The 54,093-nt window shown below is 68.9% G+C and carries 61 protein-coding genes and 1 pseudogene (2 of these 62 only partly in view); 40 read left to right on the forward strand and 22 right to left on the reverse strand.

Annotated elements, in window-relative coordinates; all coding sequences use genetic code 11:
• The 19 genes and pseudogenes from rplP to rplQ form a co-directional block, all read left to right on the forward strand.
• Positions 1-375 carry the 3' portion of a 50S ribosomal protein L16 gene (gene rplP / locus DLJ53_RS07190; protein WP_111343519.1) on the forward strand. The gene continues 39 nt to the left of window position 1, outside the view, so the window shows 375 of its 414 coding nt (coding positions 40-414); its start codon lies off the left edge, out of view; its stop codon occupies positions 373-375.
• Positions 376-396: 21 nt separating this feature from the next.
• Positions 397-609, forward strand: a complete 213-nt coding sequence (gene rpmC, locus DLJ53_RS07195) for a 50S ribosomal protein L29 (protein WP_111344185.1) — start codon at positions 397-399, stop codon at positions 607-609.
• A gap of 8 nt (positions 610-617) precedes the next feature.
• Positions 618-845 (forward strand): annotated as a pseudogene (rpsQ, locus tag DLJ53_RS36010) (30S ribosomal protein S17); the annotation flags it as partial.
• A gap of 330 nt (positions 846-1,175) precedes the next feature.
• The gene (gene rplN / locus DLJ53_RS07205) at positions 1,176-1,544 is read left to right on the forward strand and encodes a 50S ribosomal protein L14 (protein ID WP_111343523.1); all 369 of its coding nucleotides are present in this window, start codon (positions 1,176-1,178) and stop codon (positions 1,542-1,544) included.
• Positions 1,544-1,858, forward strand: a complete 315-nt coding sequence (gene rplX / locus DLJ53_RS07210) for a 50S ribosomal protein L24 (RefSeq protein WP_111343525.1) — start codon at positions 1,544-1,546, stop codon at positions 1,856-1,858. The genes rplN and rplX overlap by 1 nt, the downstream gene beginning before the upstream one ends.
• A 37-nt stretch (positions 1,859-1,895) precedes the next feature.
• Complete coding sequence (gene rplE, locus DLJ53_RS07215; RefSeq protein ID WP_111344187.1) at positions 1,896-2,465, forward strand: 50S ribosomal protein L5; 570 nt, start codon at positions 1,896-1,898, stop codon at positions 2,463-2,465.
• 4 nt (positions 2,466-2,469) lie between these two features.
• Positions 2,470-2,775: a 30S ribosomal protein S14 gene (gene rpsN / locus DLJ53_RS07220; RefSeq protein ID WP_111343527.1), complete on the forward strand. Its 306-nt coding sequence runs from the start codon at positions 2,470-2,472 to the stop codon at positions 2,773-2,775.
• A 15-nt stretch (positions 2,776-2,790) separates the two neighbouring features.
• Positions 2,791-3,189 (forward strand): 30S ribosomal protein S8, encoded by a 399-nt coding sequence (gene rpsH / locus DLJ53_RS07225; protein WP_111343529.1) that lies wholly within the window; start codon positions 2,791-2,793, stop codon positions 3,187-3,189.
• 10 nt (positions 3,190-3,199) lie between these two features.
• Positions 3,200-3,736 (forward strand): 50S ribosomal protein L6, encoded by a 537-nt coding sequence (gene rplF / locus DLJ53_RS07230; protein WP_111343531.1) that lies wholly within the window; start codon positions 3,200-3,202, stop codon positions 3,734-3,736.
• The gene (gene rplR, locus DLJ53_RS07235) at positions 3,733-4,095 is read left to right on the forward strand and encodes a 50S ribosomal protein L18 (RefSeq protein ID WP_111343533.1); all 363 of its coding nucleotides are present in this window, start codon (positions 3,733-3,735) and stop codon (positions 4,093-4,095) included. Before rplF ends, rplR begins: the two co-directional genes overlap by 4 nt.
• A 207-nt stretch (positions 4,096-4,302) precedes the next feature.
• Complete coding sequence (gene rpsE, locus DLJ53_RS07240; protein WP_111343535.1) at positions 4,303-4,914, forward strand: 30S ribosomal protein S5; 612 nt, start codon at positions 4,303-4,305, stop codon at positions 4,912-4,914.
• Positions 4,907-5,137: a 50S ribosomal protein L30 gene (rpmD, locus tag DLJ53_RS07245; RefSeq protein WP_111343537.1), complete on the forward strand. Its 231-nt coding sequence runs from the start codon at positions 4,907-4,909 to the stop codon at positions 5,135-5,137. Before rpsE ends, rpmD begins: the two co-directional genes overlap by 8 nt.
• 1 nt (position 5,138) lies before the next feature.
• Entirely contained in the window at positions 5,139-5,627 is a 489-nt protein-coding gene (gene rplO, locus DLJ53_RS07250; RefSeq protein ID WP_111343539.1) for a 50S ribosomal protein L15, read from the forward strand.
• Positions 5,628-5,929: 302 nt separating this feature from the next.
• Complete coding sequence (gene secY / locus DLJ53_RS07255) at positions 5,930-7,261, forward strand: preprotein translocase subunit SecY (RefSeq protein ID WP_111343541.1); 1,332 nt, start codon at positions 5,930-5,932, stop codon at positions 7,259-7,261.
• Complete coding sequence (locus tag DLJ53_RS07260) at positions 7,258-7,860, forward strand: adenylate kinase (RefSeq protein WP_111343543.1); 603 nt, start codon at positions 7,258-7,260, stop codon at positions 7,858-7,860. The genes secY and DLJ53_RS07260 overlap by 4 nt, the downstream gene beginning before the upstream one ends.
• 706 nt (positions 7,861-8,566) lie before the next feature.
• Positions 8,567-8,935, forward strand: coding sequence for a 30S ribosomal protein S13 (gene rpsM / locus DLJ53_RS07265; RefSeq protein ID WP_111343545.1), 369 nt, complete (start codon positions 8,567-8,569; stop codon positions 8,933-8,935).
• Positions 8,936-8,983: 48 nt separating this feature from the next.
• Complete coding sequence (gene rpsK, locus DLJ53_RS07270) at positions 8,984-9,373, forward strand: 30S ribosomal protein S11 (protein ID WP_075219881.1); 390 nt, start codon at positions 8,984-8,986, stop codon at positions 9,371-9,373.
• A gap of 132 nt (positions 9,374-9,505) precedes the next feature.
• Positions 9,506-10,531 carry a DNA-directed RNA polymerase subunit alpha gene (locus DLJ53_RS07275; RefSeq protein ID WP_111343547.1) on the forward strand — a complete coding sequence of 342 codons (1,026 nt, stop codon included), beginning with the start codon at positions 9,506-9,508 and terminating at the stop codon, positions 10,529-10,531.
• A 129-nt stretch (positions 10,532-10,660) separates the two neighbouring features.
• Complete coding sequence (rplQ, locus tag DLJ53_RS07280) at positions 10,661-11,077, forward strand: 50S ribosomal protein L17 (RefSeq protein WP_111343549.1); 417 nt, start codon at positions 10,661-10,663, stop codon at positions 11,075-11,077.
• Between the two features lie 267 nt (positions 11,078-11,344).
• On the opposite strand, the gene DLJ53_RS07285 is transcribed toward rplQ, so the two are convergent.
• From DLJ53_RS07285 to groES, 3 genes are all read right to left on the reverse strand, one after another.
• The gene (locus DLJ53_RS07285) at positions 11,345-12,205 is read right to left on the reverse strand and encodes a class I SAM-dependent methyltransferase (protein ID WP_162408978.1); all 861 of its coding nucleotides are present in this window, start codon (positions 12,203-12,205) and stop codon (positions 11,345-11,347) included.
• Positions 12,206-12,428: 223 nt separating this feature from the next.
• Positions 12,429-14,072: a chaperonin GroEL gene (groL, locus tag DLJ53_RS07290; RefSeq protein ID WP_111343553.1), complete on the reverse strand. Its 1,644-nt coding sequence runs from the start codon at positions 14,070-14,072 to the stop codon at positions 12,429-12,431.
• Between the two features lie 39 nt (positions 14,073-14,111).
• Positions 14,112-14,417: a co-chaperone GroES gene (groES, locus tag DLJ53_RS07295; protein ID WP_111343555.1), complete on the reverse strand. Its 306-nt coding sequence runs from the start codon at positions 14,415-14,417 to the stop codon at positions 14,112-14,114.
• A 279-nt stretch (positions 14,418-14,696) separates the two neighbouring features.
• On the opposite strand from groES, the gene DLJ53_RS07300 reads away from it, so the two are divergent.
• On the forward strand, positions 14,697-16,319 hold the full coding sequence (locus tag DLJ53_RS07300; protein WP_111343557.1) for a methyl-accepting chemotaxis protein: 1,623 nt from the start codon (positions 14,697-14,699) through the stop codon (positions 16,317-16,319).
• Positions 16,320-17,346: 1,027 nt separating this feature from the next.
• Here DLJ53_RS07300 and DLJ53_RS07305 read toward each other — a convergent pair.
• Together DLJ53_RS07305 and DLJ53_RS07310 are read right to left on the reverse strand one after the other, a co-directional pair.
• Positions 17,347-17,772, reverse strand: coding sequence for a response regulator (locus tag DLJ53_RS07305; protein ID WP_111343559.1), 426 nt, complete (start codon positions 17,770-17,772; stop codon positions 17,347-17,349).
• On the reverse strand, positions 17,769-19,280 hold the full coding sequence (locus DLJ53_RS07310; protein WP_111343561.1) for a sensor histidine kinase: 1,512 nt from the start codon (positions 19,278-19,280) through the stop codon (positions 17,769-17,771). The genes DLJ53_RS07305 and DLJ53_RS07310 overlap by 4 nt, the downstream gene beginning before the upstream one ends.
• A gap of 310 nt (positions 19,281-19,590) precedes the next feature.
• Here DLJ53_RS07310 and DLJ53_RS07315 point away from each other — a divergent pair, with 310 nt between their 5' ends.
• A complete protein-coding gene (locus DLJ53_RS07315) occupies positions 19,591-20,538 on the forward strand; it encodes a DMT family transporter (protein ID WP_111343563.1) in 948 nt (315 codons plus the stop codon).
• Between the two features lie 6 nt (positions 20,539-20,544).
• Here the strand turns inward: DLJ53_RS07315 and DLJ53_RS07320 are convergent, their stop codons facing one another.
• From DLJ53_RS07320 to DLJ53_RS07330, 3 genes are all read right to left on the reverse strand, one after another.
• Positions 20,545-21,369, reverse strand: coding sequence for an MBL fold metallo-hydrolase (locus DLJ53_RS07320; protein ID WP_226574984.1), 825 nt, complete (start codon positions 21,367-21,369; stop codon positions 20,545-20,547).
• Between the two features lie 286 nt (positions 21,370-21,655).
• Positions 21,656-22,453: a response regulator transcription factor gene (locus DLJ53_RS07325; RefSeq protein WP_111343565.1), complete on the reverse strand. Its 798-nt coding sequence runs from the start codon at positions 22,451-22,453 to the stop codon at positions 21,656-21,658.
• 236 nt (positions 22,454-22,689) lie between these two features.
• A complete protein-coding gene (locus DLJ53_RS07330) occupies positions 22,690-23,076 on the reverse strand; it encodes a response regulator (RefSeq protein WP_111344191.1) in 387 nt (128 codons plus the stop codon).
• A 183-nt stretch (positions 23,077-23,259) separates the two neighbouring features.
• On the opposite strand from DLJ53_RS07330, the gene DLJ53_RS07335 reads away from it, so the two are divergent.
• Positions 23,260-23,916, forward strand: coding sequence for a protein phosphatase CheZ (locus DLJ53_RS07335; protein ID WP_111343567.1), 657 nt, complete (start codon positions 23,260-23,262; stop codon positions 23,914-23,916).
• A gap of 106 nt (positions 23,917-24,022) precedes the next feature.
• Here DLJ53_RS07335 and DLJ53_RS07340 read toward each other — a convergent pair whose 3' ends face one another.
• From DLJ53_RS07340 to DLJ53_RS07360, 5 genes are all read right to left on the reverse strand, one after another.
• Positions 24,023-24,658 carry a glutathione S-transferase family protein gene (locus tag DLJ53_RS07340; protein WP_111343569.1) on the reverse strand — a complete coding sequence of 212 codons (636 nt, stop codon included), beginning with the start codon at positions 24,656-24,658 and terminating at the stop codon, positions 24,023-24,025.
• Positions 24,659-24,779: 121 nt separating this feature from the next.
• Entirely contained in the window at positions 24,780-25,130 is a 351-nt protein-coding gene (locus DLJ53_RS07345) for a GFA family protein (protein ID WP_111343571.1), read from the reverse strand.
• Between the two features lie 164 nt (positions 25,131-25,294).
• Complete coding sequence (locus DLJ53_RS07350) at positions 25,295-25,672, reverse strand: septal ring lytic transglycosylase RlpA family protein (RefSeq protein WP_202913019.1); 378 nt, start codon at positions 25,670-25,672, stop codon at positions 25,295-25,297.
• Positions 25,673-26,073: 401 nt separating this feature from the next.
• Positions 26,074-27,297 carry a 5-aminolevulinate synthase gene (gene hemA, locus DLJ53_RS07355; RefSeq protein WP_111343575.1) on the reverse strand — a complete coding sequence of 408 codons (1,224 nt, stop codon included), beginning with the start codon at positions 27,295-27,297 and terminating at the stop codon, positions 26,074-26,076.
• A gap of 108 nt (positions 27,298-27,405) precedes the next feature.
• On the reverse strand, positions 27,406-28,707 hold the full coding sequence (locus DLJ53_RS07360; protein WP_111343577.1) for a BCD family MFS transporter: 1,302 nt from the start codon (positions 28,705-28,707) through the stop codon (positions 27,406-27,408).
• A 237-nt stretch (positions 28,708-28,944) separates the two neighbouring features.
• On the opposite strand from DLJ53_RS07360, the gene DLJ53_RS07365 reads away from it, so the two are divergent.
• A complete protein-coding gene (locus DLJ53_RS07365) occupies positions 28,945-29,193 on the forward strand; it encodes a hypothetical protein (RefSeq protein ID WP_146619911.1) in 249 nt (82 codons plus the stop codon).
• 138 nt (positions 29,194-29,331) lie between these two features.
• On the opposite strand, the gene DLJ53_RS07370 is transcribed toward DLJ53_RS07365, so the two are convergent.
• Complete coding sequence (locus DLJ53_RS07370; protein ID WP_111343581.1) at positions 29,332-30,348, reverse strand: 1-aminocyclopropane-1-carboxylate deaminase; 1,017 nt, start codon at positions 30,346-30,348, stop codon at positions 29,332-29,334.
• Positions 30,349-30,502: 154 nt separating this feature from the next.
• Between DLJ53_RS07370 and DLJ53_RS07375 the strand changes: the two genes are divergently transcribed.
• The 14 genes from DLJ53_RS07375 (at position 30,503) to DLJ53_RS07440 (ending at position 45,433) form a co-directional block, all read left to right on the forward strand.
• Positions 30,503-30,967, forward strand: coding sequence for an Lrp/AsnC family transcriptional regulator (locus tag DLJ53_RS07375; RefSeq protein ID WP_111343583.1), 465 nt, complete (start codon positions 30,503-30,505; stop codon positions 30,965-30,967).
• 128 nt (positions 30,968-31,095) lie between these two features.
• On the forward strand, positions 31,096-32,088 hold the full coding sequence (locus DLJ53_RS07380) for an AAA family ATPase (protein WP_111343585.1): 993 nt from the start codon (positions 31,096-31,098) through the stop codon (positions 32,086-32,088).
• A gap of 109 nt (positions 32,089-32,197) precedes the next feature.
• Entirely contained in the window at positions 32,198-33,088 is an 891-nt protein-coding gene (locus DLJ53_RS07385) for a DUF58 domain-containing protein (RefSeq protein WP_111343587.1), read from the forward strand.
• On the forward strand, positions 33,088-33,474 hold the full coding sequence (locus DLJ53_RS07390) for a hypothetical protein (RefSeq protein WP_111343589.1): 387 nt from the start codon (positions 33,088-33,090) through the stop codon (positions 33,472-33,474). Before DLJ53_RS07385 ends, DLJ53_RS07390 begins: the two co-directional genes overlap by 1 nt.
• The gene (locus tag DLJ53_RS07395; RefSeq protein WP_111343591.1) at positions 33,471-34,418 is read left to right on the forward strand and encodes a VWA domain-containing protein; all 948 of its coding nucleotides are present in this window, start codon (positions 33,471-33,473) and stop codon (positions 34,416-34,418) included. Before DLJ53_RS07390 ends, DLJ53_RS07395 begins: the two co-directional genes overlap by 4 nt.
• Positions 34,419-34,428: 10 nt before the next feature.
• Positions 34,429-35,349: a vWA domain-containing protein gene (locus DLJ53_RS07400; RefSeq protein WP_111343593.1), complete on the forward strand. Its 921-nt coding sequence runs from the start codon at positions 34,429-34,431 to the stop codon at positions 35,347-35,349.
• Positions 35,346-35,996, forward strand: a complete 651-nt coding sequence (locus DLJ53_RS07405; protein ID WP_111343595.1) for a hypothetical protein — start codon at positions 35,346-35,348, stop codon at positions 35,994-35,996. Before DLJ53_RS07400 ends, DLJ53_RS07405 begins: the two co-directional genes overlap by 4 nt.
• Positions 35,990-37,183, forward strand: a complete 1,194-nt coding sequence (locus DLJ53_RS07410; RefSeq protein WP_111343597.1) for a BatD family protein — start codon at positions 35,990-35,992, stop codon at positions 37,181-37,183. Before DLJ53_RS07405 ends, DLJ53_RS07410 begins: the two co-directional genes overlap by 7 nt.
• Before the next feature lie 160 nt (positions 37,184-37,343).
• Positions 37,344-39,392, forward strand: a complete 2,049-nt coding sequence (locus DLJ53_RS07415) for a hydantoinase/oxoprolinase family protein (protein ID WP_111343599.1) — start codon at positions 37,344-37,346, stop codon at positions 39,390-39,392.
• Positions 39,393-39,412: 20 nt separating this feature from the next.
• Positions 39,413-41,107 (forward strand): hydantoinase B/oxoprolinase family protein, encoded by a 1,695-nt coding sequence (locus tag DLJ53_RS07420; RefSeq protein ID WP_162408980.1) that lies wholly within the window; start codon positions 39,413-39,415, stop codon positions 41,105-41,107.
• A gap of 178 nt (positions 41,108-41,285) precedes the next feature.
• Positions 41,286-42,476, forward strand: a complete 1,191-nt coding sequence (locus DLJ53_RS07425; protein ID WP_111343603.1) for an ABC transporter substrate-binding protein — start codon at positions 41,286-41,288, stop codon at positions 42,474-42,476.
• A 20-nt stretch (positions 42,477-42,496) separates the two neighbouring features.
• Positions 42,497-43,435, forward strand: a complete 939-nt coding sequence (locus DLJ53_RS07430; RefSeq protein WP_202913020.1) for an ABC transporter permease — start codon at positions 42,497-42,499, stop codon at positions 43,433-43,435.
• Positions 43,436-43,439: 4 nt separating this feature from the next.
• Entirely contained in the window at positions 43,440-44,327 is an 888-nt protein-coding gene (locus DLJ53_RS07435; protein WP_202913021.1) for an ABC transporter permease, read from the forward strand.
• A gap of 29 nt (positions 44,328-44,356) precedes the next feature.
• A complete protein-coding gene (locus DLJ53_RS07440; protein WP_211100547.1) occupies positions 44,357-45,433 on the forward strand; it encodes an ABC transporter ATP-binding protein in 1,077 nt (358 codons plus the stop codon).
• A 40-nt stretch (positions 45,434-45,473) separates the two neighbouring features.
• On the opposite strand, the gene DLJ53_RS07445 is transcribed toward DLJ53_RS07440, so the two are convergent.
• Positions 45,474-46,667: a CaiB/BaiF CoA transferase family protein gene (locus DLJ53_RS07445; protein WP_111343609.1), complete on the reverse strand. Its 1,194-nt coding sequence runs from the start codon at positions 46,665-46,667 to the stop codon at positions 45,474-45,476.
• Positions 46,668-46,791: 124 nt separating this feature from the next.
• Here DLJ53_RS07445 and DLJ53_RS07450 point away from each other — a divergent pair, with 124 nt between their 5' ends.
• Positions 46,792-47,616, forward strand: coding sequence for an enoyl-CoA hydratase/isomerase family protein (locus DLJ53_RS07450; protein WP_111343611.1), 825 nt, complete (start codon positions 46,792-46,794; stop codon positions 47,614-47,616).
• An 87-nt stretch (positions 47,617-47,703) separates the two neighbouring features.
• On the opposite strand, the gene DLJ53_RS07455 is transcribed toward DLJ53_RS07450, so the two are convergent.
• From DLJ53_RS07455 to DLJ53_RS07480, 6 genes are all read right to left on the reverse strand, one after another.
• A complete protein-coding gene (locus DLJ53_RS07455; RefSeq protein WP_111343613.1) occupies positions 47,704-48,585 on the reverse strand; it encodes an alpha/beta fold hydrolase in 882 nt (293 codons plus the stop codon).
• Positions 48,586-48,677: 92 nt separating this feature from the next.
• Entirely contained in the window at positions 48,678-49,454 is a 777-nt protein-coding gene (locus DLJ53_RS07460) for a short-chain dehydrogenase/reductase (RefSeq protein ID WP_111343615.1), read from the reverse strand.
• Positions 49,455-49,586: 132 nt separating this feature from the next.
• Positions 49,587-50,879, reverse strand: coding sequence for an NtaA/DmoA family FMN-dependent monooxygenase (locus tag DLJ53_RS07465; protein ID WP_111343617.1), 1,293 nt, complete (start codon positions 50,877-50,879; stop codon positions 49,587-49,589).
• Between the two features lie 102 nt (positions 50,880-50,981).
• Complete coding sequence (locus DLJ53_RS07470; RefSeq protein WP_111343619.1) at positions 50,982-51,182, reverse strand: hypothetical protein; 201 nt, start codon at positions 51,180-51,182, stop codon at positions 50,982-50,984.
• A gap of 19 nt (positions 51,183-51,201) precedes the next feature.
• Positions 51,202-52,332, reverse strand: a complete 1,131-nt coding sequence (locus DLJ53_RS07475; RefSeq protein WP_111343621.1) for a WD40 repeat domain-containing protein — start codon at positions 52,330-52,332, stop codon at positions 51,202-51,204.
• Positions 52,329-52,592: a hypothetical protein gene (locus DLJ53_RS07480; RefSeq protein ID WP_111343623.1), complete on the reverse strand. Its 264-nt coding sequence runs from the start codon at positions 52,590-52,592 to the stop codon at positions 52,329-52,331. The genes DLJ53_RS07475 and DLJ53_RS07480 overlap by 4 nt, the downstream gene beginning before the upstream one ends.
• An 87-nt stretch (positions 52,593-52,679) precedes the next feature.
• Here DLJ53_RS07480 and DLJ53_RS07485 point away from each other — a divergent pair, with 87 nt between their 5' ends.
• Positions 52,680-52,913 carry a hypothetical protein gene (locus DLJ53_RS07485; protein ID WP_111343625.1) on the forward strand — a complete coding sequence of 78 codons (234 nt, stop codon included), beginning with the start codon at positions 52,680-52,682 and terminating at the stop codon, positions 52,911-52,913.
• A gap of 49 nt (positions 52,914-52,962) precedes the next feature.
• Here the strand turns inward: DLJ53_RS07485 and DLJ53_RS07490 are convergent, their stop codons facing one another.
• The gene (locus DLJ53_RS07490) at positions 52,963-53,418 is read right to left on the reverse strand and encodes a hypothetical protein (RefSeq protein WP_111343627.1); all 456 of its coding nucleotides are present in this window, start codon (positions 53,416-53,418) and stop codon (positions 52,963-52,965) included.
• 496 nt (positions 53,419-53,914) lie between these two features.
• Between DLJ53_RS07490 and DLJ53_RS07495 the strand changes: the two genes are divergently transcribed.
• On the forward strand, positions 53,915-54,093 hold the 5' end (the start) of the coding sequence (locus tag DLJ53_RS07495) for an aromatic/alkene/methane monooxygenase hydroxylase/oxygenase subunit alpha (RefSeq protein WP_111343629.1). The gene runs 1,486 nt beyond the window's last position; the window shows 179 of its 1,665 coding nt (coding positions 1-179); it begins with the start codon at positions 53,915-53,917; its stop codon lies beyond the right edge, outside the window.

The raw sequence follows: 54,093 nt of genomic DNA on the forward strand, positions 1-54,093 counted from the left end.
AAGGGCCGCATCCATGGCGACGCGAAGGGCGGGTTCGACCTGAACTTCGGCGCCTACGGCCTGAAGGCCCTCGAGCCGGAGCGGGTCACCGCTCGCCAGATCGAGGCCGCCCGTCGTGCCATGACGCGTCACATGAAGCGTCAGGGTCGTGTCTGGATCCGCGTGTTCCCGGACGTGCCGGTGTCGAAGAAGCCGACCGAAGTGCGTATGGGTAAGGGTAAGGGCTCGGTCGAGTACTGGGCGGCCCGCGTTCACCCGGGCCGGATCATGTTCGAGATCGACGGCGTCAACGAGGAGATCGCCCGCGAGGCGTTCCGTCTCGCCGGCGCGAAGCTTCCGATCAAGACGAAGTTCGTCACTCGGGTTCCGGAGTAAGTCATGGCCGACAACAAGATGATGAAGGCCGAGGACGTCCGCGCCAAGACGTCGGACGAGCTGGTCGATACGCTGCGCGACCTCAAGAAGGAGCAGTTCAACCTGCGCTTCCAGAGGGCCACCGGGCAGCTCGAGAACACGGCCCGCACGCGGGTCATTCGCCGCGACATTGCGCGGATCAAGACCGTTTTGGGCCAGCGCCGTCGCGAGAGCGCGGCTGCGGCGGCCGAGTGAGGGATTAGATGCCGAAGCGTCAACTGGAAGGCCTGGTGGTCTCGGCGAAGGGTGACAAGACCATCGTCGTCACCGTCGAGCGCCGCTTCGCCCACCCGCTGCTCAAGAAGACCGTGCGCCGGTCCAAGAAGTACCACGCGCACGACGAGTCCAACCGGTACGCCGCGGGTGACCGCGTCCGGATCGAAGAGTGCCGCCCGATCTCCAAGACGAAGTCCTGGCAGGTCGTCGGTGCCCTGACCCCGGCGGGCGTGCTGATCGCGGCGGACGCCGCGGCGCAGGCGGCTGCAGCCGATGCGGTGGCCCACGGCGCGAGCGCCGAGGAGGCCGAGCGCGCGGCGAATGACGCGGCGAGCCACGCGGGCGACAACGCCTGACCGGCTGCCCGACTGGGACTGGATCGCGTGTGCGGTCATCCGGGTCGCCGCGTTACGGCGGCCCATGTCGTTGAGGGGGCAACCCCTTTTCGTTCAGGAAGCCAGCCCTTTTCCGAAAGGGCGATCTTTCATTTCGTCGGGGCCTCGCGCCCCTGGTCTGGGGCCAAGGCCCTGTGGAGAAGCTGAACCATGATTCAGATGCAAACTAACCTCGCCGTCGCCGATAATAGCGGCGCACGCCGGGTCATGTGCATCAAGGTGCTCGGCGGCTCGAAGCGCAAATACGCCTCCGTGGGTGACATCATCGTGGTGTCGATCAAGGAAGCGTCGCCGCGCGGCCGTGTGAAGAAGGGCGACGTGGCGAAGGCCGTTGTCGTCCGCACCGCGAAGGACATCAAGCGCCCGGACGGTTCCGTGATCCGGTTCGACGGCAATGCCGCCGTGCTGGTGAACAACAACAAGGAGCCGATCGGCACGCGTATCTTCGGCCCCGTGCCGCGTGAGCTGCGTGCCGCGAACCACATGAAGATCATCTCGCTCGCACCGGAGGTCTTGTAATGGCCGCGAAGATCAAGAAGGGCGACCGCGTCGTCGTTCTCGCGGGCCGCGACAAGGGCAAGTCCGGCGAGGTCCTGTCCGTCGACCCGAAGAAGGGCCGTGCGACGGTGGCTGGCGTGAACACCCAGCTCCGCCACACCCGTCAGAGCGCCCAGTCGGAAGGCGGGATCATTCCGAAGGCGGGTCCGATCGACCTGTCGAACATTGCGATCGAGGATCCGAAGGACGGCAAGCCGACCCGCGTCGGTTTCCGCTTCGAGAACGGCAAGAAGGTGCGGTTCGCCAAGCGTTCCGGGGAGCTGATCGATGGCTGATACGATGGATGCGCCCGAGGCGGCGGCCGGTTCCGGCATGCCCGAGGGCTACGAGCCGCGCTTCCTGAAGCTCTACCGGGACAAGGTCGTCCCGGGAATGCGCGAGAAGTTCAACTACGCGAACCCGATGATGGTGCCGCGGATCGACAAGGTCGTGCTCAACATGGGCGTCGGCGAGGCGACCGCGGATTCCCGCAAGGTTCAGTCCGCGCTGAAGGACCTGGCGCTGATCGCCGGCCAGCAGCCGGTCGTCACCCGCGCGAAGAACTCCATCGCGGGTTTCAAGGTTCGCGAGAACATGCCGCTCGGCTGCAAGGTCACCCTGCGCCGGCAGAAGATGTACGAGTTCCTGGACCGCTTCGTCACGATCGCGCTGCCGCGCGTGAAGGACTTCCGCGGCCTGAACCCCAAGTCGTTTGATGGCCGCGGCAACTTTGCCTGCGGAATGAAGGAACATCTGGTGTTCCCGGAGATCATCTACGACAAGGTGGATCAGGTCTGGGGCATGGACATCATCGTCGCGACGACCGCCACGACGGACGAGGAATCCCGCGAACTGCTTCGGCTGTTCAACTTCCCGTTCCGCGACCAGGCGCAGAAGGCTTAAAGAGATGGCCAAGAAGGGCAAGATCGAGAACAACCAGAAGCGCCGCAGGATGGTCGAAGCGCATTCGGAGAAGCGTGAAGCGCTCCGCGCGATCGTCAAGGACCAGGAGCTCCCGATGGAGGACCGGTTCGCGGCCACGCTGAAACTCGCCGAGATGCCGCGCAATTCTGCGCCCAATCGCGTGAAGAACCGCTGCGAAGTGACCGGCCGTCCGAAGGCCTACTATCGCAAGCTGAAGATGAGCCGTATCGCGCTGCGCGAGCTGGGGTCGGATGGCAAGATCCCCGGTCTCGTGAAGTCGAGCTGGTAAGGGGAGGGCAGACACATGAACCTGACCGATCCTCTCGGCGATATGCTGACGCGCATCCGCAATGCGCAGATCCGCAAGCGCACCAAGGTGCTGACCCCCGGGTCGAAGCTTCGGGCCAACGTCCTCGACGTCCTGAAGTCCGAGGGCTACATCCGCGGCTACACGGTCACGACGCACGAGAACGGGCGTTCGGAGATCGAGGTCGAGCTGAAGTACTACGACGGCCTTCCGGTGATTAAGGAGATCAAGCGCGTCTCCAAGCCGGGCCGCCGGGTCTATTCGTCGGTGCAGACGCTGCCGCGCGTGCGCGACGGCCTCGGCATCTCGATCCTGTCGACGTCCAAGGGCGTCATGTCGGAGCACCAGGCGCGCGACGCGAATGTCGGCGGCGAAGTGCTCTGCCAGGTCTTCTAAGGAGGGCATCATGAGCCGTATTGGTAAGCTCGCGATCGCCATTCCCAAGGGGGTGACGGCGAACGTCGACGGACAGAAGGTCTCCGTGAAGGGGCCTAAGGGCACGCTCGAGTTCACGGTCCCCGACCGGGTGGCCGTGAAGACCCTCGAGGATGGATCCATCAAGGTCGATCCGGTCGACCAGGAGCAGAAGTCCCGCGCCATGTGGGGCCTCTCGCGCACGATGATCCAGAACCTCGTGACCGGCGTGACCGACGGTTTCACCAAGAACCTGCAGATCAACGGCGTCGGTTACCGCGCCGCGATCCAGGGCAAGGACCTCGAGCTCAGCCTCGGGTTCTCGCATCCGGTGAAGTACGCGATCCCGGAAGGCATCGACATCAAGTGCCCGAAGCCGACCGAGATCACGGTGTCGGGCATCGACAAGCAGCGCGTCGGCCAGGTGGCCGCGGAGATCCGCAAGTGGCGTCCGCCGGAGCCCTACAAGGGCAAGGGCGTGAAGTATGCGGACGAGACCATCGTTCGTAAGGAAGGGAAGAAGAAGTGAGCCGGGAACGCATTCGCTCCGAGCGGCGCGTCGCCAGAGTTCGCCGCGCCCTCAAGAAGGCGGCGAACGGTCGTGCGCGGCTGTCCGTCTTCCGCTCGTCCAAGCACATCTACTGCCAGGTCATCGACGATGCCGCGGGCCGCACTGTCGCGTCCGCGTCCTCGCTCGAGAAGGTCCTGCGCGATGAGCTCAAGACCGGTGCCGACTGTGCCGCTGCGGCGCGTGTCGGTGCGCTGATCGCCGAGCGCGCCAAGGCCGCCGGCGTCGACAAGGTCGTGTTCGACCGCGGTGGCCGCCTCTACCACGGCCGCCTCAAGGCGCTCGCCGACGCCGCCCGCGAGGGTGGCCTGGAGTTCTAGTTCCGTCGGCCCGCGGCCAGTCCGCGGGCGATGATCGACTTCACCCGTTCGCGGCTCCGGACTGTCCGGGTCCGCGGCCGGGTTTCCCCCGTTGCGGAATGAGCCGCCGGGGCGACGCTTCCTTCTCCACGCGGGGAGGGGCGCATCGGATACGCAGTCTGAAGCTGGAACGCGGGGTCTCCCGAACGGCCGGCCAAGGAGCAGAAGATGGCTGACGATAACAGGAGAGGCGGTCGCCGGCGCGATCGCGACGACGAAGACAACGAGTTCGTCGACAAGCTCGTCCACATCAACCGTGTGGCGAAGGTGGTGAAGGGTGGCCGTCGCTTCGGCTTCGCCGCGCTGGTCGTGGTCGGCGACGCGAAGGGTCGCGTCGGCTTCGGTCACGGCAAGGCGCGTGAGGTGCCCGAGGCGATCCGCAAGGCGACCGAGAGCGCGAAGCGCACGCTCATCCGCGTGCCGCTGCGCGAGGGGCGCACGCTGCACCACGACGTGTCCGGCCGCTGGGGCGCCGGCAAGGTGTTCCTCCGTGCGGCTCCGGCCGGTACCGGCATCATCGCCGGTGGCCCGATGCGCGCCGTGTTCGAGACGCTCGGCGTCCACGACATCGTCGCGAAGTCGCTCGGCTCGTCGAACCCGTACAACATGATCCGCGCGACCTTCGAGGCGCTGAAGGATCAGGATTCCCCGCGTGCCGTGGCTGCCCGCCGTGGTCTCAAGGTGTCCGCGCTGCAGGCTCGCCGCCGCGACGCGGAGCACGAGGCCGCCGTCGAGGCCGGCTCCGACGCGGACGAGGGCGCGGAGATGGTCAATGCCTGACATTCGCGTCACCAAGGGCGCCGAGGCCGCCAAGGCCGCCGGCCGTCCGACCATCACGGTCGAGCAGACCGGTTCGCCGATCCGCCGGCCGGGTGAGCAGCGCCAGACCCTCAAGGGTCTCGGCCTCAACAAGATGCACCGCCGCCGCACGCTCGAGGACACTCCGGCCGTGCGCGGCATGATCGCCAAGGTTCATCACCTTGTGCGGATCGTGGAGGGCTGACATGAAGCTCAACGAACTTCGCGACAATCCGGGCGCGTCCAAGACGCGCAAGCGCGTCGGTCGCGGTATCGGCTCGGGTAAGGGCAAGACCGGCGGCCGCGGTGTGAAGGGTCAGAAGTCCCGGTCGGGCGTGGCCATCAAGGGCTTCGAGGGCGGTCAGATGCCGCTCCACATGCGCCTGCCGAAGCGCGGCTTCAACAACATCTTCCGCGCGGACTACAACATCATCTCGGTCGGCAAGCTGCAGGCTGCCGTCGAGGCGGGCCGGGTCGACGCATCCCAGCCGGTCACGGCGGAGTCGCTGGCGGCCACCGGCATCCTGCGCCGCGCCAAGGACGGCGTGCGCATCCTGGGTGACGGCGAGCTGTCCACCGCGCTGACCCTCAAGGTCGCCGGCGTGTCCCAGTCGGCGCGCGAGGCGGTCGAGAAGGCCGGCGGGTCGGTCGAAGTGCTCGCCCCCAAGGCGGCTCCCGCTGCCGCAGAGAGCTGAGCTCTAGCGGTCACGGATCGGCAAGGACCCCGCTGGTCACCCAGTGGGGTTTTTGCGTCTTCACGTGGCCTCTCGTGCGCGCCGCTGGCTCCGGCCGGAGAGGGGGCGCGACGAAGGTACTCCCATGTCGGGGCTGGGATTGCTCTCCCTTTGAACCGATATTAAGTGGGATGGGCTGTGTGGGCGGTCATGCGCCCATGACAGCGCCGAAATAACCCGTTAGGGGTGGCGAACCGGACCGTGGCTCGCCGCCGGTTCCTAATCGTAATTTGAGTGCTACTGGTCGAGGATCGGACCGTCCAATGGCGTCAGCCGCCGAACAGCTTGCTTCCAACCTGAACTTCAAGGCATTCGCGAAGGCGGATGAGTTGAAGAAGCGCATCTGGTTCACCCTGGGTGCGCTCGTGGTCTACCGGCTTGGTACCTACATCCCCCTGCCGGGCATCGACCCCGTCGCGCTGTCTCAGGCGTTCGGCCAGGCCCAGCAGGGCATCATCGGCATCTTCAACGTGTTTGCCGGCGGCGCGGTTTCGCGAATGGCGATCTTCGCGCTCGGCATCATGCCGTACATCTCCGCCTCCATCATCATCCAGCTCCTCACGACGGTCGTTCCGAAGCTCGAGGCGCTGAAGAAGGAAGGCGAGCAGGGTCGCAAGACCATCAACCAGTACACCCGGTACGGCACCGTGCTGCTCGCCCTAGTGCAGGCCTACGGCATCTCCGTCGGGCTTGAGAGCGCGGGCAACATCGTCACCGATCCGGGCTGGTTCTTCCGCTTCACGACCGTGGTGACGCTGGTCGGCGGCACGATGTTCCTGATGTGGCTCGGCGAGCAGATCACGTCGCGCGGCGTCGGCAACGGTATCTCGCTGATCATCTTCGCAGGTATCATCGCCAACATGCCCGCCGCGCTCGCAGGCATGCTGGAGCTCGGCCGTCAGGGCGCGTTGTCGACGCCGATCATCCTCGGCGTGCTGGTGATGGCCGTGGTGGTGATCGCGTTCATCGTCTTCGTCGAACGGGCGCAGCGGCGTCTCCTGATCCAGTATCCGCGCCGCCAGGTCGGCAACCGGATGTTCCAGGGGGATTCGTCCCACCTGCCGCTGAAGCTCAACACGTCGGGCGTCATCCCGCCGATCTTCGCGTCCTCGCTGCTCGTCATTCCGGCCACGCTGACCGGCTTCGGCGCGGTGGAGGCGACCGGCGTCATGGGCACGATCCAGACGCTGTTCGGCCATGGCCGGCCGCTGTACATGATCACGTACGCGGCGCTGATCATCTTCTTCGCGTTCTTCTACACCGCGATCGTGTTCAATCCGGCGGACACGGCGGACAATCTGAAGAAGCATGGCGGCTACATCCCGGGCATCCGCCCCGGTGAGCGCACCGCGCAGTACATCGACTACGTGCTGACGCGCATCACCGTGCTGGGCGCCGCCTATCTGATCGTTATCTGCCTGCTGCCAGAATTCCTCATTTCGGCCACGGCCGTCCCGTTCTACTTCGGGGGTACGTCGCTGCTGATCGTCGTGTCCGTGACGATGGATACGGTTGCGCAGGTGCAAGGCCACTTGTTGGCCCATCAGTACGAGGGCCTCGTGAAGAAGGCCAAACTGAAGGGGAGTCGCCGATGAGGCTAATTCTGCTCGGACCGCCAGGCGCGGGTAAGGGGACCCAGGCGAAGCGGTTGATGGAGGCCCACGGCATTCCGCAGCTCTCGACGGGCGACATGCTGCGCGCCGCTGTGAAGGCGGAAACCGAGATCGGCCTGAAGGCGAAGGACATCATGAACCGCGGCGACCTCGTCCCGGACGAGGTGGTCGTCGGCATCGTCGAAGAGCGGATCGAGGAGCCGGACTGCAAGAACGGCTTCATCCTGGACGGCTTCCCGCGCACGGTGGCGCAGGCGGAAGCCCTCGAGCGGGTGCTCGAGCGGCACGGGATGGACCTCGACGCGGTCCTCCAGCTCGAGGTCGACGAGAATGCGCTCGCCGCCCGGGTCGAGCAGCGGGTCGCCGAGAGCGGCGACGCAGTTCGCGAGGACGACACCGTGGAGGCGCTCAAGAAGCGCCTCGTGGTGTACCGCGAGCAGACGGCTCCGCTCGTCGACCACTACCGGGAAACCGGTCACCTGGTGACGATCGACGGCATGAAGCCCATCGATGAGGTTGAAGCTGCCATCTCCGAGGCGCTGTCCTCGGCGAAGGACAGCCGAATCAGGGCGGCCGGCTAAAGAAAAAAGGTTGACGCGGACCTTGCACCGCGCTACCCACCGCGCCTAACTGGAGGAGTCGCGGTGCATAGGCGTCCGCGCGATCTGGTATGGGCCAATAAACCCGACAGCGTTAGGGCTGGGCTAGCCGTTGTATGCGGCGGCGTCAGCCCGTTCGTCGTTTCGCTGCGCGGTGTGGCTTCGGATCAGGCGCCGTCAACGGGCCCTTTCCGGCGGGTCGCGCGGGGTTTTTGCCCGGGCGCGCGCGGTTCCGGAACGGCCGGGGTGGTACGCGACGACGCTCCATATCGCGCGAGGTGGTTGGCCAAAGGTTAACCGCCGGCCGCTGCGCCAGCGCCCAAGTGCCGCGGCACCGCCTGCGGGGCGCGGCGAGGGCCGGGACCGGGCGCGACAGGTGGTCCCGGACCGGGGCTCGCCCCGGTACAGGTTCGGGGCAGCCCTCCGGGGCACCAGGCCGGGAGACCGGCACAAGATTGGCCGGGAGACCGGCCGGGAACCGCCGGCTCGCCGGCATGAAGTCCGGTTCGCCGGCGGGGATTTCGGGTCAACCGGATCGAACGTCGGCGCTGCCGGGTGCACGTCCGCCGGCCTGGCCGGCACGATCGTTACCGGCTCCGCCGGTGTGTGGACCGCCGGGCGACCGGCACGAATTCGAACCGGCTCGTCCGGTCATATACGGTGGCCGGTCGTACCGGCAGGAGGCAAAGTGGCTCGTATCGCTGGCGTCAACATCCCGACGAACAAGCGCGTCGTCATCGCGCTGCAGTACATTCACGGCATCGGTCCCTCGATGGCGAAGGAGATCACCGACAAGGTGAACATCGCCCCGGAGCGCCGCGTGAATGAGCTGTCGGATGCCGAAGTCCTGATGGTCCGCGAAGTCATCGACCGCGACTACATCGTCGAGGGCGACCTTCGTCGCGAGACCGCGATGAACATCAAGCGGCTCATGGACCTCGGCTGCTACCGCGGCCTGCGTCACCGCCGCGGCCTGCCGGTTCGCGGTCAGCGCACGCACACCAACGCGCGTACCCGCAAGGGCCCCGCGAAGCCGATCGCCGGCAAGAAGAAGTAATTTTTGGCCGCAGTTCTGGCCACTGGGCCACACAAACCGAGGGATTGAATGGCGAAGGAAGCCACGCGCGTTCGGCGCAGGGAGCGTAAGAACATCACGTCGGGCATCGCCCATGTGAACGCCTCCTTCAATAACACGAAGATCACCATCACCGACGCGCAGGGCAACGCCATCTCGTGGTCCTCGTCGGGTGCGATGGGCTTCAAGGGCTCGCGCAAGTCGACCCCGTACGCCGCGCAGGTCGCCGCCGAGGACGCCGCCAAGAAGGCCTCCGAGCATGGCATGCGCACGCTCGAGGTCGAGGTGACGGGTCCGGGGTCGGGCCGCGAGTCGGCGCTTCGTGCGCTGCAGGCCGCGGGCTTCACGATCACGTCCATCCGCGACGTGACGCCGATCCCGCACAACGGCTGCCGTCCGCCGAAGCGTCGTCGCGTCTAACGAAATACTACGGCGCGCCCATCCGGGGCGCGCCATTGGCAGCGCGGCCATCCGGGCTCGCGCGCCCTGGCCCGTGGGCCGGCCCCCGCGGGCGCTCCGGGCGACGCCCCATGAGATCGAAAGGCATTTGACGTGACGACCAACCAGAAGAACTGGCAGGAGCTGATCCGCCCGAACAAGCTCGAGGTCACGCCCGGCTACGATCCTAAGCGCATCGGCACGGTTGTGGCCGAGCCTCTGGAGCGCGGCTTCGGCCTGACGCTCGGTAACGCGCTCCGTCGCGTGCTTCTGTCCTCGCTGCAGGGTGCGGCTGTGACTTCGGTCCAGATCGACGGCGTCCTGCACGAGTTCTCGAGCATGAACGGCGTGCGTGAGGATGTGACCGACATCATCCTCAACATCAAGGAAATTGCGGTGCGCATGTCGGGCGAGGGCCCGAAGCGCATGGTGCTGCGCAAGCAGGGCCCCGGTGCGGTCACCGCCGGCGACATCCAGACCGTGGGCGACGTGTCGATCCTCAACCCCGACCACGTGCTCTGCACGCTGGACGAGGGGGCCGACATCCGCATGGAGTTCTCGGTCAACACCGGCAAGGGCTACGTCCCGGCCGATCGCAACCGTCCCGAGGACGCCGCCATCGGCCTCATCCCGGTCGATTCGCTGTACTCCCCGGTGAAGCGCGTCTCCTACCGCGTCGAGAACACCCGTGAGGGTCAGGTCCTCGACTACGACAAGCTGACGATGCAGGTCGAGACCGACGGCTCGCTGAGCCCCGAGGACGCCGTGGCATATGCCGCGCGCATCCTTCAGGACCAGCTCTCCATCTTCGTCAACTTCGAGGAGCCGACGAAGCCGGAAGTCGCGGACGAGGTCCCCGAGCTCGCCTTCAACCCTGCGCTGCTCAAGAAGGTAGACGAGCTGGAGCTTTCGGTCCGCTCGGCGAACTGCCTCAAGAACGACAACATCGTCTACATCGGCGACCTCATCCAGAAGTCCGAGGCGGAGATGCTCCGTACCCCGAACTTCGGCCGCAAGTCGCTGAACGAGATCAAGGAGGTTCTGGCCCAGATGGGTCTGCACCTCGGTATGGAAGTGCCCAACTGGCCGCCCGACAACATCGAGGAGCTGGCCAAGCGATACGAGGACCATCACTATTGATGTGACGACCGGCCGGGGCTTGATGCTCCGGCCGTTTCTTCCCGGACCCGCCCTCGTCGCATCGCGGGACCGGCAATCTAGCGCGAACGCCGGAAGCGCCCGGCACACCCACATTCAAGGAGAATCGCCATGCGCCACAAGAAGCAGGGCCGCCGTCTCAATCGTACGTCCAGCCACCGTATGGCGATGATGGCCAACCAGGCTGCCTCGCTGATCGAGCACGAGCAGATCGTCACGACGCTCCCGAAGGCGAAGGAGCTTCGCCCGTACATCGAGAAGCTGGTGACCCTCGGCAAGCGCGGCGACCTCCACGCCCGGCGGCAGGCGATCTCCAAGTGCCGCAGCGAGTCCGCCGTGCGCAAGCTGTTCGGGACCATCGGCCCGCGCTACAAGGACCGCAACGGCGGCTACACCCGCATCCTGAAGGCCGGCTTCCGCTACGGCGACAACGCGGCGATCGCCGTGATCGAGTTCGTCGACCGTGACGTCGAGGCCAAGGGCGCTGCCGACATCGCGCGCGTCGCGGCCGAGGAAGCGGCGAACTAAGACCCGCGCGCCTGTCGACGGGCGCGGCCGGATCGCACCAGCCGCCGAGAGCTGACGACGGCTCGGGCTTTCAGCCTGGGACCAACTTCAATCGCCGCCGGGCCTCCCGGCGGCGATTTTGATTCCGCGGGCCGGCGCCGTGCCGGCGGGACCAGCGAAGCCTGCGGCGGATCGCGCGCCTGCTTGGGCGCGCCTCACGTCCTGAAGGCGCGGAGGGCCCCTACGGACCCCCGGGTGGTGGGTGCGCCTCTCCGGGGGAGCGGGCCGTCAGTCGGGCTTCCGGGCGCTCACGACGTGGATCGTCGCCGGGATCGAGAGGGCGTCGCCGTCGCGGTACGGCTTGTAGGCGGCGGCGATGCGCTCCTGGATGGCGGCGACGTCGGCCTCTCCGCCGTCGTGCGTGCGCAGGATGCGCGCGGCGGGGCCGACGTTGGTGGAGAGCGTGATCGCCTCCTCGAACGGTCCGGGGTGGTGGAGCGCCATCGCACACGTGTCGACCGTGATCCCCGCGTAGCCGGCCTGTTTCAGGATATCGGTCACGTAGTCCGGGTCCTCGAACGCCATCGGCCCCGGCGCTCGGGGCGGGGTGGGCTCCACCGGCCCGAGCTGCGCGATCGCGGCCTCGCGGGGGACGTCGAACCACGGATTGTCGGCGAGGCCGGCCCAGCAGGCGAAGGTGATCCGCCCCTCCGCGCCCATCGCCCGGCGCACATTGGTGAAGGCGGCGACCGGATCGTTGAAGAACATCACGCCGAAGCGGGAGACGACGCGGTCGAAGCTGTCGGGCGGGAAGGGGTGGGTCTGCGCGTCGGCCTCGATAACGGTGGCGTTGGCGAGCCGCGCGGCCTCGATGCGGGCCCTGCAGCGGGCGAGGAGGCTCGTCGAGAGGTCGACGCCAAGCACTGCGCCCGAACGCTTTGCGAAGGCGATGGTGGTGTCCCCCGCGCCGCAGCCGATGTCGAGCACGCTGGACGTCCGCGTCGGCCGTGAGGCGTCGAGGAGGGCGGCGGTGATCTCCACGAACAGCGTGTCGAGCGCACCCTGATTGCGGACCCATTTGTCGCCGGTGGGGGAGTTCCAGTACTCGCGCTGTTCGGCGTTTGGGTCGGGCGTGGCGTCGACGGGCATGATGGTTCCCCTGCTTGCGGGAACTTTAGCGTGCACCTCACGGCGGTCGAATGACAGGTCGGGCACAAAAAAAGGCCGTGCGGAGCACGACCTTTTTCCGAATTTGGCAGGCGGCGCTGCGCCGCGCCGCCGGGCCATGTCCCTCCGAAGACGTCGGAGCCGCGCGGTCGGGCGCCCTGGGGCGACCGACCACCGTCCGGAGACGGGCGGCTCGGTTGACGTCTTAGAAGTCCATGCCGCCCATGCCGCCCATGCCGCCGCCGGCCGGCATCGCGGGGCCGTCCTTCTTCGGGGCCTCGGCGATCATGGCCTCGGTCGTCACGAGCAGGGAGGCGATGGAGGCCGCGTCCTGCAGGGCCGAACGGGTCACCTTCGTCGGGTCGATGATGCCCTTCTCGATCATGTTGCCGTACTCCTCGGTCTGGGCGTCGAAGCCGAAGTCCGAGTTGTCGTTCTCGAGAATCTTGCCGACCACGATCGAGCCCTCGACGCCGGAGTTCTCGGCGATCTGGCGGATCGGGGACTCGAGGGCGCGCAGCACGATCTTGATGCCGGCCGCGACGTCCGGGTTGTCGGAGGAGAGCTTCGCGACGGCGACCTTGGCGCGCAGGAGCGCAACACCACCGCCCGGGACGATGCCTTCCTCGACGGCCGCGCGGGTCGCGTTGAGGGCGTCGTCGACGCGGTCCTTCTTCTCCTTCACCTCGACCTCGGTGGCACCACCGACGCGGATGACGGCCACACCGCCGGCGAGCTTCGCGAGGCGCTCCTGGAGCTTCTCACGGTCGTAGTCGGAGGTGGTCTCTTCGATCTGCTGCTTGATCTGAGCAACGCGACCCTTGATGTCCTCGGCGTCGCCCGAGCCGTCGACGATCGTGGTCTCGTCCTTGTTGATCGTGACCTTCTTGGCGCGGCCGAGCATGTCCACGGACACGTTCTCGAGCTTGATGCCGAGGTCCTCGGAGATCACCTGGCCGTTGGTCAGGATCGCGATGTCCTGCAGCATGGCCTTGCGACGGTCACCGAAGCCCGGAGCCTTGACGGCCGCGACCTTCAGGCCACCGCGGAGCTTGTTGACGACGAGCGTGGCCAGAGCCTCGCCCTCGACGTCCTCGGCGATGATCAGGAGCGGACGGCCGGACTGGACGACGGCCTCGAGGATCGGAAGCATCGCCTGGAGGTTGGAGAGCTTCTTCTCGAAGATGAGGATGTAGGGATCCTCGAGCTCGACCGTCATCTTCTCGGCGTTGGTGACGAAGTACGGCGAGATGTAGCCGCGGTCGAACTGCATGCCCTCGACGACCTCGAGCTCGGTCTCGAGCGACTTGGCCTCTTCGACGGTGATGACACCCTCGTTGCCGACCTTCTGCATGGCGTGGGCGATCATGTCGCCGACTTCCTTGTCGCCATTGGCAGAGATCGTGCCGACCTGCGCAACCTCGTCGGAGGTGTTGATGGTGCGCGAGCGGGAGGTGAGGTCCTTGATGGCCTCGGCGACGGCGAGGTCGATGCCGCGCTTCAGGTCCATCGGGTTCATGCCGGCGGCAACCGACTTGGCGCCTTCGCGGACGATCGACTGGGCGAGAACGGTCGCGGTGGTGGTGCCGTCACCGGCGAGGTCGTTGGTCTTCGAGGCGACCTCGCGGACCATCTGCGCGCCCATGTTCTCGAACTTGTCCTCAAGCTCGATTTCCTTGGCGACGGTCACGCCGTCCTTCGTGATGCGCGGGGCACCGAAGGACTTCTCGATGACGACGTTGCGGCCCTTCGGACCGAGCGTCACCTTCACGGCATCGGCGAGAATATCGACACCGCGCAGCATCTTGTTGCGCGCTTCGGCCGAGAACTTGACTTCCTTAGCAGCCATTGTGGGGCTCCCTGAAAAACTGGTCTGATGCGCGGTGGATTACGCGGAGACGGAGACGCCTTCGACGACGCCCATGATGTCGCTCTCCTTCATGATGAGGAGATCTTCGCCGTCGAGCTTCACTTCGGTGCCCGACCACTTGCCGAACAGGACGCGATCGCCAGCCTTGACGTCGAGCGTGACCAGCTCGCCCTTCTCGTTACGGGCGCCGGGGCCGACGGCGACGACTTCGCCTTCCTGCGGCTTCTCCTTGGCGGTGTCCGGGATGATGATCCCGCCCTTGGTCTTCGTGTCGGACTCGATGCGACGCACGACGACGCGGTCGTGCAGCGGACGGAAGTTCATATCTGTCCTCATGACAAAAGGGGCGAAACTGCCCGGTCTCTGAGTGCTTCCCGCTGTTGGCACTCGACCGAGGTGAGTGCCAAGCGTTGTCGCGGAGATATGATGTGGTCCCGTGGGTGTCAACGCGGGAATGTGACGGGCGTCACATTTTTTCGGCCTCTACATGGAGGTTCCGGCGCTCCCGATCAACGCCCGGCGGCCGCACGCGGGAGACAGGATCCGGCAATCCTCATACCGTATTACCGCACGGTCCGGAATCCGATTGGGTCTGATGAACCGATGTCTCAAAATTCACGCGGCCAGGCGAACCGCCGGTTTCTGAACAACCTTGCGCTTCTGCCGAAGGTCGTGCTGGGCTTTTCCGTCGTCGTCGCGACGCACGCGGCGCTCAGCCTCACCTATTACTTCATGAGTGCGGACGTTGGCGCCGCGATCAGCGACCCCGGAACCAGCCGCGCGGCGCTGGCGGCGATGGTGGAGGGGCAGGGCGCGACCATCCTATGGGCCGCGCTGGGACTGATCGCACTTTGCGTCGCCACGACCGTCGTCATCCTGCGCGGGACGATCGTGCCGATGCGGGCGCTGACCCTCGCGATGGAGAAGGTGTCGAACGCCGACACGAACTTCGTCGTGCGGGCCGAGAACGGGACCGACGCGGTGGGCCGCATGTGGGAGGCGCTGGGCAAGGTCCGTCAGCGGACCGAGGTCGCCTTCGCCCGCGAGCAGATGATCGAGCAGTTCCCGGTCCCGGTGCTGGTCGCCGACCCGCAGAACGGCTTCCGCATCAACTTCTGCAACACGGCCGCGCGAACGGCGCTCGTCGCCATGTCGGAGGAGCTGCCGTGCCGGCCGGACGACATCGTCGGCCAGTCGATGGACATCTTCCACAAGCAGCCGGGCGCGATCCAGAACCTCCTGTCCGACCCCCGGCGGCTGCCGTGGACAGCCAACGTGAACTTCAACGGCCGCGAGCACCTCGACCTTCGCCTCACGGCGCTCCACGACACCAACGGCGCCTATGTCGGGGCGATGCTGGTCTGGCGGAACATCACCTCGCAGGTCCGCAGCACGAAGATCTTCGAGGAGAACGTCGCCAAGACGATCGCCGAGCTCGGCTCGGCCAGCGCCTCGATGACGGATCAGCTCGGCGCGGTGACAGGGCTGGTCGCGCAGATCCAGCGGAAGGTGACCGAGGGATCCTCCGCCACCAGCGACGCGACGAGCAGCGTCCAGTCCGTGGCGCAGGCCGCCGGCGACCTCGGCGTGCTGGTGGGGTCGATCGGCCAGCGTGTCGCGGCGGCGAACCAGCACGTCACGAACACCAACGCGAAGGTCGCCAACGCGGTGGAGCTGTCGCACCGGCTGTGCAGCGACAGCGAGCAGATCAACGACGTCGTCGAGACGATCGCCGGCATCGCCCACCAGACCAATCTCCTGGCGCTCAACGCGACCATCGAGGCGGCGAGGGCGGGGGAGATCGGCAAGGGCTTCGCCGTCGTCGCGCAGGAGGTGAAGAACCTCGCGATGCAGACGGCCAAGGCGACCGACGAGGTCTCGCACCAGATCGGCACCCTGCAGGCGCAGATCCGCAGTGTGGCGGACGGCATCTCGTCCGTCTCCACGGTGATGGAGGAGCTGGGCAAGCTGTTCGCCAGCATCGGCGAGGCGACCGAGGAGCAGAAGTCTGCGACGGCGGCGATCTCGGCGAACGCCCAGCAGGCGGCGCGCGGGGCGGACACGGCGGCGCGCACGATCCTCGCAATCGAGGAGTTCTCGGCGAACAACCTCGCGGCGACGGAGGTCCTGTCCTCGGCCGCCGCCCGCGTGGTCGAGGCCAACGACAACCTGTCGGCCCAGTCGAAGGAAGTGGTGAAGGCCCTTCAGGCCAAGGAAAAAGGCTGAGGCGTCCGTCGCGCTCCAGGGACGACCGGCTCGCCGGGACGTCGTACCTGCCGGCCCGCCGCGCAAGACGCGGGGCGCCGCCGCGAGCTACGCCGCTGGGCGGGACCCGCCGCGTACTGCGCCACACTCACCCAGAGACGCCCGGCCCCGCTCTCCGGCCCGGACCCAGTCGGACGGCCGCGCCGGTCACAGAGGCACCGTTTCGATCCGCCGTGTTCGGGTCGCTGCGGCGTTCGATCCGGGGGCTTTCCGTTCCCGCTGCTCATACCCGCCTCGCGGTCCCGCTCCACCTCTTCGTCGCGCGCTTCGGTCGCCGGGTGGCGGCATGGGCTTCAGCCCGTCGATGCGGTGAATTCGGCCACTGCGGTCCCACGGCGAACGGCTGATTGCCCCGGCGGCGGTCCCGCAGCCCTCTCTATTATATCCCTGCATCTCCCCATGACGTGGTGCCCGACCGGCGAGACGGATGTCGCCGCTCGGCAGATCGGGTGGTTCCCGTGTGAGACGATGCCAGCCGCGACCCCGACCGACCTGGCCCGAGGCGACGCGGCGCGGGTGTCGAATCGGTGATCGCGGATCATCGGCACCGGGTCATCGTCGCGGAAAAGCGAGGCGGCGAGCGCCGATCTGCGGGGGCCGCGTGCGGAGCGGCGTGGCGATACGAGCGGCGGCCGTGAGGTGACGCTCACTGCACGCCTCCGCGAAACGGGCGCGTCACCGTGGAGGTCCAGCCGGTCATGAATGGGATAGGTGGCCGTGCGTCGGACGAGCGGCCGCGTCGCGTGACACCGCCCGGCTCGCGCGGAAGTTTTAAGTGCGACGACGGTTCGTCAGGGGGCGGCGCGCCGGACCGGGACGGGCGGCTTCGCGACCTCGGCCGCTGCGAGCCCGGCGTGACCGGGCGCAGGCGCGGGCGGGCGCGGCGTCGTCGCACCGGCGGTCCCGGACGTTCAGGCGGGGCCCGGCGTAAGGGCGTGGGGGCAGGCAAAGCCCGCCGGCGCCGCTCACCACCCCGGGAGGGCGCCCGTCAGCCGGTGCCGGCGGCGGGGCCGGCGATCATGCGGGTCATCGCGTTGCGCAGGACCGCGTCGTCGGTGGGCTTCGAGTAGACCTCGGAGCAACGGTAGAAGGCCGTCAGGTCTTCCTTCAGGCCATGGCCCGTGTGAAAGATAATCGGGACGTTGCGCTCCTGCAGGATGTTGGCGACGGGATAGACCTCACCGCCGATGATCGCGACGTCGAGAAGCGCCAGGTCCAGCGGCTCGGTCTTCGCCGCTTCGATCGCCTCGTCGAGCCGGGCGATGGGGCCGACGACTTCGAGGCCCATGTCAATCTCCAGCATCATCTTGAGGGTGAGCGCGATCAGCGCCTCGTCCTCCACCAGCAGGACCCGCGCCCGGCGGACCCGCATGGGGCGTGGTGTGGGGGTTTCCTCGAACGGCGATGCGATCATTGCATAGGGCTCCTGGCGGTTGAGGATGTATGGAACGTGCTCGGGGCCATGGGCTGCGGCAGCAGTCCGGCCTCGAAGGTCAGGGTGAGCCGGATTCCCGACGGACCCTCGCCCCGGGTCAGGATCGCCCCCATCTGCGCGGTCGACATCTCGATAAGGTCGGAGCCGAAGCCCCGGCGCTGCGACGCGGTTCCGGCCGGCGTGAAGGCGGGCGAATGCTCTTCCCACGTCAGTCGCACGAGGGAGGTCCCTTCGCCCTGGACCGGCGCCCACCTGACGGAGACGTGGCCATCGAGCGTCGCCCACGCGCCGTACTTCAGCGCGTTGGTGGCGAGCTCGTTGAGGATGAGGCCCATGGGGGTGATCTTGCCCTGCGGCAGCCACAGCGCCGGACCGTCAAGGGTGAGCGCCGCGCGATCCGCGGGGTAGGGGGCGAGCACCGCCTCGAGAATTTCGCCGAGCGGTCCGCCGTCCTCCATCTCGTAGCCGAGGCTCACGACGTGCGCGGCGGCGAGCGCGGCGATGCGCTGGTCGAGCTCTCGCACGAGCGTCGGCACATCGTCCCGCCCCATCGCCGAGAGTTTCACGAGCGAGCGGATGACCGCGAACAGGTTCTTCACGCGGTGATTGAGTTCGCGCGTCATGATCCGCTGGCGCTCGCGGAGCTCGACCTTCGCGGTCACGTCGTGATCCACCTGCAGGATCATCGTGTCGCTGCCGGTCACGGCGATGCGCTGCATGGTGGTGGAGGTGTGGACCGTCGCGCCGCTGCGGGCGATCCAGGTAATGTCGCCGCTCCAGGTCTCGCCGGCCTCGACCCTGGCGAGGATCGCGCGCCAGGGCAGTGCGCACTCCGCCTTAAGGACGTCGCGCGGATGGAGTCCCTCCATCTCCTTGCGGCTGTAGCCGAACATCCGTTCGGCGCCGCGGTTCCAGCGCTTCGTTCCGCGTTGGGGGCTCCAGACTGTGATGGCGTCGTTGGAGAGCTCGAGGATCTCCGCCATCTTCTCGCTCAGCTCGTGCACGCGGGTGTCGCTGAGGATCTGGTGGGTGCCGGACATCCGCTTGGGGACGCCGTTGTCGCACAGGGCGACGCCGCGCGTTCGCACGCGCAATGTCGCGCCGTCGGCGGTGCGGCACCGCAGGATCTGGTCGAACGGCACGTCCGGGTCCGCGAGGTGGGCGTCGACGTTCGGGCCGAAGTGCGCCAGGTCCTCCTCGAACATGAGAGAGGTCCACTCGGCCATCAGGTGCGGCTTGGTCGCCGGATCGAAGCCGAGGATGCGCCAGAAGCCGGGGCTGACGTAGCAGTGCTCGCGGTTCTCAAGGTCCCAGAACCAGAGCCCGTCCGACAGGCGTCCGGACTTCACCATCATCCCGTAAGTACTGCTGCGCCGGGCCAGCTCGAACTCCCGTTCGAGGTAGTGGTCGCCGGCGTCGGACGGAAGCATCGGGCAGCACGACCGCTTGTCGGGGAAACAGTAGTTGAGGGACCGTATCTCGATCATGTCTATACGCCCGGGTTTACTCTGCCGACGTTCTATCGCCCCTGGCTGACGCACGGCTGGGTTGTATTATGTATTTGATTGATTGGAATTCTCGGAAGTTCTGTGGATTTTATCGCTAATTTTGTTCGTGCGGCTGCGGTTGGGGAATAAGATCTTACGTGATCGGCCGTCGACCCGCGGGTCTTGCCGTGCGCGGCGCCGGGAAGACGGCGCGTTAGGTTGTGCGTCCTGTGCGGTCTCTCGACCGGCGTGGGGCCGGTCCGCAAACGCAATGATGTTCGCCCGGCGTCCGTTGGGTTAGAGCGGCTGGATGAGCAGCACATCAGAAACGACCACGGCCCCTGCCGCGCGCGAGGTCGGCGGGGTCTTCGCCATCGTCTGCGGCGCGGCCCTGTTCGGCACCACGGCCTACTTCGCCCGTGTCCTTCCGGAGACGGGGATGGCCGCGCCCGCGATCACCTTCTTCCGCTTCGCCCTCACGGCGCTGGTGCTATCCCCGTTTCTGGTGCTGCGCGGCCCGGGGCTGCGGGCGACGCTGTGGGGCATCGTCGGCGGGGCGACCATCGCGCTGGGCTGGATCGGCTACGTCGTCGCGGTGCGGACCCTGCCGGTGGCGGAAGCGGGTGTCCTCTTCATGACCTACCCGCTGTTCGCGATGGGCTTCGCGGCGATCCTCTTCGGCGAGCGACCGGGGGCCCGGGGCGCGGTCGCGGCCGCGCTGATCGTCGTCGCCGCGCTCGTCGGCACGCCGATCGTGTCGTTCGGGGTCGCCCTCGGCGCGGTGCTCTTCGGCCTGACGACGCCCGCCGCATACGGCTTCCTTCTCAACGTGATCGCGCACCGGCTGGGCACGCTGCCGCCGCTCGCGGCCACCGGGTCGGTCTCGCTGGGCGCGGTCATCGGCGTGACGCCGCTGATGCTGCAGCTCGAGCCGTCCGAGATCCTGCCCGCCGAGCCGAGCGCGCTCGGCCTTCTGGCGGCGATGTCGCTCTTCAGCGCATTCATGCCGCAGCTCATCTACGTCACGTTCGCGCCGAGGCTGGGGGCCGTGACGACCGCGATTGCCGGCAGCGCGGAGCTGCCGTCGATGTTCCTGATCGGCTGGCTGGCGTTCGGCGAGCCGCTGACGCTCGCCCATGCGGCGGCGGCGTCACTCATCATGATCGCGATCGCCATCACGCCGCAGAACCCGCCCGCGACGCGGATGCACGCCCCGCTCCACGACGAGGATGCGCAGGGCGGGGCGCCGCGCAGCTAGGCGCCGCTACTCGCCGCCGTAGGTCGGCTGAAGGACCACGAACGTCGGCCGTTCCGGCAGGGTGTTGAGCGAGACGCGCAGCACCGGGTCCGACGGCATGCTGATGATGAGGCCGTCCGCGCGGGTGCGGTTGACGAATTCGGCGAGGGTATACTGGCCGAACCAGTGCATCGGGATGGCGATGGACGAACGCAGGCGCGACACAACCTCCATCATCGCCGACTGGTCCATCGTGTAGGTGCCGTCGACGGGGACGAAGACGACATCCAGCCGGCCGATCTCGGCGACCTGCGCGTCCGACAAGGGCTGGTGCAGGTGTCCGAGGTGACCGATGCACAGGCCCTGGATCTCGTAGATGAAGATCGAGTTCCCGTTCGCCTCGAAGCCCATGTAGCTGCGGATGTCGGTCGTGACGTTGCGCACCAGCACCTCGCCGACCTGCAGCATGTGCTGCGCCGGCACGCCGTTCTCGCCCCACCCCTTGAGGACATGCGGGATGGCGGGATCCGGGAAATTTGTAAAATGGCTCGTGTGCGCGTGGTTCATGGTGGCGACGTCCGGCGTCGGGCCGGCGCCGGCGCTGCCGGCATAGTCGGTCGCGATCGTCGTCCCGTCCGGTGCGGTGATGCGGAAGGTCGAGTGGCCGATGTAGCGGATCTCGACGGAATGCTCGGGGCGCGGGATGTCGTTCGCGACGCGGATGAGCCGCGCTTCAGGAAAGGCGGAGGCGATGGCCTGGCAGTTCGAGAACTGCGCGGACGCCTCGGTGCTGACGAGGGCCATGAGCCCTGCGCATGCGACGACGAACGAGCGAAGGGGGATCCAACCCACACGCGCCTCCTCGGTATTCGCGGTACGGTCGCTCCTGCTCAGGGCGACAAGCAAGTATTGTACCGGAGCCGGGGCGCTGTCCCACACAAAGCGTCCGCGCGATTGGGGCCGAATGTCTCAGCCGGCGGCGGCGCGAGCGGCGTTGCGGGCCGGAACGATCGGGCCGCACCGGGATCGTCCCGGGTGGGCCTCGACGGGGGAGACGGAGACCGCGGTCGCCGCGCGCAGGCGATCGCAGGGCGGCGGTCGGCGCCGCCGGGATCGGCGGCGGGCGATGGCGTGCCGGTCAGACCGGGCGCGGGCCGGACCGCGCTCCGGCGCGGTCGATGCCCGGATTGGACGCGACGATCGACAGGACGGGCGTCGTCTCGGCCGCCTCCCGTGGAACCGGGCGCTCGATTTCGAACGGCTGGCGGTCGCCGATGAAGGCGTAGCCGGCGAAGCGCTTGGCGTCGATTACGTCGTAGCCGAGGCGCAGGCGCAGCTTCTTGCGCAGCTTGGAGATGTGCCCCTCGATCACCGTCTCGTCGACGTTCTCGTTGAAGAGACCGTAGATGGCGTTGAAGAGCTGTGTCTTCGTGATCCGCCGGCGCCGGTTCTTCACGAGGTATTCGAGGATCTGGCGCTCCCGGCGGGGCAGCTCGACGGGGACGTCGTCGATGACCGGGTCGCGCGAGTCGAAGTAGACGGTGAGGCGGCCGAACTGGGCCTCCTCGCGCGCGTCGCTGGAGCGCCGCCAGATGGCGTTGGCGCGGGCGACGAGCTCGCGGACCGGAGCGGGCTTCTTGACCACGTCGTCGACGCCCACGTTGAAGAGTTCGAGCGTCTCCTCGAGGCCGCTCTCCTCCTTGAGGGCGATGATCGGGGTCTTGGCCCGGCTGCGCACCAGGGAGGGGACGGTGTAGCGGTCCTCGGTCGCGCCGAGGATGACCGCCTGAATGGCGGCGGTGTCCGCGTCGGAGATCGAGTGAAGCCAGTCGGCGAACTCGATGCCCGCGAAGGTTGTGCAGGCGAGGCCTTCACGTTCGAAGCCGGACTTGTATCCGTTGGCCACGACCTCACGCGAATCGATGACGATGTACATACGCGCCTTCCTTTCTGAGCGTGAGAGACTGGAGCCGGTGTTGCGGGAGCATCTGCTCCTCGGCGCGGCTTGTGATTGCAACCATTGCGCGAGAATTGCGGTGCTGCAACCGGGAAGACAACTTTAAGGGTATGCTCCCGGTTGTGCCGGAATGTGACGAAATGTCTGCCACTTGTCACATCGATCCTCCGCCACAACCATAAATCGCGCGTCTGTGGCGATGCCTCAGGCGGCGCTCAGGCGGGCTGGAAGACGGATTCGATCTTCCCCTTGAGCGTCTGAGCGTTGAAGGGTTTCACGATGTAGTTGTTCACGCCGGCCTTTTTCGCCGCGACGACGTTCTCGGACTTCGCCTCGGCGGTGACCATGATGAAGGGGAGCTCGGAATGCTCGGGGTCCGCACGGACCTGCTTGAGCAGTTCGTAGCCCGTCATCGGCTCCATGTTCCAGTCGGAGATGACGAGGCCGTACTTCTTCGCCTTGATCTTTTCCAAGGCTTCGCTGCCGTCCGACGCTTCGTCAACGTCCTGGAACCCGATCTGGCGAAGGAGGTTCTTGATGATACGGACCATAGTCTTGTAGTCGTCGACCACGAGGACAGGCATCGTCAAGTCTAGGGACATCGATAGCTCCGCGATGTTGCACGCCCGGTTGAGCGAATGTTCAGCCATTTCGGTTTAAGCTGATACGCTTGTGCGAAGCTGGCTCCGAACCTTGCCCGACACTCGCTTGACTGTGCGTCCCTAGGTTGAACCCGGTGCGGTTCGGTGTATCGTTAGGCTGTGCGTCAACGGAGTCATTTGGACATGGCAAGACCATTCCGGGTCGAGATCGCAGAAGCACGGCGTCTTGCCGAAACTTCGCCGATGACCCACCAGGTGGAGACGATTCTCAAGGAGCTGCACAGTTCGCGCGGCCAGGCCGGTGGGGCGTCCGAGCAGAAGGTCGACAATGCGATCGCGCTGTGGAGCGGCGTCGACGACATTCAGAAGCGTATCGACGTCACCAAGACCGAAATTGGCGCCCTCTACGCTCGCAATTCGGGAGACCAGTCGAACGCGCGTGCGGCGGAGGAGCTACGTGCCGTCGTGCACGGGACGGAGATGGCGACGGACACGATCCTCGCCGCCGCCGAGACGATCGACACGCTCATTCCCCGCATCATGGATGCCGTCGGCGAGGACCTTAAGGACAGTGTCCAGTCGATGTCGGACAGCGTGATCCAGATCTTCGAGGCCTGCAATTTCCAGGACATCACCGGGCAGCGGATCTCGAAGGTGGTCGACTCGCTGCAGTTCATCGAGGAGCGCATCGCCTCCATGGTGGACGTCTGGAAGGCGCAGGAACTCTCCGTCGCCGTCGTCCCCAAGGAGAAGAGCGACAAGGACCTCCTCAACGGTCCCGCGCTGGATGGCGACTACGGCGTCGTCAACCAGGACGACGTGGACGCGCTCTTCGGATAGCCGAATATCCGGCCCGGTCGTGCGATCGGGTCGGCGATGACGCAGGATGGACCACAGGGCGACCCGGCTCCCATCGGCCGGGTCGTCCTGCGTCTGCGTGCGCGCGTCAGGATACGCCGGCGGGTTCCGCTTCCGGCAGCCAGGTCACGGCGCGGTAGCCGGGGAGGGCCGCGACGCGGTCGATCCAGCGGACGATGCCCGGCGTCCGGGAGAGGTCGAACCCGGCCTCGTCGGCGCGGTGGGTGTAGGCGAAGAGGGCGACGTCGGCGAGGGTCGGGGCGTCGCCGACCAGCCAGTCGGCGCCGGCGAGGCGGCCCTCCATCACGTCGAGCGCCTTGATGCCGCCCTCGAGTGTCGCGGCCAGCCGCTCCGGCGTCGCCCGCGCGGCGAGCTGCGGGTAGACGAGCAGCGACCGGCGGACGGCGATGTTCGGCTCGTGGCTGTACTGCTCGAAGAACATCCACGACAGCATCCGCGCATTTTCGTACGGGTCGGACGGCACGAAGCGCGTCCCGGCCCCGAGGTAGCAGAGCATCGCGTTGGATTCGGGGAGGTAGCGGCCGTCCTCCAGCTCCATCAGCGGCACCTTGCCGATGGGGCTCTTCGCCAGGAACTCCGTCGTCTGCGTCTCGCCGGCGAGGGTCTCGACGTCGACGTGGCGGAAGGGGATGCCGAGGAACGCCGCCAGCAGTCGCGGCTTATAGCAGTTTCCCGAATCCCAGTTGCCGTAGATCGTGATCATGCCATCCCTCCGGTGGGAGGGGAAAGGTGGCGGAAACGGCGGTCCGCGGCCAATTCATTCGAGTGAGCGCCGGCCATCGCCGCTGGTGATGGGCGCACCGGGGTGCAGGACCTGTCTCCGGTCAGGCGCTGGCGCCGTCGTGCGCGGTGATGTTCAGCGCGTCGAGATCGACGTCGGGGACGCAGCGCAGGTTGATCGCCGCCATCTCGGTGCCGTCGGGCGCGACGCCCTCGCCAAAGGGCTTGATCCCGCAGGTGGGGCAGAAGACGTGCGCGATGGTCCGACTGCCGAACCGGTAGACCGCGACGTCGTCGGCGGGCGTCTTCAGCGTCATCGCGGCGCGCGGCACGAAGGCGAGGATCGTCCCGGCGCGCCGGCACATCGAGCAGTTGCAGGTGATGGCGTCCTGAAAGTCCGCCTCCACCTCGAACGCGATGCGCCCGCAGTGGCAGCTCCCCTCGTGTCTGGCCATGACGGTCTCCGGTACGCGGCCCGTGGGCCGCGGATGATGGCCGCGCCTTATGGCAGCCGATTCGGAACCGAATTGTGGCAGGGGCGTTGTGGTCCGGTGCAGGCGGTGGATGGGCGGACGGGCCGCCGTGGCACGCAGTCTCGCGGGAGATCAGGCGGGTGAGGTCAGAGGACCTCGAGCTTCACCTTGGCGACGCCCTGGTCGACCATGCCGATCTTGGCGGCGGCGGCACGGGAGAGATCGATGGTACGCTTGCCGTGGAACGGGCCACGGTCGTTGATGCGGACGGTGACGGACCGGCCGGTGGCGGGGTTCGTGACCTTCACGCGGGTGCCGAAGGGGAGCGTGCGGTGAGCGGCGGTGAGGGCGTTCATGTTGAAGCGCTCGCCGTTCGCGGTGCGCCGGCCGTGGAAGCGCTTGCCGTAGAACGATGCGGTTCCGCTGCTGACCTTGCCGGCCATCGCGTCAGTCGCCATCGGAATCGAGGTCGCAAGAAATAGGGCGGCAACAGCCGTCGCGAGGGCGGCCCTAGCGTGAAGCATGTTCGTTGTCCTGTCATCGGAGTGCCGAGGCCTCAACGTGGAGGTGTCCCGTCGGCAACAGCGCGGCGTCTCCCGCCGGCGGCGCTTGGTTAGCCTCCGATGCCGGCGGGGCAAACCCTCGTTCGGACGACAACGAACAATTTTACGGAAATTGTAGCGCAGTTTTCCACAAGGCATCGCAGGTTTGTGGGAAACGCCTGCCGTGAAGTGTCGCGTGGGCAATTTTACGATTGACCCGTAGCGTTTCCGTCGGGTCGGAGCGCCGAATCGGGGCTCGGCGGACGCGCCGGAGCGAGTAGGAACGGGACGATTGGCCCCTTCAACGGGCGATTAAATGCGCACAATGTGCATGAAAAAAGGCGGCCGGAGCCGCCTTGGTTCGCGTCATGGTTGTTGCCGCGTCAGGCGACGGCGGACGTCCGTGCCAGGGCGCACTGCGACCAGAGGTCGGAGAGGGCGTAGGCCAGATGGTCGATGTCCGCGTCGGTGTGGACGGGCGAGGGCGTGATGCGCAGCCGCTCGGTCCCCTTCGGGACGGTCGGGTAGTTGATGGGCTGGACGTACACGCCGTACTTGTCGAGCAGCAGGTCCGAGATCCATTTGCACTTGGCGGCATCGTTCACCATGACGGGGACGATGTGGCTCGGGTTGTCCATCAGCGGGATGCCGATGGCCTTGAGGCGGGCCCGTACCTTGCCGACGACCGCCTGGTGGGCCTCGCGCTCGGCGTTCGAGACCTTGAGGTGCTCGATCGAGGCGCGGGCGCCTGCGGCGACGGCCGGCGGCAGCGCCGTGGTGAAGATGAAGCCCGAGGCGAACGAGCGGACGTAGTCGCACAGGTTCTTCGACGCGGCGATGTAGCCGCCGACGACGCCGAACGCCTTGCCGAGCGTCCCCTCGATCACGGTGAGTCGGTCCATAAGGCCGCGCTGTTCGGCGATGCCGCCGCCGCGCGGGCCGTAGAGACCGACCGCGTGCACCTCGTCGAGGTAGGTCATCGCGCCGTGCCTGTCGGCGACGTCGCACAACTCCTCGATCGGCGCGATGTCGCCGTCCATGGAGTAGACGGACTCGAACGCGACGAGCTTGGGCCTGCTCGGGTCGACGGAGGAGAGGAGCCGGTCGAGGTCCTCAGGGTCGTTGTGCTTGAAGATGTGGCGATCGGCGCGGCTGTGCCGGATGCCCTCGATCATCGACGCGTGGTTCATCGCGTCGGAGAAGACGGCGCAGTTGGGGAGCTTGGCGGCGAGGGTGCCGAGCGCGGCCCAGTTCGACACGTAGCCCGAGGTGAAGAGGAGGGCGGCGGGCTTGCCGTGCAGGTCGGCGAGCGAGCGCTCCAGTTCCACGTGGTAGTGGTTGGTGCCGGAGATGTTGCGGGTGCCGCCGGCGCCGGCGCCGCAGCGGTCGATCGCTTCGTGCATGGCGGCGAGCACGGCCGGGTGCTGACCCATGCCGAGATAGTCGTTGGAGCACCAGACGGTGACTTCGTCCGGGCCATCGCCGCGGTGATGCCGTGTGGCCCGCGGGAACGCGCCGCGATGACGCTCAAGATCGGCAAAGACGCGGTAGCGCCCCTCGTTCCTCAGCGAATCGAGGCTCTCCGCGAAATGACGCTCGTAGTCCATTGTGCCCTCAATCCATCCCTCTCATTAGACATATTCTGATTGAGGGGCACTGAGTCCAGCGTGCGGTTGTCGTTTTCGGCCATGCTGAAGAGGGGTTGTGACAAAAGGTCAGCCCCGAAGGGCAGAGAAAGTCATGTCTTTTGGAAAAATCTGCAGCACGCGCATCGCGACTAAAGACGCAATCGTGAAGAGCGCCCCTTCGACGAGGAACACGCTCGCGAAGGCGTAGGAATCGGCGGCGAGGGCGCGAGTCGCGTCGAGGAGGCCCGCGCCGGCGACCATGCCGAGGCCGAATCCGAGTGCCTGCGCCGTCCCCCACATGCCGACGCGGGTGCCTTCGCGCCCGCCCTCGCCATCGCCGGCGAGGGAGAACATCGCCGCGATCGCGCCGCCGGCGAAGAGGCCGTTGGCGAGGCCGTAAACGAGGATCGTCGGCCGCAGCGGCCAGTCGGGCGCGGTAAGCGCGGCGGCGGCGAGGCCGGCGAGCGCCACCGCCGAGGCGAGGCAGCCGGTCACCGTCGCGCCGACCAGCGCGGCGGGCCTGCCGCGCGCGAGGCGGCCGACGACGGCCATGAGGATGAGCCCCGCGAAGACGCCGGCGTGATGGTCGCCCGACAGCCGCGTCGAGGCGCCGGGCTCGAGCCCGAAGACGGCTGCGCTGAACGGCTCCATCACCAGCTCCTGCATGTTGTAGGCGAACATCGACAGGAAGACGAAGACCGTGAAGCCGCGCACCCGCGGGTCACGCCACACGTCCGCCAGCGCCTCGCGAAAGCGGCTCGGCGCGGGCGGCGCCTCCTCGTGGCGCGGCCGTTCCACCCCCAGCATCGCGAGGGTGCCGAGCGTGAAGGCGGCGAGGCTGACGGTGGACGAGACGGCGATCAGCGTCTGGTAGGAGAAGGGGATCATGGCCGAGCCGGCGAGCTTGGAGGTGATCACCAGGCCGAGGATCATCGTCAGGAAGATCGTGGTCGCCGCCGGTGCGCGCCGCTCGGGCGCAACGGTGGTGGAGACGAGGGCGAAGAGCGTCGTCCCGGCCGCGCCCACCCCGATCCCGACGCCGGAGTAGGCGAGGAGTGCGGCGATGTACCCGGCGACGGGGTCGGTCACCATCAGCCGGGTCGCGAACGCGCAGCCGACGCCGGACACCGACAGCAGCGCGAGGCCGGCGAGGATCCACGGCGTGCGCCTCGGGCTGCGGTCGGAGCCGTGGCCGAAGCGCACCCGTGTCGCCTGCACGGCGTAGTGGGCGCCGATCAGCCCGGCCGGGAGGAGGGCGAGCAGGCTCAGCTCCTCCACCATCAGGCGTGGGATCGTGGAGATCGGGATCACGGTGACAGACGCGATCGCGGCCTGCACGACGGCGAGCCGGACGATGGTCACCCAGTTGGCGAGGAACGGCTGGATCATCGCCCCATCATAGGGTGGGAACCCGCTCCCGGCATGGGGCACTGCGGCATCGCCGACGTCCTGACAGTACGAAAACGTCAGGCCGCGCGCGGGGGATCCCGTGCGGCAGAAATGGCGGGGAGAAGGGAACCAAACTCTCGGAATTAGAATTATTCCAGTTGCAGATAAAGTGAGATTATATTAATTCTAGAGTTCTGAATGGGATCCCGCGCGATGGACGCGGAGGGAGTGCGCAACATGCCGCGAGTTCTGATCGAGGGTAGGAGCCGCCCGTTCGACAAGGCCGTGATGGGGATGGCGTTCGACCTCAGGGGCAGCGAGGGCCTGGACCGGGCGTCGGTGAAGTATGCCGACCGTCCGCACGGCGTGCAGCGCTGCGCCGAGTGCACGCACGTCCTGGCGGCCGCCCAGGGCGTCCGCTGCTCGATCGTCGAGGGGCAGGTCGGCCTCAACGGCTGGTGCGCCCTCTGGACGCCGGGCGACTGACGCGCCCGCTAGCGGCGTAAGCCGCCTCCCGCCGCAGCAGGCGTCTGGCTTGATCAGTATTCAAAGAGTGAATCGCGCCGCCGGGACGGGGTCGACCGTCCCGGCGGCGTTCGCGTGCGTGCAGCGACGCGGCGCGGCTCAGCCGTCCTTGTAGTAGTAGCTGTAGCCGTTGAGGGCGGGGGCGCCGCCGAGGTGGGCGTAGAGCACCCTGGAGCCGGCCGGGATCCTGCCGGTCCTGATGAGGTCGATCATCCCCTGCATCGACTTCCCCTCGTAGACGGGGTCGGTGATCATCGCCTCGGTCCGCGCGGCGAGGCGGATGGCCTCGTTGGTCTCCTCGCTCGGGACGCCGTAGGCCGGGTAGGCGTAGTCCGGAATGATGACGATCTCGTCGTCGGTCACCGCGCGGCCGAGCTCGACGAGGTCGGCGGTGCTGTCGACGATCCCGCGGACCTGCGCGCGGGTCTGCTCGAGGGTGGCGGAGGCGTCGATGCCGATCACCCGGTGCGCGCGGTTCTGGTCGGCGAAGCCGACGATCATGCCCGCCTGGGTCGAGCCGGTGACGACGCACACGATGATGTAGTCGAAGGTGAAGCCCAGCGCCTCCTCCTGCGCCTTCACCTCCTCGGCGAAGCCGACGTAGCCGAGGCCGCCATACTTGTGCACCGAGGCGCCGGCGGGGATGCCGTAGGGGACGCCGCCCGCGTCGTGCACGGACTGGATGGCGTCCTCCCAGCTCTTGCGGATGCCGATGTCGAAGCCGTCCTCGACGATGCGCGAGTCGGCGCCCATGAGGCGTGACAGCAGGATGTTGCCGACGCGGTCGTAGACGGCGTCGTAGTGCGGCACCCACTTCTCCTGCACGACGACGCACTTCATGCCGAGCTTCGCCGCCGTCGCGGCCACCATGCGGGTGTGGTTCGACTGCACGCCGCCGATGGAGACGAGCGTGTCGGCACCCGAGCGGAGAGCGTCCGGCACGATGTACTCGAGCTTGCGCAGCTTGTTGCCGCCAAAGGCGAGGCCGGAGTTGCAGTCCTCGCGTTTGGCGAAGATCTCGACCTCACCGCCGAGCGCGGCCGACAGGCGCGGCAGCGGCTCGATCGGCGTGGGGCCGAAGGTCAGGGGGTAGCGCTCGAATTTGTCCAGCTTCATCCCGGCTCTCGTCGTTTCGGTGAGGCGCCGAACATGGCAGAATTGATGTGAAAGGTGCTCTCTAAATCGCGCTCTGAATGGATCGGACGGCGATCAGGCGGCGGATATATGGGAGGATACACCGGAGATTCCGAAATTTACGGTAGATTCTCTCATGCTGGATCAGCTCGACAAGGTGGACCGCAACATCCTGAAGCTGCTGCAGGAGAACGGGCGGCTCACCAATGCCGAACTCGCCGACCTCGTGCACGTCAGCCCGGCGACCTGCCACCGCCGCACGCAGCGCCTCTTCGCGGAGGGCTACGTCGCCGCGGTGCGGGCGCAGGTCTCGCCGGAGAAGGTCAACCGGGCGACGCTGGTGATGGTGGGTGTCGTCCTCGACCGGTCGACCCCGCAGAGCTTCGCCGACTTCGAGGCGGCGATCCGCAAGCTGGATCTCGTCATCGACTGCCACCTCGTCGCCGGTGACTTCGACTACTTCCTGAAGATCCGCGTTCGCGACATCTCCGACTTCAACCGCCTGCACGCGGACAGGCTGATCGCGCTGCCCGGCGTCCGGCAGACGCGGACCTTTTTCGTCATGAAGGAGGTGAAGGACCAGGCGCCGCTGCAGTTCTGACAGGCGCGGCCGGGGCGGCACTAAGGTCGGATCGGGGCGACCTTCCCCTCGGGCCGGTCTGGCGGGACACTCGCCCCCGCTCCGGCCCTGGCGCCGGTGCCGAGCCCTGCGCGATCCGAGAGCGAGCGATGACCGAGACATCCGTGCAAGATCCTCCGCCACCGCTCGCCACGGTGCGCGGACCCGCCGCCGCGCTCGTCGAGGCGCTGACGGCAGGGCTCGTCGGGCACGAGGCGCTGGTGGAGCGGCTGGTGATCGCGCTCCTCGTCGGCGGGCACGTCCTCATCGAGGGGCCGCCCGGCGTGGCCAAGACGCGCGCCGTGAAGCGCCTCGCCGACGGGGTGGAGGGCGAGTTCGCACGGATCCAGTGCACGCCGGACCTGATGCCGGGCGACGTCATCGGCATCCAGGTCTTCCGCCCGGAGCGCGGGGTGACGGAGTTCATGGCCGGCCCGGTCTTCCACCATCTCGTGCTGGTGGACGAGATCAACCGCGCGCCGCCCAAGGTGCAGTCCGCGCTGCTCGAGGCGATGGCCGAGCGGCAGGTCACCGTCGGCGGCGTCACACGGCGCCTGCCGGACCCGTTCATGGTGGTCGCGACGCAGAACTCCATCGAGCACGAGGGTACGTTTCCGCTTCCCGAGGCGCAGCTCGACCGGTTCCTGTGCCACGTGATGGTGGACCTGCCGGGCGCGGCGACGGAGCTCGCGATCCTCGACCTGGTGGAGAGCGAGGGCGGCGACCGGGCGGGCGAGGTGCGCGAGCACGTCTCGCACGAGGCGCTGACGCGGATGCGCGAGGCGGTGGCGGCGGTGCACCTCGCCCCGGCGGTGAAGGACTATATCGTGCGCCTGGTCGTGGCGACGCGGGAGGAGGGGACGGCGGGGATCGCGGGCCGGGTCGGGCATGCCGTATCGCCGCGCGGGACGCTGGCGCTGGCGGCATCCTCGCGTGCGCGGGCGTTCCTTGCGGGGCGGGACTACGTCATCCCGGAGGACGTCGCCGCGCTCGCGCCGGACGTTCTGGCCCACCGCCTCGTTCCGACCTGGCGGGCGACGGCGGACGGGGAAACCTCGCGCGGGCTCATCGCGGCCGTCCTCGGTGCGGTGAGGCCGCTGTGACGGCATCCCGCCAGCGCGGCCGCCCGCACGGTTCGGCGCGCCATTCCCTCGACGCGCGTCTGTCGAAGCGGAACGCGCTGCGGCGCCGCCGAACCCGGTCGGCACGGCGATGACGGCGGCGACGGAGGCGACGGAGGTGCGGTTCGAGGCGCTCGTGGCGCTGCGCCACCAGGGCGCGCACGGCCGGCGCCTCGCGGTGCCCAGCGTGCTGCGCCCCGGCGGCTTCGCCGGACGGCGGCGGGGGCACGGGCTCGACATCAACGACGTCCGCCCCTTCGCCGACGGCGACGACCTGCGCCACGCCGACGCGGCGGCGACGGCGCGGACCGGCCGCCTTCACGTGCGCACCTTCCACGAGGAGCGCGACCGGGCGGTCCTGCTTGTCGCCGACTTTCGTCGGCCGATGCTGTGGGCGACGCGCGGGCGCCTGCGCTCCGTCGCGGCGGCGGAGGCACTGGCGTCCGTCGGATGGCGCGTCATCGACGCGGGCGGGAAGGTGGGGCTTCTCGTGGTGCGGGAGGCGGGGCTCGACTACGTCGCCGTGCGGGCGCGCGAGCGGACCATGATGCAGATCGCCGGTCTCCTGGAGGAGAGCCACGCCCGTGCCCTCGACGAGGCCCGCGTCGCCGCTTCGGGCGGCGTTCCGGGCGCGACCGAGCCGCTGCATGTGGTGCTGGAGCGGGCCGGACGCCTTGTCCCGAGGGGCGGGGCGATCGTGTGCGCCACGGGGCTGGACGCACCGGGGGACGGGTTCGAGGCCGTCGTCGGCACCATCCTGCGGCGCCGGCGGCTCTTCGTCCTCATGGTCCGCGATCCGCTCGAGGCGGCGCCGCCGGCACGGCGGTTCGCCTACTTCGGGGATGACGGCGTCATCCTGGAAGGGCGCTTTCCGGGCGGTTCGGACGCGCGCGTCACGGCGCTGGGCGCGCTCGGCGTCACCGTGCGGACCGTCGACACGACCGCCGGCGCCGAGGTGCTCGACGATCTGGAGGTCGCCTGATGGACCCGGCACGACTGGCCGACGAGCTGCGGCCGATCCGCCTGCCGGTCGACTACGCGACACTGGGCGTCAGCGACGCGCTGGCCGCGTTCGCGCTCGGTGTCGTCCTGGCGCTTCTCGTCTTCGCGCTACTGCGGCCGTTCCTGTCGCGCCGGATCGACCCGGCGGCGGTGGCGGCACGCGAGGTCGCGGCACTGCGGGAGGCGCCGCCGGCGGCGCGGCTGCTCGGCCTCGCGAGGCTTCTGTCGCGGCTCGACCCCGAACGGCGCCAGCCGCGCCCGGCGGGGCTCGACGCGGCGCTCTACCGGCCGGACGCCGCGGCGGACTTCACGGCACTGGAGGCGGATATCCTGGGCATCGCCGGGCGGCGGAGGGAGGGGCGATGAGCTTCGCCGCGCCGGAGGCGTTCGCGCTCCTCATCCTGCCGGTGCTGGCGCTCCTGCTGCGTCCCCCGCGGGAGCGCACGGCGAGCGCCGCCTACCTCCCGCCCGCGCTCGCCGAGCGGATGCGGGGCGAGGCGCATGGCCCGCCGCGCGCGGGCCTCTGGGCCCCGGCGCTTGTCTGGCTGCTCCTCGTGGTCGCGCTGGCGGGGCCGCAGCGGACGGCGGAGCTCGATCTCATCACCGCCTCGGGCCGCGACATCGTCCTCGCGATCGACCTGTCCGGATCCATGGAGAAGGAAGACTTCCTGCTCGACGGCGCCGAGGTGTCGCGGCTCGACGCGGTCAAGTCGGTGGCGAGCCGCTTCGTCGAGGGGCGCGCGGGCGACCGTGTCGGTCTCGTCGTGTTCGGCGACCGGGCCTATGTGGCGGCGCCCCTCACGCACGATGTCGCCAGCGTCGCGCACGTCATCTCGACTCTGACGGTGGGCGTCTCCGGCCGATCGACCGCGATCAGCGACGGGCTCGGGCTCGCGATGAAGCGGCTGGAGGCGGACGGGGCTGGAAGCCGCGTCGTCATCCTCCTGTCGGATGGCGTCGACACGACCGGCAAGATCGATCCCGCCGAGGCGGCGGGGCTCGCGGCGCAGCTCGGCATTCGCGTCCACACCGTGGCGCTCGGGCCGGACAGCGCGGTGGAACTGGTCGGGCGCGCCGACGCGCTCGACGTGAAGACCCTCGGCGCGGTCGCGGCGGCGAGCGGCGGGCAGATGTTCCGGGTGCGCACCACCGACGAGCTGCAGGCGGTCGCCGACGCGGTCGACCGGCTGGAACCGTCGCAGAGCGACGTGCCGCCGATCCGCGCGGTGCGCGGCTACTGGATGTGGCCGGCGGGCGCGGCGGTCGTTCTCTCGCTCGCGGTGCTGGCCGCCGGGCGGCGGCTCCTGTGAGGCGCGGCCGGTGATCGAGGTGCTCGGCCTCACGCTGCTCCGCCCGCTGTGGCTCCTCGCGCTGCCGGCGACGCTGGCGCTCGCGCTCTTCGCCGCGCGGCGCGAGCGGCGATCTGAGTGGGCGAGCCTCATCGACCAGCAGCTGGCGCCGCATCTCCGGGCGCTCGGCTTCATGCGGGCGGCGGGGCGGGACCGGCGCATCCCCTGTCTCGCGGCGGCGGCGGGGATCGCGTCGGTGGCGCTCGCGGGACCGGCCACGACGAGTCCGACGGCGCCGGCGCTGCGCAGCCTCGACACTCTGGTGATCGCCGTCGACCTGTCGAAGTCGATGACCGAGGGCGGGGCGCTGGAGACGGTGCAGGCGGCGACCGTGCGCCTCCTCCAGACGGCGGGACGGCCGGTGGCGCTCGTGCTCTACGCCGGCGACGCCTATCTCGCCAGCGCGCCCTCGGACGACCCTCACCTTCTGGAGACGGTCGTCGCGGCGTTCGGCGCGGACACGATGCCCGACACCGGGAGCCGGCCCGACCGGGCGCTCACCCTCGCCGCGGACATCCTCGCGGGGGCGGCCGGCCGGCGGCGCGACGTGGTGCTCGTCTCGGACGGCGGCGGCGTGGGGCCGGAGGCGCTCCACGAGGCGGAGGCGCTGGCCCGGTCCGGCGCGGTCGTCTCGGTGATCTACGTGCCGCCGACGGAGCGTCCGTACGGGATGCCGGCGCCGGACCCCGATGCGCTGGCCGCGCTCGCCCGCGCCGGCGGCGGGACGATGGTCGCGGCGCCCTCGGCGCAGGGCCTCGCCGACCGTCTCGCCGCGTCGGCGACCGCGACGGTGCCGCACGAGATCGCGGCGCTGATGTTCGAGGACCACGGCCGGGCGATCCTGGTGCTGGCGCTGCTGCCGGCGCTCCTCCTCTTCAGGAGGGTGCGATGATCGTGGCTGCCCTGCGCCAGCGCCGCTTCGCGGGTATTCTTGCGCTGGCGCTCGTCGCGGCGCTGGTCGCCGGGCCGGCGGCGTTCGCGCGGCTCGCCTATCTTGCCGGCTACCCGGGGGTCGCGTTGCCGTTCCTGTCCGACCCTGCGGTGCGCGGCGCCGCCCTCTACGACCTCGGCCGCTACGCCGAGGCGGACGACACGTTCCGCGAGATCGGCCGCCGCGTGACCTACAATCGCGGCAACAGCCTCGCCGTGACGGGCGACTACGCCCTGTCGCGCGCGTATTTCGACGCCGTCCTCTTCGCGAACCGGTTCGATGCCGGCGCGCGCCACAATCGCGAGGTGGTCGCCGCGCTCGTCGTCCCGCACGAGGGCGAGGCGATGGGCCGGGGGCGGATCAGGGCGCATCTCGCCGAGGCGGGCGTAGAGGTCGCGGCGTTCGACCCGGACAATCCGCAGGTGCCGGTGGCGGCGGTCGACAACTTCCGCAAGGGGGTCGACGCGCGCACGGTCACCGCGAACGAGGACTGGCTCGAGACGCTGCAGGACGCGCCGGGCGAGTATCTGAAGAAGCGCCTCGTCGCCGAGTACGACCGGCGCCGCGCCGCGGGCCGTCCCGCCCCGGCGGAGGCCGCGCCATGGTGACGCTCCTGCGGCTCTGCGTGGCGCTCCTCGCCGTCTGGGCCTCGCCGGCGGGGGCGCGGACGCTCTCGCCGCTCGAGGCGAAGCTCGAGGTCGTGCTCGATCCGCAGGCGGCGGCGCCGCGGGAGCGGGAGATGATCCTCGCCACGCTGCGCGGCACCTTCGATATCGAGATCGCGCGCTACGAGATCGAGGTGCCGCGGATGCCCGGCTTCGACTGGGTGCAGCTGACGCGCGACGCATGGCGGGCTGAGCGGGTCGACGGGCGGCAGGTGCGCGTCATGGAGCGGCGCATCGCCTTCTTCCCGCGGCGGACGGGGAGCCTCACCATCCTGCCGGTGCGCGATCAGCTCACCATCGCCGAGGCGGACGGCGGGCGCAGCTTCACGATGATCCAGTCCGAGCCGGTGACGGTGGCGGTGGAGCCGGCGCTGGCCGGGCCGGGCGAGTGGTGGCTGCCGGCAAAGATGATCGAGCTGTCGGACCGGTGGGACAAGGGTCCGGGCGAGCTCGAGCCCGGTGCCACCGTGGTCCGCCGCGTCACGCTCTGGGTGCTCGGGGCGACGGCCGACATGCTGCCGCCGCAGCCGCCGATGCGCGAGCCGTGGCTGATCACCTTCGTCGGCTCGGAGCAGCGCACGACCGAACTCACCTGGGGCGGGCCGATCAGCACCGTCACATGGGAGTGGACGTTCCAGCCCAGGACCGGCGAGCCGGGGGTCCTGCCCAAGGTGGAGATCCCGTTCTTCGACACGCTCGACCGGCAGGCGCACGCGGTCACCTTGATGGCGATGCCGATCGCGGTGGCCGGCTTCGGCGAGAACCGCATCGAGGAGTGGCGCGAGGGGTTCGCGCGCGTATGGGTCGCGGTGCTGGCGGCGGCGCTCGGCGCCGGTCTGGTGCTGGCGGTCGCGCTCCCCGGAGTGCGGGTCTCGACCGTCGACGAACTGAGGCGGCGGACCTCGCGATTGCTTCCCTCGCGCGCCGAGCGGGCGTTGATGCGGGCGGCGCGTGCCGGCGACCTCGCCGCGTTCCGGGTGGCGGCGGCGGAGGTGCTGTGCCGCGCGGGGCGGGGCGGCGGCTCGCCGCTCGAACCGGTCGACCGCGCGCTCTTCGGGCCGGGCTCACACCGAGCCGTACCGCGCGCCGACCTGCTCGCCATCGCGCGCGACATCCGCCGCCACGCGTGAGCAGGTGCGGGCCGGCGGTCGGTCCGTATGCGTATTCAGGTGTTCCGTTGGGCGGAATTTCGTTCGAAAAGTCTGATGCTTAGCGTCTCTCGAATGGCACGATTCATGCCTGATTGAAGGCGTATGAGGCGCGGAGCGCTCGACAGCGAGCACGGGGCGAATGGGCTATAGAATTGGAATCGACGTCGGCGGCACGTTCACCGACGTCGTCCTCGTCGACGAGACGACGGGCGCCGCGACCATCGGCAAGGCGCTCAACCGGCACGCCGATCGCGCCGAGACGCTGACCGGGGCGCTGATCGACCTCCTCGCCAACGCCGGTGTCGCCGCCGACGATGTCGTGCGCATCAGCCACGGCACCACGATCACCACCAACGCGGTGATCGAGCGGCGCGGGGCCAGGACGGCGCTGATCACCAACGCGGGCTTCCGCGACATCCTCGAGATCGGCCGGTTCGCGCGGCCGGAGCCGTTCATCTACCGCCTCGACGCGGAGCGGCCGGAGGCGATCGTTCCCCGGCGGCTGCGCTTCGGTGTGCCGGGCCGGATCGACAGGACCGGCGCCGAGCGCGTCCCGCTCGACATGGCAGCGCTGGAGCGGGTCATCGACGACATCGAGGCGGCGGGGGTGGAGGCGGTCGCGGTGGCGCTCCTCTTCTCGTTCCTCAACCCGGCGCACGAGCGGGCGGTCGGCGCGCGTCTGAAGGCGCGGCTCCCGGAGGCGGACATTCTCCTCTCGAGCGACGTGATGCCGGAGTTTCGGGAGTTCCCGCGTACCAGCACCACCGTCTTCGCCGCCTACGTCGCGCCGGTGCTGCGGCGCTACCTGACGCGGCTGACGGAGCGGCTGGCGGCGGCTGAGATCACCGCGCCGCTCTACATGTTCCAGTCGAACGGCGGTGCCGCTACGCCCGAGGTGGTCCTTCGCAATCCGGCCTACACGCTCCTCTCCGGTCCGGCCGGCGCGGTGGCGGGCGCGGCGAAGATCTGCGGCGAGGCGGGCTACCGCGACCTCATCACCATGGACATCGGCGGCACGTCGCTCGACGTGTGCGTGGTGCGCGACGGGACCGCCGAGACGACGACGCAGCGTGGGATCGACTTCTTCCCGGTGGGTCTCTCAGTGATCGACATCCACACCGTGGGGGCCGGGGGCGGCTCCATCGTCAAGGTGGACGAGGTGGGGCGGGTGAAGGTCGGGCCGCATTCGATGGGCGCCGATCCCGGTCCGGCCGCCTACGGGCGCGGGGGCACCGAGGCGACGATCACCGACGTGAACCTCGTCCTCGGGCTCGTCGACCCGGCGGACTTCGCGGGCGGGACGGTGCCGCTGGACGTCGCGAAGGCGGAGGAGGCGATCCGCCGCAACGTTGCCGAACCGCTCGGTATTTCGGTCGAGGCGGCGGCGGTGGGCGTCTTCCGCGTGGCGACCAACCAGATGGCCGAGGCGCTGCGGACCGTGACGGTCGAGCGCGGGTTCGATCCGCGCGACTTCGCGCTGGTGGCCTTCGGCGGCGGCGGGCCGATCCACGCCGCGTCGGTGGCGCGGGAGCTCGGCATCGCGCGGGTGCTCGTTCCGGTGAACCCCGGCGTCTTTTCCGCCCACGGCATCGCCCGGTCGGACATCCGCCACGCCTATACGCGCTCGCTGATGACGTTGCTGGGCGAGATGGACGCCGCCGCGATCGCCGCCGTGCGCGACGCGCTGGAGGGCGATGCCGCGGCCGACTTCGCCGTCGAGGAGGTCGCGGAGGCCGACCGCGTCCTGACGTTCGCGCTCGACATGCGCTACCGCGGCCAGAGCACGGAGATCACCGTCCCGGCGCCCGCCGAGGTGGTGGCGGCCGGCGCCGGGCGCATCGCCGGCCTCTTCCATGCCGCGCACGAGCGGCTGTTCGGGTATCATGTGCCGGGCGAACCCATCGAGGTCGCGGCCGCGCGCCTCGACGCCGTCGGCCGCATCGCGAGTCCTCCGGTCCGCGCGGACGCGCCCGAGCCGGGCGGCGGGCCTGTCGTGCGCCGTGTGGTCGACACGGAGACCGGGACCGCGGGGGAGGTGCCGGTCTACCGGCGCGCCGCGTTCGCCCCGGGCGATGCCTTCGACGGACCGGCCATCGTGACCGAGGCCTCCTCCACGACCGTGGTCCCGGCGGGGGCGCGGGCGGAGATCGACCATGCCGGCAACCTCGTCCTGACGGTCACGCCATGAGCACAGCCACGAGCACAGCCATGAACGACACAGCGCCTGGCGCGATCGACCCGTTCACCTTCGCGGTGATCCATCGCTCCCTCATCGGCATCGCGCGCGACATGAAGCTGATGACGATGCGCACGGCCTACACCCAGCTCTGGAAGGAGCAGGGGGACCTCTCCTGCTGCCTGATGGACGGGGCGGGGGACATCGTCGCGCAGGACCCGAACGGCTTTCCGATCCACGTCACGACGATGCCGATGCAGCTGAAGGGCGCGGTGGCGGCCATCGGGCGCGACACGCTGGAGCCCGGCGACATCATCGCCACCAACGACCCCTATATCGGCGGCACGCACCTTCCGGACGTCCTGATCGCCCGGCCGCTGTTCCACGAAGGCGAACTGTTCGCCTTCGCCTGCAACCGCGGCCACTGGGCCGACATCGGCGGCATGGGGCCGGGGAGCTATTCCCCCTCCGCGTCCGACATCCACCAGGAGGGGCTGTTCATACCGCCGGTGAAGCTGGTCGCACGCGGCGTCGTCCAGCAGGGCGTGATCGACATGATCATCGGCAACATCCGCAACAAGCGGGTGGGGCACGGCGACCTTCGCGCGCAGTATGCCTCCACCGAGACGGCGGCGACCCGCTTCGCCGCGCTGGTCGCGCGCTACGGCTTCGCCACCGTGCGCCGCGCGATGGGGGAGATCGTCGACCGCGCCGAGGCTATGACCCGGGCGAAGATCGCGGCCTTCAAGGACGGCGTCTACCACGTGCGGGACTGCCTCGACGGGGACGGCATCAACCGCGGCAAGCGCTGGGTGGACGTGAAGGTGACCGTGTCGGGCAGCGACATCGAGGTCGACCTGACCGGAAGCGATCCGACGTCGGCGGGCGGCATGAACTGTTCCCACTCCGCCGCGGCGTCCGCGGTCCAGTACGCGATCAAGGCGATCACCGATCCGGAGAACCCGCCCAACGCGGGGAGCTACCGCCCGGTCAAGGTGCTGACGAAGCCGGGGACGCTGGTGGACGCGCAGCCGCCCGCCTCGATGATCGGCTTCGGCGACGTCACCTACCGCGTGATGGACGCGACGCTCGCCGCTCTTGCCCCCGCGGTGGGCGAGCGTGCGGTGGCGGCGGGGTCGGGCTCCACCGGGACCGTCGTGATCACCGGGCCCGGCGCGGAGGGAGGCTCGTTCATCTCCATCGAGCTCGCCTCCGGCGCGTGGGGGGCGCGGTACGGATCGGACGGGATCAGCGGGATGCGCTACGGCCCGGGCAACGCCGGCCACATCCCGATCGAGGCGGACGAGATGGAAAACCCGCTGCTGTTCGAGCGCTACGAGATCGTGCCCGACACCGGCGGGGCCGGGCGGACGCGGGGCGGCAACGGCTTCGTGCGCGCCTTCCGGGTGGAGTGCGACGGGGCGCGGATCTGCCTGTGCTCGGACCGGGACGAGACGCCGCCGCCGGGGCTGGACGGCGGCGCGCCGGGCACGACGGCACGCTTCGTCATCGATCCGGACGGACCGAACCCGACGGTCCTGCCCAGCAAGACCGCCTACATCCCTGTTCCGCGCGGCAGTCTGGTGCACCTCCAGTCCGCCGGTGGCGCGGGGATGGGCTCTCCGGGCGAGCGTGACGGCGCGGCGATCGCCGACGACGTCGCCGACGGCTACGTGACGCCCGAACACGCCGCGAAAGTCTACGGCTGGTTGCCAACCCGGGCGTGAGGGGCGACCATCCGTTGCATACGAATGCGACATGGCGCGCGCCGCGCCGGCATTCGCTGTTCCGCGGGCGGTGCTACGGCACGGTTTGGCATGCCAGTTGCACTTGTCCGGACGAATCCAGGGTGTGGAGCGAGCCTTCGGCGGCCGACCGCCCGAACCCCGAGCGAGAGGGACGACCATGAACCAGATGGAATTCACCCGCAGGTTTCTGATGAAATCTGTCGGCGCCGCAGGCCTCGTGGGCGCAACGAGCTCGCTCGGCCTGTCCCGCGCGTTCGCGGCCGATCCCCTGAAGATCTGGACCATCGGTGTCGCCAAGGTCGGCGAGGAGCCGGGGACCGGGGGCAAGGACTGGGGTGACATGGGTGCCCAGGCCGGCATCGACATCGTCTACAACGCCAAGTCCGGCAGCGCCGACCAGGCGATCCAGAAGTTCGTGCTGGGCGACGGCAACGACCTCTACGACGCGATCACCGATAACGGCGGCGGCATGGAAGACGCGCTCGCCTCTCAGGGCGCCATCGCCGAGATCGACACCGCGATGATCCCGAACTGGGAAAACATCATCGACGTCTACAAGGCCGGCGGCGATGCGGCCGACACGATCCGCTACGAGGACGTCGTCTACGCCATCCCCTACATCTCGAACGCCGACTCCATCGCCTTCGACTTCGACGAGATCGGCGAGGAGGTGACGACCTGGGAGGCGATCTTCTCGCCCGAGTTCAAGGGCCGTGTGTCGTTGCAGAACGACTTCGGTCCGACCTTCACCAACACCGCCATCTACCTGAAGCAGTCCGGCAAGCTCGACATCACCAACCCGTCCGACATGACCGCGGACGAGGTCGCGGGCGTCGCCGAGTTTCTCATCACCAAGAAGCAGGAGGGGCAGTTCCGCACCTTCTGGGACGGCTTCCAGAACGGCGTCGACCTGCTCGCCTCGGGCGAGGTGCTGATGCAGTCTTGCTGGGAGCCGGTGCAGATCTTCGCCAAGTCGAAGTCCGGCAAGGACATCCGCTACGGCACGATGAAGGAGGGGCACCAGACCTTCAACAACGTCTGGATGCTCACCCAGGGCGGCGTCGACCGGGGCATGCAGGAGCAGTTCTACAAGCTGATGAACCTCTACCTGTCGCCCTGGTTCGGCGCCCGGACCCTCGCGACCTTCGGCTATGCGCCGTCGATGAAGGGCGTCCTCGAGTATATCGACAGCGCGCCGGAGTTCTCGCCGGAGCTGCGCGAGACCATCGCCAACCGCATGGCGCGCAAGACCGAACGCTACGCGGTCGCCGGCAACTCCTGGCAGAACGTGTTCCCGACCGAGATCCGCGCCTATCAGGACTGGTGGTCCAAGGTGCAGTCCGCGTAGGCGGGGCGGGTGCGTTGAGCATGACCCCATCCGCGCCGGCGAGTCCCGCCGGCGCCGCTCCCGCGGCGCGCCGCCGGCAGTCCTCCGCCGCCGACGCGGGGATGGCGGGGGAGAGCGGCCTCGGCAAGCTGATCTACTACGTCCCGGCGGCGTTCATGGTCCTGTTCTTCCTGATCCCGTCGCTGATGACGGTGATCTGGAGCTTCTATGAGCGGACGATGTTCTGGATGAAGCCGGGCTTCACCCTCTTCTCCTACGTCAACTTCTTCACCTCGGCCCGGTTCGAGAACTTCCTGATGTCGATGGTGCACTCGTCGATCTCGGTGGTGATCTGTTTCGTGATCGGGTTCCCCATCGCGGTCTTCGTGCGCAAGCGCGTGCCGCCGTCGGCGGGGCACCGGGTGCTCCTCCTCTTCATCCTCCCGTTCATGATCTCCGAGGTGATCCGCATCTTCATGCTGCGCCCGGTGCTCGGCCGGAACGGACTGGTGAACTCCATCCTCCTCGACACGGGGATCGTCGGCGAGCCGGTCACCTGGTTCCTGTTCACGCCGGTCGGCGTCATTATCGGCGACGTGCTCTCGTTCCTGCCGTTCATCATCTTCGCCGGGTTCCTGGCGATGGAGGCCGTACCGAAGTACGTCTTCGAGGTGTGCCAGGACCTTGGCGCCGGCCGCTGGCGGCAGTTCCGCGACGTGATCGTGCCGCTGGCCGCGCCGGGCATCTTCGCGGGCGGCGTGTTCATCTTCATCAACGGGATCGGCAATGCCTTCGTGCCCAACATCCTCGGCGGACCGGGGGCGGTGAACGCGGGGCTGATCGCAACGCAGGCGATCATCGCGCTCGACTTCCCGCTCGCCATGGCGATCAGCGCCATCATGGTCTTCACCCTGATGGGGCTCCTCTACCTGGGCCACCGGCTGTTCAATCTCAGCCGACTCCTCGCACCGCTGAGCTGAATCCGTGCGCGACGACTACGCCAATCCCTGGACCTACCGCCTGATGTGGGCGTACCTCTTCGGTGTCGTCCTCGTCCTGATGACGCCGACGTTCTACAACTACTACATCTCGCTCAACGAATACGGCTTCGGCGCCGCGCAGTACGAGCTCACGTTCGGCTGGTACGGCGCCGTGTTCTCCGACTCGCTGCTGACGACGGCGTTCGCGTGGACGTTCATGCTGGCCGTCATCAACCTCGTCATCACCGTGCCGATGGGGCTGATCGCGGCCAAGCAGTTCAAGCGGCGGCCGCAACAGGCGTGGCTGGTGGCGCTGATGCTGCTGCCGCTGTTCGTGCCGGGCGACATCTTCGCCTCGGCGCTCCTCGTCTTCTTCAAGACGCTGAACGGGGGCTTTGCCGAGCTCGCCAAGCTGACGGGCTTCACCTTCATGAAGGGGTGGTTCAAGCTCGGCGTGACGACGGCGGTGATCGGCCTCGTGGTGTACACGCTGCCCTACATCTTCATCGTCATCCTGATCACCCTCGGCCGCTACCATTCGGAGCAGACGGAGGCGGCGCGGGCATGCGGCGCGTCGGCCTGGCGCGCGTTCTGGGACGTCGAGTTCCCGCAGGTGAAGGCGGGCGTCTTCGCGTCCTGCGCCTTCGTGATGATCCTCACGTTCAACGAATACACCCGCACGGCCATCCTGAAGGGCGGCTTCGACACGTTCACCACGGTGCTCGTGTCGCAGATGCTGAACACCGGCATGTCGGAGCAGTCGTACGCGATGGGGGGCATCGTCTCGTCCATCGCGATCGCGGTGATCGGCGCGGTGCTGATCGTGACGATGCTGCGATCCGGGCAGATGGAGCGGCGGCGTCGGGGTGAAGAGGCGCTCGCCCCGGCCTGACCGGCGGCCCCCTCATGAGAAGGACGACCATGGAAGAGTATGCGGTCGAGGCCGTCGGCCTGTCCAAGAGCTACGGCAGCGTGCGGGCGCTGAAGTCCGTCGACGTGCAAATCGCGAAGGGCGAGTACTTCGTCCTGCTCGGCCCGTCGGGCGGGGGCAAGACGACGCTGCTGCGCCTCATCGGCGGCTTCCTCAAGCCGACGTCGGGCGACATCCGGATCAACGGCAAGTCCGTCGCCAGGTTGCCGCCGAACAAGCGGCCGACGTCTATGGTGTTCCAGTCGTACGCACTGTTTCCGCACATGACGGTGGCGGAGAACATCGGCTACGGGCTGAAGATCAAGCGGATCGCGAAGCACGAGATCGACCGGCGGGTCGACGAGATGCTGGGCGTCGTGGGGCTTTCCGGCTTCGGCGGGCGGCGGACGTTCGAGCTGTCGGGCGGGCAGCAGCAGCGCGTGCAGCTCGCCCGGGCGCTGGTGCTGGAGAGCGACATCATCCTCCTCGACGAGCCGCTGGCGGCGCTGGACGCGAAGCTGCGCAAGGACATGTGCTTCTGGCTGAAGCAGCTTCAGGAGCGGCTGGGGATCACATTCATCCACGTCACGCACAACCAGGAGGAGGCGATGAGCGTGGGGGATCGCCTCGCCATCGTCTCCGGCGGCGAGCTGGTCGAGGCCGGGACCGTGCGTGAGCTCTACGAGACGCCGCGCAAGCGCTTCACCGCCGATTTCATCGGCGAGAACAACATCCTCGACGGCACGGTCGCCGGCGTGGCGGACGGCGTGGCGCGCCTCGACCTCGGTGTAGCAACTGTGCCGGTCCCGGCGACGGAGCCGGTGGTGCCGGGGACGGACGCCGCGCTCTCGGTGCGCTCCGAGCTGATGCGGGTGAGCGACGCGGCGGGGAGCGGCCCGAGCCTTCCGGTGACGTACGTCGAGCGCTTCTACCTGGGCCTCGTGACGCGCCACCAGGTGCGGCTCGCGGACGGACGGGAGATCAACGTGCGCAGCGTCTCCGACCGTGACACGACGCCCGAGATCGCCCCCGGCGCGCCGGCGTTCGTGACCTGGGACGTCGACGCCGGCCGCCTCCACACGAGCTGACCGCAGGACGCGGGCCGGGCCCCTTCGCCGGCGGCGGCGTTCAGACCGCCTTTGCGGCGCGCAGCGTGGCGATGTCGTCCGCGGAGAAGCCGAGCTCGCCGAGGATGGTGTCCGTCTGCTCGCCGGCGTCGGGGGCGGCGTGGGAGATGCCGCCGGGCGTGCGGGTGAGGTGGACGGGCGTGGCGACGAGGCGGATGTCGCCGCGGGTCGGGTGGTGGACCGGCTCGGCCATCCCGAGGTGCTGGACCTGCGGGTCGGCGAACACCTTGTCCATCTCGTAGATCGGTCCGGCCGGAACGCTGCACGCCTCGAGGCGATCGAGCCAGGACTCGGTGGTGTCCTCCATGAAGAGGGGCTCCAGGATCTCGCGGACCTGGGGCCGGTTGGCGGTGCGGGCGGCGACGGTGGCGAAGCGCTCGTCGGTGCCGAGCTCGGGCCGGCCGAGCTCCTGACAGAGGGAGCGCCACTGCCCGTCGCCGGCGACGCCGAGATTGAGGTAGCCGTTCCTGGTCGGCATGACGCCGGTCGGCGTGGTCACGGGGTGGTCGTTGCCGGCCTGGGGCGGCACGACGCCCTCCACGAGATAGCGCGCGGCCTGGAAGTCCATCATCGCGATCTGCGCCTCGAGGAGCGAGGTGTGGACCCACTGGCCCTTGCCGGACTGCTCCCGCTCCAGCAGGGCCATCAGGATGCCCGTCGCGGCGAAGACCCCGGCGGAGAGGTCCGCGACGGCGGTTCCGGCGCGCACCGGACCCTGGCCGGGCAGTCCGGTGACGGCCATCAGCCCACCGAGGCCCTGGGCGATCTGGTCGAAGCCGGGGCGCTTCGCGTAGGGCCCGTCCTGGCCGAAGCCGGAGATCGAGGCGAGGATGATCCGCGGGTTGATGGCGCAGAGGGAATCGTAGTCGACGCCGAGGCGGTACTTCACGTCGGGGCGGAAGTTCTCGACCACCACGTCGGCGCTCTCGATGAGCTTGGTCAGGACCGCCTTGCCCTCCGGTGATTTGAGATTGAGCGTCAGGGACCGCTTGGAGCGGTGGAGGTTCTGCATGTCGTGCCCGTCGCGGGGGCCGTTGATGCCCTCGTTCGGGTCGACGCCCGCCGGTGCTTCCACCTTGATGACGTCGGCGCCGTTGTCGGCGAGGATCCGGCAGCAGGCGGGTCCCGCGCGCACGCGCGTCAGGTCGATGACGCGGATGTGGGAGAGGGCGCGTTTGGTGGGTTGGTCGCTCATTCTGGCCTGCTCTTCTGGGTCGGGTCCACGGTGCGGTGCGTCGCTCGCACCCTATTTCTAGACATGATCAAACGCCTTCGATGGTCTAGGGTCCGCCGCGTTTGGTGCGGAATGGAGAGAGACGATGGCGTCTACCGGTGAGGAGATTTCGGACATCCTGGACGACCAGGACGCGCCGATCCTGGTGGGCCGGCCCAGCGTGGGATGCGCCGTGGTGACCCTCAACCGCCCGGGCCAGCGCAACGCGATGACCTTCGACATGTGGCACGAGCTGGCCGACATCTACGACCAGTTCAGCGAGGACGACCAGTTGCGCAGCATCGTCCTCACCGGCGCGGGCGGCTATTTCTGCGCCGGCGCCGACATCAAGGAGTTCGGCACCGTGCGCGCGACGGCCGAGGGGGCGAAGGAATATGCCCGCCGGGTCGACCGCTGCACCGAAGCCATCGCCGAATGCCCGAAGGCGACGTTCGCGGCCGTCTCCGGCCCGGCCTACGGCGGCGGGTGCGGCCTCGCGGTGGCCTGCGACTTCCGGATCGCCGACGCGACCGCGGTGTTCGCGATCCCGGCGGCGCGGCTCTCCATCGTCTACGGCATCGAGGAGACGCGCGCGCTCTACGAGGCCGTCGGGCTGACGGCGGCGAAGGACATGCTGTTCTCCGGCCGGCCGCGCGACGCGCAGGCCGCGCTCGCGATGGGGCTCGTCAGCGAGGTGAGCGAGGACGACGCGCTGACGGCCGCTCTGCGGCGGGCCGAGGCGCTGGAGGCGTCGGCGCCGCTCTCGATCGCGGGGACGAAGCTCGTGCTGGAGGCCCTCACCAAGGGGGAGACGGCGGAGCGGGCCGAGCGGATCGCCGAGGCGACGCTGAGGGCCGTCAACAGCGAGGACTACATCGAGGGACGTAGCGCGTTCATCGAAAAGCGGGCGCCGCGGTTCAGGGGCCACTGAGCCGCGCAGCGCGGGGGCGCCGCACGGCCCGGAAGCGCGCGCCCGCCGCGCGCATCCGCCGAAGGGGCCGGCCGCGCGCCTCACCCTCTACTTCGTGCCGAGGATGCCGCTGGCCATCGCGCGCGGATCGCGCGGCTTCCACGCCCCGACGTCCACCTTGTGCAGGAACTCCTGCAGCAGACGGTTGAACTCGTGCGGGGTCTCGATGTTGATCGTGTGGCCCGCGTTCGGGATCACCGCCAGCGCCGAGGTGGGGATGACCTTCTTCATGAGGATGGACGGCTCGAGGCACGGCCAGTCCTCGTCGCCGGTGATGATGAGGGTCGGTGCTGAGATCGTCGCCATCTCGTCCACCAGGTCGTAGAGCGAGGGGCGGCGCTTCTGGACGCCACGCATGGTGTTGGCCGAGCCGAGCGCGGAATGCTCGACGAGCTGGTCGCGGAACTCGGCCCAGCCGCGCGGGTCGTTGTTGAGGAACTGCACGCGGGTCGGGCCGAGGGCGTAGGAGCCGCCGGACTCCTCCATCGGCAGGTCGTCGAAGCGCTTGGCGGCGATCTCCACCTCTTCGGCGAACTGGTCGCGCTTGTCGGGCTCCGCGCCGTAGCCGCAGCCGCCGACGGTCAGCGACAGGACCCGCTCGGGGTAGGTGAAGCCGAAGTGGACCGTGGCGAAGCCGCCCATGGAGAGGCCGACGATGTGTGCCTTCTCGATGCCGAGGCCGTCGAGGATCGAGCGGATGTCGTCGCGCGCGCGGTTCTGGGAGTACTGCTCGGGATTCTCGGGAACGTCCGAGGGCAGGAAGCCGCGCGCGGAGTAGGTGATGCAGCGGTAGAGCCGGGCGAAGTGGCGCAACTGGGGCTCCCAGGAGCGCCAGTCGCCCGCGAACTCGTGCACGAACACCACGGGGACGCCGCTGCCGGCCTCTTCGTAGTAGAGCTTCACGCCGTCGTCGGTCGTCACATAGGCCATGGGGGTCGGGGTCTCCGTTGTGGGCCGCGGGGGCGGAGGGCAATTCCGCCTGGCGCGGTCCGGTGCTGTGGTGCCGTCATCGCCGGACGGCGCTAGAAGGTGCGGCTCTGGCTGGCGATGCCGCCGTCGATGGTGACGACGGTGCCGCTGGTGTAGGCGGAGCGGTCGGAGGCGAGCATCGCGACCATCGACGCGATCTCCTCGGGGCTGGCCGCGCGGCTGAAGGGAAGGGGCTCCTTCAGGCTCTCCCAGTTGTCGGCCGAGCCGGTGCGGTCGGCGGCCTTCTTCTGCATCAGCGTCTTCAGCCGGTCCGTCTCGACGGGGCCGGGGTTGATCGCGACCGCGCGGATGCCATCGCGCGAGGACACGCTGCCGAGGGTGCGCGTGAAGGCGCAGAGGCCGGCGTTGGCCGTGGAGCCGCAGATGTAGTCGAAGTCGAGCGCCTCGGCGGCGTTGCCGATGATGTTGATGATGACCCCGCCGCCCTGCGCCTTCATGCGCGCATAATATTGCCGGCACATCGAGACGTAGCCGAACACCTTGAGCTCCCAGACCGCCTTCCAGCGCGCGTCGTCGAATTCGAGGAGGTTGCCGCCGGGAATGCCGCCGGCGTTGTTCACGAGGATGTCGACGTCGCCGACGGTCTCGACCACCCGCTGCCGCTCGGCCTCGTCGGCGAGGTCGGCGGCGACGGTGGTCACCTTGCCGGGGCCGGCGATGGAGGCGGCCGCCGCGGCGAGCACGTCGGCGCTGCGGGCGACGAGCGTGACGTCGACGCCTTCGGCGGCGAGGCAGCGCCCGGTGGCGAGGCCGATGCCCTTTGAGCCGCCGGTGACGAGTGCCGTACGGCCGTTCAGCCCGAGATCCATGGTGTCCGTCCCTTCTGCTGTGGCGGTTGCGCGGCAGCCTCCGTCATCGACAAATGGCATGCAAGTGGGACGCCAGTTATTTGCCGTCGCACCCATCTCGCGAGGCTATGGCCGAGAACGGCGCTGGCGCCGTCAGAACGCGCGCAGCCGCTGGCGCAGGGTCCTGGCAGGCATGGCGGCGGGGAGGAGGCCGCGCCGGGCGAGCGCCGGGGCGAGGCCGTCGGCGACCTCCGCCACGGCATGGCGGGTGAGCGGGTTGCTGATGAGGAAGCCGTCGCCGCCGATCGCGCGCGCCGTTTCCTCCATCTGCGCCGCAACGGTATCGGGGCTGCCGACGAAATCGAAGCCGCCGGAAGCGTTTTCGCTGGCGATCTCGCGCAGCGTCTTGCCGCTGCCGGCGGTCAGAGCTTTGGTGGACGCCTGTGCGGCGTTCGTCCTGATCTCGGGCAGCGGCGCGTCGAGGTCGAGCTTCGAGAAGTCCTTGCCGCTGGCGTAGGACATGAAGGCGAGCTTGTGCTCGAAGTTGGCGGCGACCTCTTCGCCCTGGTGCGCGAAGCGGGCCCTGGCGAGATCGTCCGTCTCGGCGAGCGTCGCGGTCATCAGGTAGAGGATCTTGCAGTCGTCGGGGTCGCGGCCGTGGGCGGCCATCCGCGCGCGGATGTCGTCGCGGAAGGCTTTCGCGGCGTCGGCGTCACGGTAGCGGGCGAGGATGGTGTCGGCGTGGCGGGAGGCGAAGCCGCGGCCGGCGGGGGAGCCGCCGGCCTGGCAGATCACCGGGCGCCGCTGCGGTCCCGGCGCGACGTTGAGCGGGCCGCGGCATTTGTAGAAGCGGCCGGCATGATCGATCGGGTGGACCTTGGTGACGTCCGCGAAGGTGCCGCCGTCCGCATCGGCGACGATCGCGCCGTCCTCCCAGGAGGACCAGAGCGCGTCGACGACGTCCATCCACTCGTCGGCCATCTCGTAGCGCAGGTCGTGCTCGTAGTGCTCGTCGAGGCCGAAGTTCTGCGCCGAGCGCTCGTTGTGGGCGGTGACGATGTTGAAACCGAAGCGCCCGTCGGTCAGGTGGTCGAGCGTGGCGCCGAGGCGGGCGGCGGTAAACGGCGGGGTGAAGCTCGTCGTCATCGTCGCGACGATGCCGATGCGGGTGGTCGCCTGTCCGATCAGCGGGACGAGGGCCATCGGGTCGGCCTTGGGGACCATCCACGCGTTCTTCAGGAACCACTCGGGCGTGCCGCCGTAGGAATCCGGCATCAGGAGGCCGTCTTCCAGCATGATGTAGTCGAACCCGGCGCGGTCCAGCGCGCGGGCGAGGTCGAGGTAGATGTCGGGGCGCATCCACTCGAGGTCGATGCGCCCGCTCCAGGGCGCCTGCCAGCCATGGACGGAGTAACCTTGACCGACGAACCAGGCCATGTGGAGCATGGGGCGCACCTCGAGCGGGGACAGTCCGTTCAGGGTGGCGCGGATCGCCCGCCGGCGCCAGAGCGAATTCCGGTTCTCCGCCCGATGCTTAGATATTGTCCATCAGGACGGGCGGGACCCCGGTCGAACGCCGCCGGCCTTCTCCTGGCCGAGCTTGCCCTCGGCGATCCAGCGGGCGGCGAGGACGAGCACGCCCATCGCGAAGTCCTTGCCGTGCGCCGCGATCATCTCCTCGGCGATGGTGCCGACCTTCTCGAAGTAGAGGTCCTTGCTTTCGTCTTCGGCGGTGAGGGTCTGGTCCATGGGGCTTCTCCCTTGATTGTTATTTGAAGAGGGCGGGGGGGAGGTTCGCGATGGCGGCCATGCCGTCGGCGCGACCGATGGCAAGGTCGTCGCCGGCCCCCGCCCAGCCGAGCGCCGTCACCGCGCCGCCCGGTGTGGGGCAGAGGACCATCTCCTCGCGGCTGCCGATGGGGGCGAGGGTGACGATGCCGTCGGCGTAGCCGATCGCGAGGAGGGGCCGGCGCGGATGGGCGGCCACCGTCTCGACGAGGACGAGACCGGGGCGGCCGGTGACGAGGGCGCCGTCCGCGGCCCCGTCGAACGGCGGGGTGGCGAGCGACCACGCCGCGGCGCGGTAGGCGCCCGAGGTCGCGAACGCGCTGGCGGGTCGGCTGAAGGCGAGCGAGCGCACGGGCGCGGGGTAGTTGGCGAGCGTCGCGACGCGGCCGTCGGCGATCCGGACGAGCGCGACGCCGCCGTCGAAGAGGGCGGCGGCGAGGTAGGTCCCATCCGGACTGAAGACGAGGCGCTCGGCGCGCGTGGCCGCGAAAGACGCCATCGTGCGGCCGGCATCGAGGAGGTGGATCGCCTCCCGGGTCGCGGCGGCGACGCGCCCGTCCGGCGAGACGGCGAGCGCTGCGACGTCGCCGGGGAGGGGCGAGACGGTGCCCCGGGCGGGCTCGTCCTCCGGGCCGACGACGACGTTGCCGCCCGCCGCGACCGCGATCTGCGGTCCGGCCGGGTGGGAGGCGATGGCGCCGACGCGGCCGAGATCGCCGGTCGGGATCGTCACCACCTGGCCGCGGGGCGTGATGCGCACGAGACGGCCGTCCGAGCGGATCGCGACAACGCCGCGGCCGCTGGCGGAGGGGCAGACGGCGATGGTGCCGTGGGTGCCGAGCTCGGCCCGCTCAAGCGGCGCGTAGCGTCCGGCGCGCGGGGTGATCGACATCTGCCCGCTGTCGCCGGCGATGCGGATGCGCGTCGCGGCCGGCTCCGGATCGCGGGCGGGTGCCAGCGCGACGTTGCCGTCGGCGAGTTCGAAGGCCACCGCCGCGCCGTCGCGGTCGGCGGTGAGGGCCTCGACCGGCGCGCCGGCGTCCCAGATCCGCGAGGCGATCGCGAAGAGGGACGGCGCGGCGGCGGGGGCGTCCTGGACGGCGGTGCTCATTGTCCGGCGATCTCCCGATCGATTGCGGCGATATCGTTTTCCAGCGCCTCGAGGCGGGTGCTGACTGCCTCGAGCGCACGGTGGCTTGCCTCGGTCGAGACCGAGGCGTCGCCGCTGGTCCGGGCGATTTCCTCGCCGGCGGCCTTCTGGATGAGGCGGAGCCGCTCGGCCTCCAGCGCGCCGGCCTCGCCGACGAGTTTCAGGCGCTCCTGCAGCGCCTCGTTCTTCGATCGCTTGCTAGGTCTCGGGGGCGATGTCATGAAACATACCTCTCGTGACGCCGGGTAACCGTGGGGGACACGCGGATGATGGATCGTTTCGACCGCCGCTTATTCGAAGCTCTGGGGGTGGCTGCCGCCGACCTCCGGGAGCCGTCCGACCCCCTCGTGGCGCTGCTGCACGCGGCTGCGGCAGGCGGGCCGCTCGAGGCGGACGCGGCGATCGCCGCGCTGCACGAGCTCGAGTGGAACGAGCGGGAGGAGTTGCTGGCCGTCGCGCACGCGGCGATGCGGGCGGACCTCTCGCCCTCCGGCATCGCGCCGCGCCAGGACCCGCCTCCGAAGGGCAAGCGGACGCACTGAGCCCGGACGGCCGCTCGCCGGCGGCCGGCGGGGGGCTGACCGCGACCGGTCATCGGGTGCCGAGGCCGTCGCGCGTCCGGCGCAACGCGGCGAGCAGCGCCGGGATCTCGTCTGCCTGCGCCTGGAACTGGTGGCAGGCGGCGAGGATGTGGTCGGTCAGCGTGTCCCAAAGGTCGACGCGGGTGATCATCGTCCTGTCGCCGAGCAGGCGCTCGATCTCGTCGAGCCGGTACTGGCGGGTGAGTGCGGTGCCGGTCATCACGAAGTCGCGCAGGCGGGCCGCGTGCTCGTCGATGAAGGGTCGCACCAGGTCGTCCGACAGGCTGGCGCCGCGCGCCTCGATCTCGCGGGCGATGAGCGCCTCGAAGAAGGCGAGGAGCCGCTGGCGGCTCTCGCCCATGAAGGTCATCGTGAAGACGATGTCCTGCGGCGCGCGGCGCACGATCTCCTCGGCCAGCGCGGCGGCGGCGAGCTGTTCTGCCGTTGGCTCTCTCGGGACAGCCATTCCGATCCTGCCTTTGACACGGGTCTCCGACCGGGGGCCGCCAATATCGCGTGGCCGGACGCCCGTCTTGCGTGTAGAGTGGCGTCCGAGACTTCGCGAAGTCAACTGTTCGACTTTATAAATCTTGAGTATCACTGGAGATACACATGCGATAATACAGTTGTCTCAAGAATGAGACACTGAATTCGGCGGCCGATCCGAAAAAATAACTTGACCTTATCCTGACGGGCCGCCTAGAATTATCGCAAGAATAAGAACGCCGCGCCTCGAGCCGGCGTCGCAAGAACGAAGGGAGGTTGCTCAGGCCCGGTCGGGCGGCACGGTGCCTTATGGCGCCCGCGCTCCATCGTCCTGAGCCACTCGCAACCTTTGCCTCAGCCGATCCGTCCGCAGGGCACCGCCGTGTCCTCGCGGGCCGCCGATGGCGCGCGCCGCGCGTTCGGTGCGTCCCGGCGGATCATCCTCGTTGTGACAACAGTGGAGGCAAAGAGATCGTATGACGTTGACACTCAACAAGATTACGGCGCAGCGCGGCATCTCCGTCGGCGAAGCGGCCAAGAAGATCGCCGATCTGGGCTGGAACCCCTCCTACGTTCAGGAGGCGATGACCTACCCGACCGACTACAAGATCGCCAAGACGCCGCGCGATCCTATGAAGCAAGTGCTTCGTTCCTA

The organism is Acuticoccus sediminis, assembly GCF_003258595.1.
In the GTDB taxonomy this organism is placed as follows: domain Bacteria; phylum Pseudomonadota; class Alphaproteobacteria; order Rhizobiales; family Amorphaceae; genus Acuticoccus; species Acuticoccus sediminis.

What these genes read in the sequence shown, in the direction of transcription:
- DLJ53_RS07370 (WP_111343581.1), bottom strand. Translation starts at nt 30,348, where the DNA reads ATGAAGCTGGACAAATTCGAGCGCTACCCCCTGACCTTCGGCCCCACG.
- DLJ53_RS07430 (WP_202913020.1), top strand. Translation starts at nt 42,497, where the DNA reads ATGACCCCATCCGCGCCGGCGAGTCCCGCCGGCGCCGCTCCCGCGGCG.
- rpsK (WP_075219881.1), top strand. Translation starts at nt 8,984, where the DNA reads ATGGCGAAGGAAGCCACGCGCGTTCGGCGCAGGGAGCGTAAGAACATC.
- DLJ53_RS07285 (WP_162408978.1), bottom strand. Translation starts at nt 12,205, where the DNA reads ATGCCCGTCGACGCCACGCCCGACCCAAACGCCGAACAGCGCGAGTAC.
- DLJ53_RS07360 (WP_111343577.1), bottom strand. Translation starts at nt 28,707, where the DNA reads ATGATCCAGCCGTTCCTCGCCAACTGGGTGACCATCGTCCGGCTCGCC.
- rpmD (WP_111343537.1), top strand. Translation starts at nt 4,907, where the DNA reads ATGCCTGACATTCGCGTCACCAAGGGCGCCGAGGCCGCCAAGGCCGCC.
- DLJ53_RS07300 (WP_111343557.1), top strand. Translation starts at nt 14,697, where the DNA reads ATGTCTCAAAATTCACGCGGCCAGGCGAACCGCCGGTTTCTGAACAAC.
- DLJ53_RS07415 (WP_111343599.1), top strand. Translation starts at nt 37,344, where the DNA reads ATGGGCTATAGAATTGGAATCGACGTCGGCGGCACGTTCACCGACGTC.
- rplE (WP_111344187.1), top strand. Translation starts at nt 1,896, where the DNA reads ATGCCCGAGGGCTACGAGCCGCGCTTCCTGAAGCTCTACCGGGACAAG.
- rplF (WP_111343531.1), top strand. Translation starts at nt 3,200, where the DNA reads ATGAGCCGTATTGGTAAGCTCGCGATCGCCATTCCCAAGGGGGTGACG.
- DLJ53_RS07480 (WP_111343623.1), bottom strand. Translation starts at nt 52,592, where the DNA reads ATGACATCGCCCCCGAGACCTAGCAAGCGATCGAAGAACGAGGCGCTG.
- DLJ53_RS07450 (WP_111343611.1), top strand. Translation starts at nt 46,792, where the DNA reads ATGGCGTCTACCGGTGAGGAGATTTCGGACATCCTGGACGACCAGGAC.
- rpsN (WP_111343527.1), top strand. Translation starts at nt 2,470, where the DNA reads ATGGCCAAGAAGGGCAAGATCGAGAACAACCAGAAGCGCCGCAGGATG.
- DLJ53_RS07310 (WP_111343561.1), bottom strand. Translation starts at nt 19,280, where the DNA reads ATGATCGAGATACGGTCCCTCAACTACTGTTTCCCCGACAAGCGGTCG.
- rpmC (WP_111344185.1), top strand. Translation starts at nt 397, where the DNA reads ATGAAGGCCGAGGACGTCCGCGCCAAGACGTCGGACGAGCTGGTCGAT.
- rpsE (WP_111343535.1), top strand. Translation starts at nt 4,303, where the DNA reads ATGGCTGACGATAACAGGAGAGGCGGTCGCCGGCGCGATCGCGACGAC.
- DLJ53_RS07490 (WP_111343627.1), bottom strand. Translation starts at nt 53,418, where the DNA reads ATGGCTGTCCCGAGAGAGCCAACGGCAGAACAGCTCGCCGCCGCCGCG.
- DLJ53_RS07465 (WP_111343617.1), bottom strand. Translation starts at nt 50,879, where the DNA reads ATGCTCCACATGGCCTGGTTCGTCGGTCAAGGTTACTCCGTCCATGGC.
- DLJ53_RS07350 (WP_202913019.1), bottom strand. Translation starts at nt 25,672, where the DNA reads ATGCTTCACGCTAGGGCCGCCCTCGCGACGGCTGTTGCCGCCCTATTT.
- DLJ53_RS07335 (WP_111343567.1), top strand. Translation starts at nt 23,260, where the DNA reads ATGGCAAGACCATTCCGGGTCGAGATCGCAGAAGCACGGCGTCTTGCC.
- DLJ53_RS07445 (WP_111343609.1), bottom strand. Translation starts at nt 46,667, where the DNA reads ATGAGCGACCAACCCACCAAACGCGCCCTCTCCCACATCCGCGTCATC.
- rplO (WP_111343539.1), top strand. Translation starts at nt 5,139, where the DNA reads ATGAAGCTCAACGAACTTCGCGACAATCCGGGCGCGTCCAAGACGCGC.
- DLJ53_RS07315 (WP_111343563.1), top strand. Translation starts at nt 19,591, where the DNA reads ATGAGCAGCACATCAGAAACGACCACGGCCCCTGCCGCGCGCGAGGTC.
- DLJ53_RS07420 (WP_162408980.1), top strand. Translation starts at nt 39,413, where the DNA reads ATGAACGACACAGCGCCTGGCGCGATCGACCCGTTCACCTTCGCGGTG.
- DLJ53_RS07380 (WP_111343585.1), top strand. Translation starts at nt 31,096, where the DNA reads ATGACCGAGACATCCGTGCAAGATCCTCCGCCACCGCTCGCCACGGTG.
- groL (WP_111343553.1), bottom strand. Translation starts at nt 14,072, where the DNA reads ATGGCTGCTAAGGAAGTCAAGTTCTCGGCCGAAGCGCGCAACAAGATG.
- DLJ53_RS07305 (WP_111343559.1), bottom strand. Translation starts at nt 17,772, where the DNA reads ATGATCGCATCGCCGTTCGAGGAAACCCCCACACCACGCCCCATGCGG.
- DLJ53_RS07260 (WP_111343543.1), top strand. Translation starts at nt 7,258, where the DNA reads ATGAGGCTAATTCTGCTCGGACCGCCAGGCGCGGGTAAGGGGACCCAG.
- DLJ53_RS07325 (WP_111343565.1), bottom strand. Translation starts at nt 22,453, where the DNA reads ATGTACATCGTCATCGATTCGCGTGAGGTCGTGGCCAACGGATACAAG.
- DLJ53_RS07410 (WP_111343597.1), top strand. Translation starts at nt 35,990, where the DNA reads ATGGTGACGCTCCTGCGGCTCTGCGTGGCGCTCCTCGCCGTCTGGGCC.
- DLJ53_RS07455 (WP_111343613.1), bottom strand. Translation starts at nt 48,585, where the DNA reads ATGGCCTATGTGACGACCGACGACGGCGTGAAGCTCTACTACGAAGAG.
- DLJ53_RS07395 (WP_111343591.1), top strand. Translation starts at nt 33,471, where the DNA reads ATGAGCTTCGCCGCGCCGGAGGCGTTCGCGCTCCTCATCCTGCCGGTG.
- hemA (WP_111343575.1), bottom strand. Translation starts at nt 27,297, where the DNA reads ATGGACTACGAGCGTCATTTCGCGGAGAGCCTCGATTCGCTGAGGAAC.
- rplN (WP_111343523.1), top strand. Translation starts at nt 1,176, where the DNA reads ATGATTCAGATGCAAACTAACCTCGCCGTCGCCGATAATAGCGGCGCA.
- DLJ53_RS07375 (WP_111343583.1), top strand. Translation starts at nt 30,503, where the DNA reads ATGCTGGATCAGCTCGACAAGGTGGACCGCAACATCCTGAAGCTGCTG.
- DLJ53_RS07475 (WP_111343621.1), bottom strand. Translation starts at nt 52,332, where the DNA reads ATGAGCACCGCCGTCCAGGACGCCCCCGCCGCCGCGCCGTCCCTCTTC.
- DLJ53_RS07425 (WP_111343603.1), top strand. Translation starts at nt 41,286, where the DNA reads ATGAACCAGATGGAATTCACCCGCAGGTTTCTGATGAAATCTGTCGGC.
- rplQ (WP_111343549.1), top strand. Translation starts at nt 10,661, where the DNA reads ATGCGCCACAAGAAGCAGGGCCGCCGTCTCAATCGTACGTCCAGCCAC.
- rpsH (WP_111343529.1), top strand. Translation starts at nt 2,791, where the DNA reads ATGAACCTGACCGATCCTCTCGGCGATATGCTGACGCGCATCCGCAAT.
- DLJ53_RS07340 (WP_111343569.1), bottom strand. Translation starts at nt 24,658, where the DNA reads ATGATCACGATCTACGGCAACTGGGATTCGGGAAACTGCTATAAGCCG.
- DLJ53_RS07470 (WP_111343619.1), bottom strand. Translation starts at nt 51,182, where the DNA reads ATGGACCAGACCCTCACCGCCGAAGACGAAAGCAAGGACCTCTACTTC.
- DLJ53_RS07385 (WP_111343587.1), top strand. Translation starts at nt 32,198, where the DNA reads ATGACGGCGGCGACGGAGGCGACGGAGGTGCGGTTCGAGGCGCTCGTG.
- DLJ53_RS07440 (WP_211100547.1), top strand. Translation starts at nt 44,357, where the DNA reads ATGGAAGAGTATGCGGTCGAGGCCGTCGGCCTGTCCAAGAGCTACGGC.
- secY (WP_111343541.1), top strand. Translation starts at nt 5,930, where the DNA reads ATGGCGTCAGCCGCCGAACAGCTTGCTTCCAACCTGAACTTCAAGGCA.
- DLJ53_RS07330 (WP_111344191.1), bottom strand. Translation starts at nt 23,076, where the DNA reads ATGTCCCTAGACTTGACGATGCCTGTCCTCGTGGTCGACGACTACAAG.
- DLJ53_RS07405 (WP_111343595.1), top strand. Translation starts at nt 35,346, where the DNA reads ATGATCGTGGCTGCCCTGCGCCAGCGCCGCTTCGCGGGTATTCTTGCG.
- DLJ53_RS07390 (WP_111343589.1), top strand. Translation starts at nt 33,088, where the DNA reads ATGGACCCGGCACGACTGGCCGACGAGCTGCGGCCGATCCGCCTGCCG.
- DLJ53_RS07345 (WP_111343571.1), bottom strand. Translation starts at nt 25,130, where the DNA reads ATGGCCAGACACGAGGGGAGCTGCCACTGCGGGCGCATCGCGTTCGAG.
- groES (WP_111343555.1), bottom strand. Translation starts at nt 14,417, where the DNA reads ATGAACTTCCGTCCGCTGCACGACCGCGTCGTCGTGCGTCGCATCGAG.
- DLJ53_RS07365 (WP_146619911.1), top strand. Translation starts at nt 28,945, where the DNA reads ATGCCGCGAGTTCTGATCGAGGGTAGGAGCCGCCCGTTCGACAAGGCC.
- rplX (WP_111343525.1), top strand. Translation starts at nt 1,544, where the DNA reads ATGGCCGCGAAGATCAAGAAGGGCGACCGCGTCGTCGTTCTCGCGGGC.
- DLJ53_RS07460 (WP_111343615.1), bottom strand. Translation starts at nt 49,454, where the DNA reads ATGGATCTCGGGCTGAACGGCCGTACGGCACTCGTCACCGGCGGCTCA.